At 38.2% G+C, this 57671-nt stretch carries 50 protein-coding genes, 1 tRNA gene and 1 pseudogene (1 of these 52 running past the window's edge); 23 read left to right on the top strand and 29 right to left on the bottom strand.

The window, feature by feature from the left end:
- Positions 1-1933, bottom strand: the 5' portion of a protein-coding gene (locus tag CYP26_RS02130) for a TonB-dependent siderophore receptor (RefSeq protein WP_103630198.1). 179 nt of this gene lie to the left of the window's left edge; 1933 of the gene's 2112 nt are visible here — the first part of the coding sequence; the start codon lies at positions 1931-1933; its stop codon lies beyond the left edge, outside the window.
- Positions 1934-2317: 384 nt separating this feature from the next.
- Between CYP26_RS02130 and CYP26_RS10655 the strand changes: the two are divergent.
- From CYP26_RS10655 to CYP26_RS02115, 4 genes and pseudogenes are all read left to right on the top strand, one after another.
- Positions 2318-3013, top strand: a pseudogene (locus CYP26_RS10655) (cache domain-containing protein); the annotation flags it as partial.
- A 15-nt stretch (positions 3014-3028) separates the two neighbouring features.
- The gene (locus CYP26_RS10650; protein ID WP_430747072.1) at positions 3029-4294 is read left to right on the top strand and encodes a methyl-accepting chemotaxis protein; all 1266 of its coding nucleotides are present in this window, start codon (positions 3029-3031) and stop codon (positions 4292-4294) included.
- Positions 4295-4365: 71 nt separating this feature from the next.
- Positions 4366-5688: an NFACT RNA binding domain-containing protein gene (locus CYP26_RS02120; RefSeq protein ID WP_103630196.1), complete on the top strand. Its 1323-nt coding sequence runs from the start codon at positions 4366-4368 to the stop codon at positions 5686-5688.
- 2 nt (positions 5689-5690) lie between these two features.
- Positions 5691-6032, top strand: coding sequence for a hypothetical protein (locus CYP26_RS02115; RefSeq protein WP_087581410.1), 342 nt, complete (start codon positions 5691-5693; stop codon positions 6030-6032).
- Between the two features lie 122 nt (positions 6033-6154).
- On the opposite strand, the gene CYP26_RS10225 is transcribed toward CYP26_RS02115, so the two are convergent.
- Positions 6155-6252 (bottom strand) — tRNA-Sec (locus CYP26_RS10225).
- A gap of 75 nt (positions 6253-6327) precedes the next feature.
- Here CYP26_RS10225 and CYP26_RS02110 point away from each other — a divergent pair.
- A complete protein-coding gene (locus CYP26_RS02110) occupies positions 6328-6903 on the top strand; it encodes a BON domain-containing protein (RefSeq protein WP_103620482.1) in 576 nt (191 codons plus the stop codon).
- Positions 6904-6905: 2 nt separating this feature from the next.
- Here the strand turns inward: CYP26_RS02110 and CYP26_RS02105 are convergent, their stop codons facing one another.
- From CYP26_RS02105 to CYP26_RS02095, 3 genes are read right to left on the bottom strand one after another with little or no spacing between them, the layout of a single operon-like run.
- Positions 6906-9356, bottom strand: coding sequence for an efflux RND transporter permease subunit (locus CYP26_RS02105; protein ID WP_103630195.1), 2451 nt, complete (start codon positions 9354-9356; stop codon positions 6906-6908).
- Positions 9356-9958 (bottom strand): ABC transporter substrate-binding protein, encoded by a 603-nt coding sequence (locus tag CYP26_RS02100; protein WP_103630194.1) that lies wholly within the window; start codon positions 9956-9958, stop codon positions 9356-9358. Before CYP26_RS02100 ends, CYP26_RS02105 begins: the two co-directional genes overlap by 1 nt.
- Positions 9959-9960: 2 nt before the next feature.
- Positions 9961-10677 (bottom strand): MlaA family lipoprotein, encoded by a 717-nt coding sequence (locus CYP26_RS02095; RefSeq protein WP_103630193.1) that lies wholly within the window; start codon positions 10675-10677, stop codon positions 9961-9963.
- A gap of 154 nt (positions 10678-10831) precedes the next feature.
- Here CYP26_RS02095 and CYP26_RS02090 point away from each other — a divergent pair, with 154 nt between their 5' ends.
- The 8 genes from CYP26_RS02090 to CYP26_RS02055 are packed head-to-tail and all read left to right on the top strand — an operon-like array spanning position 10832 to position 16857.
- A complete protein-coding gene (locus tag CYP26_RS02090; protein ID WP_103630192.1) occupies positions 10832-11614 on the top strand; it encodes a TOBE domain-containing protein in 783 nt (260 codons plus the stop codon).
- A gap of 1 nt (position 11615) precedes the next feature.
- Positions 11616-12371: a molybdate ABC transporter substrate-binding protein gene (gene modA / locus CYP26_RS02085; protein ID WP_103630191.1), complete on the top strand. Its 756-nt coding sequence runs from the start codon at positions 11616-11618 to the stop codon at positions 12369-12371.
- Positions 12368-12757 (top strand): TOBE domain-containing protein, encoded by a 390-nt coding sequence (locus tag CYP26_RS02080; protein WP_103630190.1) that lies wholly within the window; start codon positions 12368-12370, stop codon positions 12755-12757. The genes modA and CYP26_RS02080 overlap by 4 nt, the downstream gene beginning before the upstream one ends.
- Positions 12758-12759: 2 nt before the next feature.
- Positions 12760-13617, top strand: a complete 858-nt coding sequence (locus tag CYP26_RS02075) for a sulfate/molybdate ABC transporter ATP-binding protein (protein WP_103630189.1) — start codon at positions 12760-12762, stop codon at positions 13615-13617.
- Positions 13617-14291: a molybdate ABC transporter permease subunit gene (modB, locus tag CYP26_RS02070; protein ID WP_181000844.1), complete on the top strand. Its 675-nt coding sequence runs from the start codon at positions 13617-13619 to the stop codon at positions 14289-14291. Before CYP26_RS02075 ends, modB begins: the two co-directional genes overlap by 1 nt.
- Positions 14292-14327: 36 nt before the next feature.
- The gene (locus CYP26_RS02065; RefSeq protein WP_103630188.1) at positions 14328-14825 is read left to right on the top strand and encodes a redoxin family protein; all 498 of its coding nucleotides are present in this window, start codon (positions 14328-14330) and stop codon (positions 14823-14825) included.
- 9 nt (positions 14826-14834) lie between these two features.
- Positions 14835-16391, top strand: a complete 1557-nt coding sequence (locus tag CYP26_RS02060; protein WP_103630187.1) for a class I SAM-dependent methyltransferase — start codon at positions 14835-14837, stop codon at positions 16389-16391.
- A gap of 1 nt (position 16392) precedes the next feature.
- Entirely contained in the window at positions 16393-16857 is a 465-nt protein-coding gene (locus tag CYP26_RS02055; RefSeq protein WP_103630186.1) for a damage-inducible protein, read from the top strand.
- Positions 16858-16859: 2 nt separating this feature from the next.
- Here the strand turns inward: CYP26_RS02055 and CYP26_RS02050 are convergent, their stop codons facing one another.
- From CYP26_RS02050 to CYP26_RS02040, 3 genes are read right to left on the bottom strand one after another with little or no spacing between them, the layout of a single operon-like run.
- On the bottom strand, positions 16860-17663 hold the full coding sequence (locus CYP26_RS02050) for a 3'(2'),5'-bisphosphate nucleotidase CysQ family protein (protein WP_103630185.1): 804 nt from the start codon (positions 17661-17663) through the stop codon (positions 16860-16862).
- Positions 17660-18937 carry a citrate synthase gene (locus CYP26_RS02045; protein ID WP_021093306.1) on the bottom strand — a complete coding sequence of 426 codons (1278 nt, stop codon included), beginning with the start codon at positions 18935-18937 and terminating at the stop codon, positions 17660-17662. Before CYP26_RS02045 ends, CYP26_RS02050 begins: the two co-directional genes overlap by 4 nt.
- 2 nt (positions 18938-18939) lie before the next feature.
- Positions 18940-20103 carry a cation:proton antiporter gene (locus tag CYP26_RS02040; RefSeq protein WP_021093279.1) on the bottom strand — a complete coding sequence of 388 codons (1164 nt, stop codon included), beginning with the start codon at positions 20101-20103 and terminating at the stop codon, positions 18940-18942.
- 115 nt (positions 20104-20218) lie between these two features.
- On the opposite strand from CYP26_RS02040, the gene CYP26_RS02035 reads away from it, so the two are divergent.
- Positions 20219-20701 (top strand): hypothetical protein, encoded by a 483-nt coding sequence (locus tag CYP26_RS02035; protein ID WP_103630184.1) that lies wholly within the window; start codon positions 20219-20221, stop codon positions 20699-20701.
- A 592-nt stretch (positions 20702-21293) separates the two neighbouring features.
- Here CYP26_RS02035 and CYP26_RS02030 read toward each other — a convergent pair.
- The 4 genes from CYP26_RS02030 to mnmG form a co-directional block, all read right to left on the bottom strand.
- Positions 21294-22334 carry a c-type cytochrome gene (locus CYP26_RS02030; RefSeq protein ID WP_103630183.1) on the bottom strand — a complete coding sequence of 347 codons (1041 nt, stop codon included), beginning with the start codon at positions 22332-22334 and terminating at the stop codon, positions 21294-21296.
- Positions 22335-22336: 2 nt separating this feature from the next.
- Positions 22337-23581, bottom strand: a complete 1245-nt coding sequence (locus CYP26_RS02025; protein WP_103630182.1) for a cytochrome b — start codon at positions 23579-23581, stop codon at positions 22337-22339.
- A 10-nt stretch (positions 23582-23591) separates the two neighbouring features.
- On the bottom strand, positions 23592-24095 hold the full coding sequence (gene petA / locus CYP26_RS02020) for a ubiquinol-cytochrome c reductase iron-sulfur subunit (RefSeq protein WP_021084991.1): 504 nt from the start codon (positions 24093-24095) through the stop codon (positions 23592-23594).
- Positions 24096-24458: 363 nt separating this feature from the next.
- Positions 24459-26321: a tRNA uridine-5-carboxymethylaminomethyl(34) synthesis enzyme MnmG gene (gene mnmG, locus CYP26_RS02015; RefSeq protein WP_103630181.1), complete on the bottom strand. Its 1863-nt coding sequence runs from the start codon at positions 26319-26321 to the stop codon at positions 24459-24461.
- Positions 26322-26492: 171 nt separating this feature from the next.
- Between mnmG and CYP26_RS02010 the strand changes: the two genes are divergently transcribed.
- The 7 genes from CYP26_RS02010 (at position 26493) to CYP26_RS01980 (ending at position 34928) form a co-directional block, all read left to right on the top strand.
- Positions 26493-29945 (top strand): acyl-[ACP]--phospholipid O-acyltransferase, encoded by a 3453-nt coding sequence (locus tag CYP26_RS02010; RefSeq protein ID WP_103630180.1) that lies wholly within the window; start codon positions 26493-26495, stop codon positions 29943-29945.
- Positions 29946-30086: 141 nt separating this feature from the next.
- Complete coding sequence (locus CYP26_RS02005) at positions 30087-30866, top strand: amino acid ABC transporter substrate-binding protein (RefSeq protein ID WP_103630179.1); 780 nt, start codon at positions 30087-30089, stop codon at positions 30864-30866.
- 9 nt (positions 30867-30875) lie between these two features.
- Complete coding sequence (locus CYP26_RS02000) at positions 30876-31628, top strand: amino acid ABC transporter substrate-binding protein (RefSeq protein WP_021093337.1); 753 nt, start codon at positions 30876-30878, stop codon at positions 31626-31628.
- Between the two features lie 54 nt (positions 31629-31682).
- Positions 31683-32147, top strand: coding sequence for an SET domain-containing protein-lysine N-methyltransferase (locus CYP26_RS01995; RefSeq protein ID WP_181000843.1), 465 nt, complete (start codon positions 31683-31685; stop codon positions 32145-32147).
- Positions 32144-33511: a hypothetical protein gene (locus tag CYP26_RS01990; RefSeq protein ID WP_103630177.1), complete on the top strand. Its 1368-nt coding sequence runs from the start codon at positions 32144-32146 to the stop codon at positions 33509-33511. The genes CYP26_RS01995 and CYP26_RS01990 overlap by 4 nt, the downstream gene beginning before the upstream one ends.
- A gap of 11 nt (positions 33512-33522) precedes the next feature.
- Positions 33523-34191: an amino acid ABC transporter permease gene (locus tag CYP26_RS01985; protein ID WP_103566155.1), complete on the top strand. Its 669-nt coding sequence runs from the start codon at positions 33523-33525 to the stop codon at positions 34189-34191.
- Entirely contained in the window at positions 34191-34928 is a 738-nt protein-coding gene (locus tag CYP26_RS01980) for an amino acid ABC transporter ATP-binding protein (protein ID WP_103630176.1), read from the top strand. Before CYP26_RS01985 ends, CYP26_RS01980 begins: the two co-directional genes overlap by 1 nt.
- Before the next feature lie 28 nt (positions 34929-34956).
- Here the strand turns inward: CYP26_RS01980 and fldA are convergent, their stop codons facing one another.
- The 4 genes from fldA to CYP26_RS01960 all read right to left on the bottom strand — a co-directional run bounded on the left by fldA (position 34957) and on the right by CYP26_RS01960 (position 37792).
- Positions 34957-35448, bottom strand: coding sequence for a flavodoxin FldA (fldA, locus tag CYP26_RS01975; RefSeq protein WP_103573842.1), 492 nt, complete (start codon positions 35446-35448; stop codon positions 34957-34959).
- 11 nt (positions 35449-35459) lie between these two features.
- Positions 35460-36173: a UDP-N-acetylmuramate--alanine ligase gene (locus CYP26_RS01970; RefSeq protein ID WP_103630175.1), complete on the bottom strand. Its 714-nt coding sequence runs from the start codon at positions 36171-36173 to the stop codon at positions 35460-35462.
- 3 nt (positions 36174-36176) lie between these two features.
- Complete coding sequence (locus CYP26_RS01965; RefSeq protein ID WP_002939277.1) at positions 36177-36488, bottom strand: DUF2325 domain-containing protein; 312 nt, start codon at positions 36486-36488, stop codon at positions 36177-36179.
- 137 nt (positions 36489-36625) lie between these two features.
- Complete coding sequence (locus CYP26_RS01960; RefSeq protein ID WP_103630174.1) at positions 36626-37792, bottom strand: sugar transporter; 1167 nt, start codon at positions 37790-37792, stop codon at positions 36626-36628.
- A gap of 156 nt (positions 37793-37948) precedes the next feature.
- On the opposite strand from CYP26_RS01960, the gene nifJ reads away from it, so the two are divergent.
- Positions 37949-41500 carry a pyruvate:ferredoxin (flavodoxin) oxidoreductase gene (gene nifJ, locus CYP26_RS01955; protein WP_103630173.1) on the top strand — a complete coding sequence of 1184 codons (3552 nt, stop codon included), beginning with the start codon at positions 37949-37951 and terminating at the stop codon, positions 41498-41500.
- A gap of 31 nt (positions 41501-41531) precedes the next feature.
- Here nifJ and CYP26_RS01950 read toward each other — a convergent pair whose 3' ends face one another.
- Positions 41532-41978 carry a hypothetical protein gene (locus CYP26_RS01950; protein ID WP_103630172.1) on the bottom strand — a complete coding sequence of 149 codons (447 nt, stop codon included), beginning with the start codon at positions 41976-41978 and terminating at the stop codon, positions 41532-41534.
- Between the two features lie 81 nt (positions 41979-42059).
- Between CYP26_RS01950 and CYP26_RS01945 the strand changes: the two genes are divergently transcribed.
- Positions 42060-42560, top strand: a complete 501-nt coding sequence (locus CYP26_RS01945) for a DNA-deoxyinosine glycosylase (RefSeq protein ID WP_181000841.1) — start codon at positions 42060-42062, stop codon at positions 42558-42560.
- Between the two features lies 1 nt (position 42561).
- Here CYP26_RS01945 and CYP26_RS01940 read toward each other — a convergent pair whose 3' ends face one another.
- The 12 genes from CYP26_RS01940 to CYP26_RS01870 all read right to left on the bottom strand — a co-directional run bounded on the left by CYP26_RS01940 (position 42562) and on the right by CYP26_RS01870 (position 57444).
- Positions 42562-45111, bottom strand: coding sequence for a retention module-containing protein (locus tag CYP26_RS01940; protein ID WP_103630170.1), 2550 nt, complete (start codon positions 45109-45111; stop codon positions 42562-42564).
- 134 nt (positions 45112-45245) lie between these two features.
- The gene (locus CYP26_RS01935) at positions 45246-45500 is read right to left on the bottom strand and encodes a hypothetical protein (RefSeq protein ID WP_141090076.1); all 255 of its coding nucleotides are present in this window, start codon (positions 45498-45500) and stop codon (positions 45246-45248) included.
- Between the two features lie 181 nt (positions 45501-45681).
- Positions 45682-46113 (bottom strand): hypothetical protein, encoded by a 432-nt coding sequence (locus CYP26_RS01925; protein WP_103630167.1) that lies wholly within the window; start codon positions 46111-46113, stop codon positions 45682-45684.
- A gap of 773 nt (positions 46114-46886) precedes the next feature.
- Positions 46887-47258 (bottom strand): hypothetical protein, encoded by a 372-nt coding sequence (locus tag CYP26_RS10345; protein ID WP_103630164.1) that lies wholly within the window; start codon positions 47256-47258, stop codon positions 46887-46889.
- Between the two features lie 8 nt (positions 47259-47266).
- Positions 47267-48256 (bottom strand): hypothetical protein, encoded by a 990-nt coding sequence (locus CYP26_RS01905; RefSeq protein WP_103630163.1) that lies wholly within the window; start codon positions 48254-48256, stop codon positions 47267-47269.
- Positions 48253-48504 carry a hypothetical protein gene (locus CYP26_RS01900; protein WP_103630162.1) on the bottom strand — a complete coding sequence of 84 codons (252 nt, stop codon included), beginning with the start codon at positions 48502-48504 and terminating at the stop codon, positions 48253-48255. The genes CYP26_RS01905 and CYP26_RS01900 overlap by 4 nt, the downstream gene beginning before the upstream one ends.
- A gap of 269 nt (positions 48505-48773) precedes the next feature.
- Positions 48774-49016 carry a hypothetical protein gene (locus CYP26_RS01895; protein ID WP_103630161.1) on the bottom strand — a complete coding sequence of 81 codons (243 nt, stop codon included), beginning with the start codon at positions 49014-49016 and terminating at the stop codon, positions 48774-48776.
- A gap of 245 nt (positions 49017-49261) precedes the next feature.
- Positions 49262-49600: a hypothetical protein gene (locus tag CYP26_RS01890; protein ID WP_103630160.1), complete on the bottom strand. Its 339-nt coding sequence runs from the start codon at positions 49598-49600 to the stop codon at positions 49262-49264.
- On the bottom strand, positions 49600-50622 hold the full coding sequence (locus tag CYP26_RS01885; protein ID WP_103630159.1) for a hypothetical protein: 1023 nt from the start codon (positions 50620-50622) through the stop codon (positions 49600-49602). Before CYP26_RS01885 ends, CYP26_RS01890 begins: the two co-directional genes overlap by 1 nt.
- 68 nt (positions 50623-50690) lie before the next feature.
- Positions 50691-55661, bottom strand: coding sequence for a hemagglutinin repeat-containing protein (locus tag CYP26_RS01880; RefSeq protein WP_103630158.1), 4971 nt, complete (start codon positions 55659-55661; stop codon positions 50691-50693).
- Between the two features lie 9 nt (positions 55662-55670).
- Positions 55671-56624, bottom strand: coding sequence for a ShlB/FhaC/HecB family hemolysin secretion/activation protein (locus CYP26_RS01875; RefSeq protein WP_103630157.1), 954 nt, complete (start codon positions 56622-56624; stop codon positions 55671-55673).
- The gene (locus CYP26_RS01870) at positions 56566-57444 is read right to left on the bottom strand and encodes a ShlB/FhaC/HecB family hemolysin secretion/activation protein (RefSeq protein WP_103630156.1); all 879 of its coding nucleotides are present in this window, start codon (positions 57442-57444) and stop codon (positions 56566-56568) included. The genes CYP26_RS01875 and CYP26_RS01870 overlap by 59 nt, the downstream gene beginning before the upstream one ends.
- Between the last annotated feature and the right edge of the window lie 227 nt (positions 57445-57671).

Below are 57671 nucleotides of genomic sequence, written 5' to 3'. Positions count from 1 at the left end.
CATAAGTCACAGCATGAGGCATCTTGTATGCGTCACCAGAATTTGAGTAGGCAAACCATGAACCAAAGTATCTAGCCCCACCGCCTAGCCTAAAGCCCTTTAGCCCAAGGTGGGTAAAGTCGTAGTTTGCGAGCAAGCTTGCCTGGTGCTTTGGTGTGGCGTCAAATGGCTTGCCAACCTTCCAAGTGTTCTCCTCGTCTTTTAGAGTCTTTGTCTTTGTGTAGGCATAGCTCGTCCCTAAAGTAAGCCCCTTTGCTATTTTGCCGTTTGCGTCTAGCTCAAAGCCACGTGAGCGCACCTCGCCACTTGCATAAGTGATGTTGTTTAGGCTGTAGGCTACGTTTTTCTTTTTGATATCGAAAATGGCTGCAGTAGCTGTAATGCTATCGTTTTGAAATTTGCTTCCAAGCTCGATAGAGTTGCCCTCTTCAGGATCTAGCGAGCCAAGATCGTCATTCATAGATATTTGCGGCTTAAAGCTTTGAGCGTAGTTCGCATAGACCGACCACTCTTTATTTAGTAGATAAAGAAGGCCAGTTTGATATATCAGCTTGCCACCGTGGCTGTCGGTAGCTGTTTTAAATGGCTCGCCCTTGCCACCAAGCTGATCGTAGTACTCATATCTTAAGCCGAGTGCGTAGATTAGATTTTCGGTTAAATTTATATTATCTTGCACGTATGTGCCGATGCTGCGTATCCTTTGATATTGTTTGTCGTTTTGATTTGGTGTTTTTACTAAAGAGGCGGTGCCAAATACAAGGTTGTATAAATTTACGTTATTTGCTCCGCCTTGACTTCTGTAAGAATTTGCCCTGCGGCGAAGCTCCTCTTTTAGATCCACGCCTGTTATTAGGTTATGCGAGATGGGGCCGGTCTCAACTATGCCGTTTAAATTTATCCCGCCAGCGTGAGTTCTGTGCTCAAAATCGTAATAGTAAGAATTTTCTCTAGTGACTAAGCCAGTTGCTGGAGTAAAATTTCTAACCCGCATTTGTCCGTACTCGTGCATTGATCTTGTAAAGGCGTAGTTTGCTTTTAAAAGCCAATTTTCGCTCAAATTTTTCTCGAAACCGACATCAAATGTGTGAATTTCGCCCTTTATCTCGTTAAATTTCTCATCGAGCCTCTTTTTGGGATCGCTTAGTAGAAATTTGCCGTCCCAGTTTTTATATGCGGCAGTTTTATTTGTCACCATGTAGCTACCGCGGTCAAGCGGATCGGTGTAGCGTCCGTATGAGTAGGCAGCGTCGATGCGGTAGTCCTCGCCTTTATAGCTGAGGCTTGGGGCTACTAGCAAGGACTTAAATTTACCATACTCTCGCCAGTAGTGTTTGCCGCTTTGATCGAAAATAAATCTATATGCAAAGCCACTTTCTCCGATAGGTCCGGTGCTATCAAAGCCATAGTTGTAGTAGTGGTTGTTGCCAGCACCAGCGTAAATTTCATGGCTAAAGTCGTAAAGCGGTTTTTTGGTAACTAAATTTATGATCCCACCAGGGTCTTGCACGCCGTAAAGCAAGCTAGCTGGCCCTTTTAGCACCTCTACTGTTTGCACGGTTGCATTAAAACTATGTCTAACGCCAGCTGAAGTGCCATTTCGCATGATCGACCCATCTCTGTTTTTGCCAAATCCACGTTTCAAAACTGCGTCAAATATCCCTCCAGTCGAGTTTGCGTAGCTAACGCCGCTCACGTTTTGAAGGCTCTCAGCAAGACTCTCTGGCTTTTTGTCTTTTAGCTGCTGCTGAGTTACGACGTTTACGGTCTGTGGTATCTCGAGGATAGGTGTATTTGTCTTGCCAACTTCGCTAGTTGTCGCCCTATAGCCATCATCAGCGCTATCTTCTACGCTCACGCCTTCTAAATTTACATCAGCGCCATTTAAAGCTGAAATCGCAAAACAAAGTGCGATACTAATGCGAAATTTACTCAATTATTCTCCTTTAAAAAATTAATTATTTTAAAAATCGTTATCATTATATAAAATTGAAATTTAATTTTTAATGAATTAATTTACATTATATTTATGAAAATTTCACAATCGCATAAAAATACTACTTTTATTATCTATATATTTTAAAATTATAATTTAAGCAACTAAAATCAATTCAACGTCAAATTTAGCCTTAAATTTTATTCTAAATCCCTAAAATACTTTGTTTATTACTTTGGATAATTAAATTAATAAAATTTAGCAAAATTTATCATAACAAGCGTTATTTAGCTACTTTTTGCCATTTTTTCTTAAAAATAAAAATTAAGAGATATTATTTAACTTTTATTATAAAATACGCCGAAAATTTTAAAAGGATTTAAGATGAAAAGACTTTTTTCTAGCTTGTCTAACAAGATAGCCTTTTTGCTGACAGCTTGGATGCTAATAGGCATAGGCATATTTTTTAGCATAAACTACTCAAATTCCAAATCAGAAAAAATTCAGTCCTACAACAATGTCCGTAAAACTGGGCTAAAATCGACGATGTACTTTGTCGATGAGTTTTTAAAATCAAGACTTCACATGGTGCAAACCTTTGCAAAAGAGCTAGAGGATAAAAAGCTCTATGCTAACAGGAACGATATAGCTGAGGCACTAAAGGGTGCGTTTGTCATTTCGCCATTTGACGCGCTATTTGTGGGCTATGCAGATAATGGCAACGTCATCAAGACTGATCTTTTGAAAAACAACCAGCCATTTTTGATACCAAATTTTGACGGCCGCACAAGGGCTTGGTTTCAGGGTGCTAGCAGCAGCGGCAAGCCTGGATTTTCAGAGCCATACGTAGATGTCACGACAAAGAATTTAACCATCACAGCCTACGCTCCTATCTTTGATAGCAACCACAAGCTTGTGGCGGTAATCGGCGCAAATATCTTCTTAAACGGCCTTAGAGAAGAGCTTTTAGAGATAAAAACAACTAAGACTTCAAACATCATGATCGCCGATGATGCTGGCAAAGTGATAGTTCATCCTGATATAAATTTAGTCTCAAACGAAGATGAAACCTACAAAAACCTCATCAAAGAAAATATGAAAAACAGCATAGATGGCGACAAGGTCTCACTATTTTTCTATAAAGGCATGAGAAACGTCATCTACTGCCAAAATCAAAAGCTAACAGGCTGGAACGTCTGTATAGTGGCTGATGCTGATGAGTTTGTAGCTGAGATAAAAAGCGCTTCAAACAAACAAATTTTGATGTTTAGTGTGTTTTTGATCTCAGTCATCATCGCTATTATAGTGGTCGTTAGATACTTCTTAAGACCAGTTTTAACGATACAAAATGGGCTAATCGAGGTCTTTAAATTTATAAATAACAAAACTTCAAACGTCGAGCCTATCAAGCTAAAAAGCAGCGACGAGCTAGGCGTTATGGCTAGTATCATCAATGAAAACATAGAAAGCACAAAAGAAAATTTAAATAACGAGCGCGAGTTTTTAGCCAAAACGCAAGAATTTGTAAGCAAGATAAAAGGCGGCGACTTTAGGGCGACGCTTGAAGCGACGACAAATAGCCAAGCTCTGCTAAAGCTAAAAGAGGCATTTGGCGATCTGCGTGACTCACTAAAGACAAATATCGCTTCAAACGAGCACGACATCTTAAAAGCGCTAGAAATCTACTTTAAAAACGACTTTACCGCTAGGATAAACGACGAGGGCGTCATCGCAAAAGGAATCGACGCGCTTGGCGATAAGATCGCGCAGATGCTAAAAAATAATGAAGATGTCGCAAAACTGCTAGAAGACCGCGCTAAAGTGCTAAAAGGCTACATGCAGGAGCTTACCACTAAAGCAAACAAGAGTGCTACATCGCTCTCTGAGGGTGCGGCTGCGGTTGAGCAGATGAGCGCGTCTATGAGGCAGGTAAATGCAAGATCTGATGATGTCAAAAGGCAGTCTGAGGAGATAAAAAATATCATCACCATCATCCACGACATCGCCGATCAGACAAATTTACTAGCCCTTAACGCTGCAATAGAAGCGGCACGTGCGGGCGAGCATGGCAGGGGCTTTGCGGTGGTGGCTGATGAGGTTAGAAATTTAGCCGAGCGCACACAAAAAAGCCTTGGTGAGATCGAGGCAAATGCAAATATCCTAACGCAAAACATAGACGACATGAGTGCGGCCATAAATGAGCAAACCATAGCGATCGCTCAGATAAACACGCTAGTTGCTGACATCGACAACTTAACAAAAGAAAATCTCGAAGTGGCAAACCAAACAAACAAGGCCACAAACGAGGTCGATGAGATAGCTGATCAGATCGTTAAAGAGGTCGCTAAAAACAAATTTTAACTTTTGTCCTAGCAAACCAGCTAGGACTCTTTGTTAAAACATTTTTGCAACATTTCTGATATAATCCCCGCATGAAGTACGCACATTTAGTTCAAATAGCAAGTTATCTATCAAAATTTAAAAAGATAAGCCAAGCAAAGCGCGTAAGCGACATGGCTATACTTATCGAATTTAGCGGTGAAAAGATCATTTTTGATCTAAATAAGTCAAACTCAGCGATCTATAAAGATGACGAGCTAAAAGAGGCGAAAATTTATCAAGCACCCTTTGATAACGTCCTAAAAAAGCGCTTTAATGCCTCGCATATAAAAAGCGTCGAGTGCCTAAAAGACAATAGAATTTTAAAATTTACTTGCACGCAAAGTGGCTCATATAAAAGCGAAAATTTCATCCTCTATCTTGAATTTACTGGCCGCTTTACAAACGCTGTGATAACTGATGAAAACAACATCATCATCGAGGCGCTAAGACATATCGATAATAGCTACCGCAAGATAGAAACTGGCGAGGTTTTAAAAGAACTTCCAGCCATCGCCATAAAAGAAAAGCCGTGCGAGCCTATAACGGAATTTGATGAGTTTTTTAAAAGTGAAGCCACTAGGATAAATGAAGCAAGGATAGCTAGCCTAAAAGAGGCAAAGCTTGCTAGCGTGCAAAAAAAGATAGATAGCATGAGGGAAATTTTAAACTCGCTTGAAGATAAAGATGAGCTTATGAAAAAGAGCGAGGAGTTTTCAAACTACGGCACGCTTTTGCTTGCAAATTTGGCAAATTTTAAGGGCTATGAGAGAGAAATTTGTCTTAATGATTTTGACAGCAATGAGATAAAACTAACTCTTAGTGATACGCCAAAAAATAGCGCAAATGAATTTTATGCAAGATCAAAAAAACTTCGCGCAAAAGCCCTTGGTGTGGAGATAGAAAAGAGAAATTTAAGCGAAAAGATCGAGTTTTTAGAAGGGCTAAAGTCACTTTTAAAAGAGGCAAATAGCGCTTACGAGCTTGAAATTTTAAGTCCAAAAAACAAGGCAAAACAAAGAGAGCGCCAGATAAAAGATGTGAGTGAAAATGCTGAAATTTTTTACGTTAGAGAGTTTAAAATTCTAATTGGCAGAAACGAAAAAGGTAATATAAATTTACTTGATCTCGCCAAAAAAGACGACATCTGGCTTCATCTAAAAGACGCCCCAAGCGCTCACGTCATCATAAAAACAAACAAGAGCAAAGTGCCAGAAGATGTGCTAGAAATGGCTGCTAAATTTTGCGTGGAATTTAGCGTAAAAGGGGCTGGCAGATACGAGGTGGATTACACCAAACGCGAAAATTTAAGGCGTGAAAATGGCGCGAACGTCACTTACACAAACTACAAAACGATCATCATAAATAAAGGCTAAAAATGGCGGTAACACCTTTAGGAAACAGCAACTTCATCAACCAAAACGCCCCAGTCGTCTCGCAGGTGCATGCAAACCAACAGGCACGCTTTGACATGCAAGCGCTAATGGCATCTGAGCTAGCTACCCAGCAAAATGAGGAGATCAAAGAGGTGCGTCCGATGGAGGAGTCATACAAAATAGACCCTGAAAAAGAGCACGAGCGTCAAAAGAGCGAAGAAGAGGCGAGCGAGTTTGAGAACGAAGAGCAAAACGCAAAAGCCAAAGATGAAGAGGTCTTAGAAGACGAGCTTGATAGCGAAGAAGAGAGCGAAGAACCGCACGTTTTGGATATAAAAATTTAAACTTTAAATTTAAAGATAATTGTTTAAATTTGCAACCTTTGTTTTTGAAATTTTACTAGCTAACTGCGCCTTAAAATCAAAAAAAGATCATTTAAAAAGTAGAAATTTAAAAGAAGTAAAAGTGGCGAGAGGATGAGAGAATCGAACTCCCCACCAGACGGTCAACCGCCCAGTCATCGGGTTTGAAGCCCGTGAGCATCACCAGATTACTTTATCCTCCGTGCGCGTTATTTTAGCAGATTTAGATAAATTTTAGCCCATTTTCTATAAACTTTTTGAAATTACAAAAGGATTTATGATTTCTAAATTTAGCGTTTTTGCATTTTTTCTCTTATTTTTTTGCTCTTGCTCCTCAGTCCTCACTCCAGCAACAGCGCCACTAAACGTATATGACGCATACTCTATTTCTCGCGATAAACGCGGTATCTACTCGATCTCACGTGATAAATTTATCCAAAGCAAGCTACAAAGCAAAATTTTGTTTTCAAAAGGGCTTAGCAACATCGACATCGAGATAGAGGTCTTTTACGGCGATGCCTATCTCATTGGGCTTGTTGATAGCAAAGAGCTTGAAGGTAAGCTAGTTGAGCTTGCCAAAAGCACGGACGGAGTGCGCAAAATTTACACCTATCTTAGGGTAAAAAAGAGCGAGTATCCGTGCGATAGCCTGAGCATTCTTGCAAATTTAAAACAAAATCTCTTCAAAGATAGCGTCGTTGAGGGCACAAATGTGCGTGTTAGCATCGTTGGCTGTGACGTTGTTTTTAGTGGCGTGGTAGATAGCATCGAGCAAGAAAAGCACGCCATTTGGTACGCTAAGCACATTGATGGCGTGGCTGATGTCTATTCGTTTATCAAAGTTATCAAATAAATTTATACCTCGCGCTTTTTCACAAAACTAGCTATCAGACTTGGCAAGATGATGAGCGCTCCAAGCAGCATAAAGACCATAACAAGATCGGTTAGCAAGCCAAAATAAATAGTCGGTATAAAGTTGCTCGTTATCATCACGCTAAATCCAAGAAAAATGGTAAATGAAGTGTAATACATCGCGTATCCTATGCTCGCGTGCGCAGCCTTGATGCTCTCAAAAACGTCCTTTGTAAGCAGCTCCTCTTTGAAGCGGTGGATGTAGTGGATGATATCATCAACGCCGATACCTATACTAATGGCCGCTATCGTAATGCTCATCACATCAAGCGGTATGCCAAAAAATCCCATCACGCCAAAGAGCGTGCAAAGTGGGATCAAATTTGAAACTATTGCGATGGTTGCAAGTTTAATGCTTCTAAAAACAAAACAAAATATGACAAAAAGTATCGCAACCGTTAGTCCAAATGTATCAACCTGCGAGCTAAGTAAATTTTGAAGCATGTTGTTGTAAAGCACCATCATACCGGCCACTTCTATGCTCACGTTGTCATTTTTGGTAAGCTTGGCAAGCCCAGCTCTAAGCTCTTTTAAAAACTCATTTCGTCTAAGCTCAGAGTCGCTATCGATGATCCTTAAACTAAATCTAAGCTCGTCATTTTCGACGCTCACATAAGGGCTTAGCAAGATGTTTTTATACTCAAGTGGTAGCTTTTCATACATAGCAGCAAGCAAAAAATCATCACTAACGCCGTTATTTAGCTCTTTTATCGCCTTTATGAGCGTTGCAAGCGAGCTTACGTTGCCTACAAATTTCTGCTGCGTCAAATGGTCGTGGATCTTCTCTGCGATCCTTGTGTGGTAGCTGTTAAACCAGTATTTTGCGCTCTTTGCGTCGTTCTCAAACTCACTTTCAAAGTCATCTTTCTCATCACTTTTTTCTTGTTTTGGCTCGCTCTCTTTAAATTTAACTATTACATCAACTGGGATCGTGCCACCAAGCTTTGTGTCGATGACCTGCATGCCTTGGCGGATCTGCGTGCTCTCTTTAAAGTAGCCAATGAAGCTGTTTTCGACCTTTATCTTACTGATGCCATAAACGCCAAAGCAGACAACAAGCACGCAAACTGCGTAGATGATCTTTCTTGAGTTTAGGGCTAAATTTGCGCAGTATTTTGTAAATTTAAAGCTGTTTTCAAATGTCCTAACAGGGGCAAGCTTCTTTAAATTTGCATTTACCGAGCCAAATAGCAAAAATGCAAGCACGAGTGAAACGCTAATGCCAGCACTCATCATAATGCCAAGCATGATAACTGGCTTTATATCGGCACTCATTAGTGAGCTAAAGCCAATGACTGTCGTAAATATCGCCCAAAAAGATGGAGAAAATTTATCACGTAGTGTCATATAGATGAGCTGATTTTGGCTGTATTTCGGGTGTTTTACATAAAATTCTCGGTAGCTTACGACTAGGTGGATGACTGTTGAGATGGTGATAATTAGCTGAAGTGCGATGTAGTTTGAACTAATGACCGTCACTTCCCAGCCAAACATACCAAAAATTCCAGTTGTAAAAATGGCACTTACCGCGCAGATAAACATCGGTAAGACGATCCATCTTGGCTGCCTAAAAAATAGCCACAAACTAAAGCTAAGAAGCGCTAGAACGCTTAGGCCGTAAACCAAAAGATCGCTCTTTATAAAGCCTATCATATCATCAGCGATCATATTTGCGCCGCCCAAAAATAGCTCATCATTTGCGTTAAATTTAGCGATAGCTGCCTTTATGGCTTCAAGGTTTTTGTGATCGCTCTTTCTAAGCTCATCTCGGTAAGCTTTAAACTCAGCCACAAGCGCTTTAAATTTAAGCTTCTCCGCCTGCGTGATAGTGCCGTTTGACTCTTTTTTGCTAAGCAAATTTCGCTCATTTAAAAGCTCGTTAAATTTCTCATCTTGCTTTAAATTTAGCGCGATCGCTATGGTTTTTAGATCTTTGCTTATCAAATTTCCACTATAAATGGGACTTTTTGCAAACTCAAGCTTTGCTTTTGAGATATTTATATCTTTATCGCTTAGCGTTGGCGTATGCTCTAAGATGCCAGTCACGCCGCCTTTTACGCTATTTAGAAGCGGTACATTTAAGATAGAAATGACGCTGCTGACCATATCGTTTTTGGCTAGCTCGTCGCTTAAATTTTTAATAAGCTCTAAATTTTTAGGTGAAAAAAGATCATCTTTTGGGGTAAAAGCGACCACCAAAAGCCCTGGCGAGTCGTAACGTTTTGCTATCTGTCTATAGGCTTTTAGATCAGGGTCGTGTTCAAGTAGCAAGGTCTCAGCTGAAGCGTCGATGCTTAGTCTTGTGCTAAGGCAGCCAAAAACAACACTTAAAAGCAGGACAAGCGAGATAACAAGCTTGTTTTTGGCAATGATAAATTTAAAAATTTGTCGCATTAAGGATTAGTTTTATTTTGATCAGGCAAAACAGCTTCGTTTAGTTTTTGTAAAAGCGTATTAAAATCGCCATTGTTTAGCACGTCGCCAAACTGGCTTCTATAAGTTTGGATGATGCTCACGCCAACGATATCAAGGTCGTAAATGAGCCAGCCGCGCTCCTTTGCGTCGTAAAATTTATAGACAAATTCATAGCTTTTGCCGTCATTTACTAGCTCAGATGTGACCCAGTATCTATTTTTTTGTGGCTCACTCTCTCCAGTGATGTGGATCTGTTGGTCTTTGTAGCCTAAAAGCTTGTCGATGTATGAGCTTTTTAGCTTTTGCTCAAAAGCAGCGTCAAATTTAGCTTGCTCGTTGGCACTTAGGCTGTTGTAGCGCTTGCCAAGGCTGATCTTTGCCATTTGTTTGTAGTCAAAAAATGGATCAAGCAGAGCAAATATCTCTTTTGTCTTTGCCTTGTCATCTAAATTTGTATTTTTTAAAACTTCAATCACTTTAGCAGTTTTTGCCTCTATCTCAGGCTTTATCTGCTCTTTTGACATAGCAAAAAGGCTAGTTGCTAAAAGTAAAATCGCTGCAAGAGCTTTTAAAATTTTCATACTTACTCCTTGATAAGTTTATCGCGTCTTTGCTCGTAAGCATCGCGTAAAAATGGATATAGATCGATCGCGTCTTTTCTTAGTTTTTCATAAGCAGTTGGATCTTGTGAAAAGCTGTTAAATGCTCTATAAGATTTGATACCAAGCGATAAAAGCCTAGGATCAACGTAACTGATAGGATCAGCAAAATAGTCGCCAACTAGGCCTCCCGTATCTCTTAAATTTGATGGTCCGATAAGTGGCCAAACGATGTGAAAGCCGCTTCCAAGCCCCCAGTATCCAAGGGTCTGTCCAAAGTCCTCGTTGTGAGCCTTTAGATCATAGTATTTTGCCCCGTCTGTTAGCCCTCCAAAGCCAATTATCGTGTTTGCTAAAAAACGCAAAGTCTCTTCACCTGCGTTTTGAAATTTAAACTGAAGCAGGTTATTTACAAAGCGCACTGGAAAAAGTAGGTTGTCAAAGAAATTTGCAACCATCGTTCTAGCTGTGGCTGGCACGACATAAGCGTAGCCTTTTGCTACTGGAGTTAGCATGTTTATGTAGATAAAGTCATTTACATTTGTCATCACTCGGTTGTAGCCACTAAGCGGGTCAAATACATCTTTTTTTGCTTCAAATTCAACATCAAAGTCATCATTTTCATTGCCGTTAGTCGTGTTTATGTCGGCGCTGGCACAGGCTAAAAGCAGGCTACAAAAGATAGCTAGCAAAAATTTCATCTTAAAACCTTAAAATTTATTTATAAAATACAGCTTGATTTTATCTTCTTGAAACTTTACAAAAAGTTAAAGAAAATTTGTAATTTTAAGTTTTTGTATTAATATAATTAGATATACTTTGCAAATTATTATTATATATTTAGAGGTTAAAATTTTGAAAGCAGATATAAATTTAGAGCTATTTCTAGGCGAAGATACGCAGGTTTTAGCAAAGCATATAGCGTTACTTAAGGCGATAAAAGAGACAAAAAGTATCACAAAAGCAGCTGAGGTTGTCGGCATATCATACAAAAACGCTTGGGACTGCCTGGATACCATAAATAACAAAAGTAGCAAACCGCTAATCGTAAGAGCCGATGGCAACAAGAAAAATAGCGGCTCAGAGCTTAGCCCATACGCCAAAAAACTGATAAAAATTTATGACGCCATCCTTGAGACGCAAAAGGATTTTTTGCAAAAAATTTGCCAAAAGGTTGATTTTGAAGATGTTGATATCATAAACCTTCAAAGGATGAGTATGAATTTAAGCGCCAGAAACCAGCTCTCATGCGAGATCATTAGTATAAATAGAGGCGCTGTAAATTCTGAGATCGTTGCAAAACTAAGTAACGGTAACACGCTTGAAGCCACCATAACAGTTGAGAGCGAGAAAAATTTAGGCCTAAAAGTGGGTCAAAAGGTAGTTTTCATCTTTAAAGCCCCAGCAGTCATTCTCGCAAAAGATCTTGATCTAAAAATAAGCACTAAAAATCAGCTAAAAGGCGAGGTCATCGAGGCAAAAATAGGCGCTGTAAATGCTGAGATCACGCTAAAGCTAAGCGACGAGCAGACGCTCACTGCCATCATCACAAAAGATAGCGCGATGGATATGCAAATAGGCGTTGGCGACACACTTTTAGCCATAGTAAAATCATCTCAAATCATAATAGGAGTATAAAATGAAAAGGGTTTTTAAATTTTTATGTGCAGCGGCGTTGCTAGCTATAAACGCCTTTGGCGCTGACGTAAATGTCTATGCCGCAGCAAACACGACCTATGCGTTTCCCGAGCTTATAAAAGAGTTTAACAAGCTTCATCCAGACGCTAAGATCAACCTAACTCTTGGCGCAAGCGGCGGCCTTGTCACGCAGATACAAAACCAGGCCCCAGCTGATATCTTCATGGCTGCTGATATGGGCTTTGCGCAAAAGGCCTACGACACAGGCTTTGCAGTAGCTGCTCCAAAAGTTTATGCACAAGGCGCTTTGGCGATCTTTTCTATAAGAGGCGTGGATTTTAAAAAAGGCATAGAAGTGGTTCGCGGCCTAAAAGCTATCTCAATAGCAAACCCAGAGACCGCACCTTACGGCAAGGCTAGCATCGAAGCTCTTAAAAATGCAAAAATTTATGATGAAGTAGAGAAAAACATCGTCTATGCTCAAAAAATTTCTGAGACGCTATCTCAAGCATTAAGCGCTTCAGACGTTGGATTTATCGCTGCTAGTGCGCTTTTTAGCGAGAAAATGGCAAAATACAAAGAGGGCACTAACTACATCTTCGTGCCTCAAAAGCTCTACACTCCGATCGATCAAGGCATCGTGCTCTTAAAACGTGCTGAAAATAACGCTGATGCGAAGGCATTTTATGAGTTTATCTTGGGTGATAAAGCAAGAGAAATTTTCAAGAAATTTGGCTACAACGTCCCAGCTAAATGATAAAAGCAAAGATCGCTCAAATTTCTTCTAAAGATGGCGTCAGCTTTTTTGAGCTTGAGTGCCTAAATTTAGGGACAAATTTATATATGCTAGCTTTAAATGAGGCTAGCAAATTTGCTCTAAATGATGAGGTGAGCTTAAATTTCAAAAGCTCAGACGTCGTTTTATCAAAGGTCAAGCTTCAAGCTAGCTCTCTTGAAAATGAGCTAAAATGCGAGGTTGCTGGCATAACTCGCGGCGAAATTTTAAGCATAGTTAGCCTAAAGTGTGAGCAGCTTTGCTTTGAAGCGATCATCTCAGATCACGCCTTAAAAGGGCTAAATTTAGTGATAGGCGAGCAGGTATTTGCCTACGTTAAATCAACAAGTATCCACGTAAGCGCTTAAAAATGATAGAAATTTCTTGCAAAAAAGAGCTAAATGGCGGTAGCGGTAAATTTATGCTTGAGGCTGAGCTTGCCTTTGAAGGTGGCGAGTTTGTCGCACTTTATGGAGCAAGTGGCGGAGGCAAAACGACGATACTACGGCTTATCGCTGGTTTTGAAGCCCCACAAAGTGGCGTGATAAAGGTTGGAGATAAGATCTTTTTTGATGAAAATACAAATTTAGCCCCGCAAAAGCGAAACATCGGCTTTTTGTTTCAAGACTACGCCCTTTTTGAAAATATGAACGTCTTTAAAAATTTACTCTTTGCAAATAATGATGAAAATTTAGCGAACAAACTACTTGAAATTTGCGAGCTAAAGAGCCTAAAAAACGCCAAGATAGGCGAGCTCTCAGGCGGTCAAAAGCAGCGCGTGGCACTCGCTCGTGCGGTGATGAGAAAGCCAGAAATTTTACTGCTAGATGAGCCACTAAGTGCCCTAGATAACGCCATGCGCGAGAAGTTGCAGGATTATTTACTAGCGCTTCACGATGAGTTTAAGATGAGTGTTATTTTAGTAAGTCACGACATAGCTGAAATTTACAAGCTTTGTAGCAAGGTTTTTGTCCTTGAAAATGGCAAAATTTCAAGATCTGGCAGTGCAAGTGAGATATTTTTAAAAAGTGCAGGATCACAGAAATTTGCATTTAACGCTAAAATTTTAGAGATCAAAAAGTGTGACGCCATTTTTGTGGCAAGTGTGCTGATAAATCGCCAAATTTGCGAGGTCGTGCTAAGTAGCGCAGAAGCTAGTGGACTAAGAGCTGGCGACACGGTCGTGGTTAGCACAAAAGCCTTTGGCGTAAATTTGGTAAAAGCATGATGAGCGAGCTGCTATCTATCGACTACGAGCCATTTTGGCTATCTCTAAAACTCTCTTTTATCACGACATTTATTTTGTTTTTTTTCTGCGTTGCGCTGGCTTACTTTATGTCGCAAAAGAAATTTTTTGGCAAGGCATTTTTAGAGTCCGTTATCTCGCTGCCTTTGGTGCTGCCGCCAAGCGTTCTTGGCTTTTATCTGCTTATTTTTCTCTCGCCTTACTCATTTTTTGGTAAATTTATCGAAGAACTCTTTGGCGTGAGACTAGTTTTTAACTTCACTGGCCTTGTTGTGGCAAGCTGCATCTACTCGCTGCCATTTATGTTTGGGCCCATTTATGCTGGGCTAAATAGCCTAAAAAAGAGCCTTTTTGAGGCGAGCTACAGCCTTGGTAAAAGCAAGCTCACGACCATTTTTAGAGTGATCTTGCCAAGTATCAGGTCAAATTTACTAACCGCAATCGTCGTTAGTTTTGCTCATACGATGGGCGAATTTGGCGTGGTTTTGATGATAGGTGGCAGCGTGGCTGGCGAGAGCAAGGTCGCTAGTATCGCGATATTTGAGGCAGTTGAGATGCTTGACTATACCAAAGCTCACATCTATGCCCTTTTGATGCTAATAATTAGCTTTTTTGTTCTTTTTGTCGTCTATCTCTTAAATTCAAAAAAAGCTTAAAGATATATAATAGATAAAAATTTTAAAGGATGAAAGATGATAAAAGTGCCCACAAGCATCTATCTAAGGACTTTAGACGACAAAGAATTTGACTTTTCTGCCTTTGCAAGGAGCCATGACTGCGTGGTTTTTATCTACCCAAAGATAGGCGAGGATTTTGAGCTTTTAAGCGAACAGCTACAAAATACTGCGGGTATGAAAGGCTGCACAAAACAAGCGATAAACTATAAAAAACTTCTTAAAGAATTTAACGATCTTGGATTTATGGTAGTAGCTATTGGCTCCCAAGATATCGCGGCTCAAAAGAAATTTGAAGAAGAGACTGCAACCGGCGTGATGTTTTTAAATGATAGCGAGTTTATGCTAGAGCGCGCGCTTGAGCTTCCGGTATTTGCAGCTTCAAATGGGCATAAATTTTACTTTCGTCAAACGCTTATCATAAAAGGTGGCAATATAAGGCGCGCATATATCGTTGATGAGCCTGAAAATGACGCTAAAAATATGCTAGAAAAATTGCAAAATCAAGACTACTAGGAGGGTAAAATGAGCCAAAATAGCAAAATAGAAAAATCTTATGATGAACTAACTTACAAATCAGCAGCATTTGCGCAAAGCTCACCTTATAAACTAGAGGCTTGCGCTACGCTTCTTGGTATCAACCCACCTCCTTGCAAAACCGCGAAAGTTTTGGAGATAGGGTGCAGCTTTGGCGGAAATTTGATCCCATTTGCCGTAAATAACGAGAACGCAAGAGTAGTTGGCATCGACCTTAGCGGCGAGCAAATAAGGCGCGGAAAAGAGATTGCAAAAGAGATAGGACTACAAAATTTAGAGCTAATCCACGGCGATATCTGCGAGTTTAAAAGTGATGAGAAATTTGACTACATCATTGCTCACGGTGTATTTAGCTGGGTGCCTGACTTTGTAAAAGATGCGATACTAAGGGTTGTAAGAGAAAATTTAAGCCAAAACGGCGTGGCGTTTATATCTTACAACACATATCCAGGCTGGAAAGTAAAGGATATTATAAGAGATATCATGCTACTTGCTGCGAAGGACAAAGATAGCATAGAAGAGAGGCTAAAGGCCGCTAAAGAGGCTCTTTTAGTATATAAAGAGGTCTTGCTAACAAGAGATAATGAAAAATTTGAAAGAGCTATGCCAGTTAAATCGCTTATTAATTTGATAGATGATATTCTTAGCAAAGATGACTTCTATGTAGCACATGAGTTTTTAGAAGATATAAATGATCCATTTTACTTTAAAGACTTTTGCGAAAAAATAGATAAATTTGACTTAGCTTATCTTTGCGATTGTGACCTTAAAGATATCTTTGCTCCCAACTTTGGAAATGATCTTGTGGATGATTTTAAAAATACACACTTTACTGATCGTATACAAAGTGAGCAATTTTTTGATGCATTAAATATGAGACTTTTTAGACAGAGTCTAATCGTTCATAAAGATGCTTTTGAGGCAGTTAAGACAAAGCAAATAGGACCAAGCGATATAAATAAAATTCATGTAGTAGCCGACTTTATAAAAAAAGATGATGGCTGGTATGATAAATTTGCTCTTATGCCTCAAGATATATCTTGGCTCTGCGAGGTCTTTAACAATATGTTCCCAGCAAGCATAAATCTCTCTCAAATTTTAGAAATTTTGCCAGAAGATAAGCTTCTGGTTTATAGCACTTTTGTAAGGATTTTAACTAACTCAGCAAACGTAATGCTTGTAAGAGACGCATTAAAAGATATAGAGTATACTCCAAATCACTCAAGACTAAATCCAAATTTGATAAATTATGTTAAGTATTTTTTAAAACATAAAGATAAGACAGACATTGTTTTTGCAAATAAATTTGGTATTTCTGAAAAACTGAATTTGGTTGATTATTATATATTTTTGCTACTTGATGGTAAAAATAACTTAGAAGATATTGTAACCAAAGCTTTAAAATTTATAAAAGAAAATGATGTCAAGTTTTTTGAAACAAATGGCAAGGAGATAAAAAGAAACAAGGTTGTATCAAATATATTGAGCTATGTAGCAGGCACTATAAGAATAGCTAGCATGCTCTATTTGCTTGAGGAAATTTAAAATGAAAAGAACTTTTGCTCTTATATTTTGTATATTTTTAGCAGGTTGTGCGAGCAAGCCAAGCGTGAAAAACCTAAACCTTAAAAGCAGCCTAAACTATGGCGGCGAAGAGCTTGCAAAGATACTTGAACAAGATGATGCAGTGGCATTTAGCAGCAACTTGCGTGAGGGAGTTTTCATCTACATAAGTAACGCCAAAGTCGCAAACTATCTTGGCGTAGTAAGAGCTGAGAGACACGCTAAATTTAGCGTAAAAGAGCTAGACAAAAACGATCTTTTGATAAAAAGCGTAAATGATCTAACGCAAAGCTTTGATGCTAGTTTAGAGCGAGCCAGAGAGCTAAAATGCGGCACTTTAGTGATCAGACTAAAAGATAAATTTCAGGATTTAGAAGCGGCAAATAAATTTTTAGAGCAAAACGAGAGCGCATTTTTAAAGATGAGTGGTGAGATAAGGTGCAAGTAGCCTTATCTGCCCTGCTCTATAAGCTTAAAAACTTCATCCTCTAAGCTCAAAGCATTTTTGCCAAAAGCTACGTAAAATGGGCTTTTTAGATCCGCTAGCTTGTAGCTTGGCTCGCATCTGTCGCTAGCGTTTAAGACCTTGCCACCGCTAAATTTCACCACAGCCTCACCTGCAGCATTGTCCCAAAGATAGCTTGGGCTAAATCTCACATATATCCCGCCAAGCTCGGCTAAACGGCAAAATTTAATGGCAGATCCGATGCATTTTTGCTCTAAATTTAAACTATCTCTTATGAGCTCAACCTTTTTTGTCTCGCCTCTTCTGCTTGAAAAGATGAAGTTATTTAAGCTTTTAGCTTTTTCATTTAGATCTTGTTTTTCTATGACCTCATCATTAGCGCCTAAAATTTCTTTAAAAGCGCCGTTTTCATCAGCATAAAAAAGCTCTTTGCTAACTGGGATAAAAATGACGCCAAGCACCGGTCTAGCCTCTTTTATAAGCGCTATACAAACGCAAAATTCACCATTTCTAGCTAGAAATTCTTTCGTGCCATCAAGGGGATCAACTAGCCAAAACTCATCTTTATCGCTATCTTGCAAGATACTCTCTTCAGAGCAAATTTTTATCCCGCTTTTACTTAGCTCTTTTAGTATCACCTCATTTGCCGCTAGATCAGCGCTAGTTAGCGGCGAGCTGTCATCTTTTAGGCAGACTTTAAGCGCCTGGCTATTAGATGAGTAAAATTTCATTATCTCACCCCCAGCGCTGATGGCTGCCTTGATGGCTAAATTTAAAAGCTCGCTCATTTTGGTGTTCTGTTTGTCTCTCCGACGTAGAGCTGTCTTGGACGGACGATCTTTATCGTGTCTTGCTCTTTTAGCTCGATCCACTGGCTGATCCAGCCTGGCGTCCTGCCGATGACGAAAATGACGGCAAACATGTTATTTGGTATGCCAAGCGCTTTTAGGATGAGCCCTGAGTGAAAATCAACATTTGGATATAAATTTCTACTTACAAAGTAGTCGTCATTTAGCGCGATCTCTTCGATGCGGTTGGCGATCTTTATGAGCTCTGAGCTAATGCCGATCTCATCCATCAGCTGATCTCTCATCTTTTTAAGCACCTTTGCGCGAGGGTCGAAGTTTTTATAGACCCTGTGACCAAAGCCCATTAGTCTAAATGGATCGTTCTTATCCTTTGCTCTAGCGATGTATTTATCGACGTTTGCAACCGAGCCGATCTCTTCAAGCTGGCGGATGACACCCTCGTTTGCTCCGCCATGAGCCCAACCCCAAAGTGCGCCGATACCTGCACTTATACATGCGTATGGGTGCGCGTGCGTAGAGCCAACGGTCCTAACGGTAGTCGTTGAGGCGTTTTGCTCGTGGTCTGCGTGCAGCATAAAGACCGTGTCAAGCGCCTTTATCTCGATAGGTTTAAGATCGACATGCTCGTATGGATAGCCCCTCATCATATATAAGAAATTTTCAGTAAAGCCACGATCCAAATTTGGATATATGATAGGAAGACCGCGTGAGTAGCGGTAGCTAAAGGCCGCTATCGTTGGGATTTTAGCGATTATCCTCATAGCCATTTCGTGATACTCTTCAGGCTTGTCCATATTTAGGTGGTCTGAGTAAAAGGCACTTAGCGCAGAGACTGCCGCTTGCAAGATCGCCATAGGGTGCGCCTTGTCTGGAAATGCATCAAATAGCTTCATCATGCCCTCATGTATGAAGCTTCTTTTTTTAAGCTCATCTTTAAAGCTTGCATATTGCTCGCCAGTTGGTAGCTCTTTGTTTAAAAGCAGGTAGGCAACGTCTAAAAATGTCTTATTTTCAGCCAGATAGGCGATGTCGTAGCCCCTATACATGAGCTCGCCCTTTAGGCCGTCGATGTAGGTTATGGCTGAGCGGCACATCGCAGTTGATGTGTAGCCCCGATCAAAGGTAAACATCCCAGTGTCGCTAAAGAAGGTCGATATGTCGATGACGTCTGGCCCCATCGTGCCTTTTAGGATAGGAAATTCATAGCTTTTTCCAGTTCGATTGTCGATTAGTGTGGCTGTATTTGATGACATTTTTACTCCTTGCTTTTTGATTGCATTAAAATTTTGATGATTATAGCTCCTATTATAGCTTGTGCGAGGCTTGCTAGGATGAAAGATGAGTAAGAATAGTCACTTATCTCGCCTGATTTGTGTGCGATAGTAGCAACTGCGATCAAAAGAGTGAGCGGCATAGACTGCGAAACTGAAAATAAAAATATCCCCCTAAAGCCAAGCTTGCCCAAAAAGAGCAAACTAGATATAACTCTGGTGCCAAGCATCGCTAAAAATATAAAAATAGCATCCTTTATCACTTCGCTAGATCCTAGGCTTGAAAGCTTAAAGGTCGAGCCTATATGGATGAAAAATATCGGTACCAAAAAGCCAAATCCAAAGCTTGAAAGCTTGTGCGGCAAGTCCTTTTTGTGATCAAAAAATGTCGTAATAAACATACCTGCGATAAACGCGCCAAAGGCGACTTCTAAATTTAGATAGAGCATCAAAGCTATCATCGTGAAAAATACCGCGATGCAAAGCCTGATGTCCTTCTCGTCCTTGTCGTAGTGCGGCATGAGCACCACTTTAAGACCCGGATACCACCAAAAAAGCACGTCCAAAATTTTAAAACTAAGCACGCTGATAGCCAAAAATAGGATCAAATAGCCAATCGTTAGCCATAAATTTATGCTCGCTCCAAACTGCAAGTAAGCAGCGGTAAAAGTTAGAAGCGTGATGCTTAAAAGCTCGCCGATAGTTGCTATTAGCATGCTTAAATTTAGCCACTCTTGTTGCTTGCCATACTCCTTAAATAGCGTAAATATCATGCCAACGGCCATTATCGGGATGATGATGATGTAAAGTAGGCTTAGCTCAAGTCCTAGCGTCAAAGCTGTGGCTAGAGCGTAGATGAGCGCTAGGTAGATGAGCCCAAGGCGCAAAATTTTACGGTCGATGTTTATGAGCATCCTAAGGTCGATCTCCATGCCAGCTAAAAACATCAAAAAGAAAAAGCCAACTTCGCTAATGAGCTTAAACATCTCGTTCTCGCCGACAACTCCGATGTAGCCAGCAACCGCTCCAAGTAGTATCTCAGCAGGCGCGACTGGGATGCGTAAAATTTTAGAAATATAAGGCGAAGCAAAGACAATAAATGCCAAAACGACAAGGATGCTAAGCTCGCTTGCTTGGTGTAACTGCAAAAAGATCCTTAAAATAAAAATGCCTGATTGTATAAAAAGCTTTGTTATTTTTTGATTAAGCTAAGCGAAATTTGGGCAAAATGACGGCTATTTTAGAAATTTGGAGTGAAATTTTATGCGTAAATTTAGCCTTTTTGTTTTGCTGTTTTTTGGTCTCTTTTCTTTGGCAGATGAGCTAAGCTTGGTTGAGAGTTTTAGATTTGATGGGAGCACGTTTTATAAGAAGCAAGTGGTTAAAAACGAGAGCCTTTACTTTTTAAAAAATGAAAATATGGACGAGCACTTTGCCGCTTTTAAAGTAAAGTTTGACAAAGATGCTAAGACAAAAAGCGAGCTAGAGGAGCTAAAAAAGGCTCTTAAGCAAGATAAAAATGTGCTTTATAGCGAAGAAAATGATCAAATTTTAGCTTTCATAAAAGATGGGGCTAAGAGCAAAAATATAGAAATAATCCACTTTTTACTTAAAAAAGATGGAGTTTTGATGCTTTCGTATGAGAGAATTTACGACCCACAAACATCAGCAGATGCGCTTAAGCCAGTGCTTTTAAGCGAAGCTAGAAATTTTATGCTGCAGATGCCAAAGATAGAAGCTAGGTAGAGAGATGTATGTGGCGGCACATTGAACTGCATGCAGTTTTGTTAAATTTGAGAAAATTTTAAAATTTGATGAGCGAGTAATTTCGGCTCTGATTTTAGTGGCAAGCTTTGCGAGACCTAAAATCAGTAGTCAATTCTTGCGAGTGAATGAAAGTTTAAAATTTGCTTTGAGATGTAAATTTATCAAAAGGGAGACAAGGGGACTTGAATTACGAAGCCGTCCCCTTATCCCCCTTTTTAAATCCCCTAATCCCCTCGCACGTTAGAGGTGGCATGCAATGGTGCTAACGCTCTACATGCGGTTTTTCTAGAAAAACTCTGTCAAATTTTAAAATTAGAGCTGGCATATCACGGCTCTAAATTTAGTGGCGAGTGGCTATGAGCCCTAAATTTAGTAGTCTGCTAAGGCGAGTGAGTAAGATTTTAAAATTTGTAAATTTGCTTTCTCAAGTCAAATAAGTGTCAAGTAAATTTTAAAATTTGCAAAGACAGCTTGATTAAATTTGTAAAAGAATAAATTTAAAAAATCACATACCTATTTATATATGTAAATTTACTAGAAAGAATTTAAGAGCCAAAAAGGCTCTTAAATTTTAGTGGAGTTCGCTCCAGACTTTGCGTTTCCAAAGCCAAGCAAAAATTCCTAAGATGAAGAAGTAGATCATGACATAAAGTCCTGTGCTCTCGCGCTCAGCCTTTTTGCTGTCGCCTACTTTTTCTATGTAAGATACTATGTCGTCTTCAGCGGCTTTGTTTAAGCCAACTCTAGGCATCGCAGTGCCTGGAAGCATCTTTTGAGTATCGTTTATAAATTTATGCAAGTAGTCTGCACCTTTTGAGCGGATCATCATAGATAGATCAGGTGGGTTTGAGCCCATATATGCTGCAAGGCTTGCTTTGTTGCTAAGAGTATATTTTTTGTCATACTTCATATCGTGGCATCTTTGGCATGCATCAGCAAAGACTTTCTCGTCAGTGATCTTGCTCTTTGCATCCGCATCAGCTGATACCTTTTTAAGGTAAGCAACTATGTCAGCGATCTCAGCGTTTATATCGCCGCCAGCACCCATAAATGCTGTCATCGGATAAGGATGCTCGTCGTTAAATTTATGAGATAGTTTTACAGCCATAGTTGGATTTTTGATGAGTGCAGCCAAAAATCTCTCGTCATAAATTTTACCAGCTGTGCTAAGATCTGGTGGCACTACGCCAAAGCTTTGGCTAGCTGTCTCAGCGTCCATACTAGCTGGCATGCCAGCTGCTTCGATGCCGTGACATCCTGTACATCCAGCTGCGCCAAATGTCTCAGCGCCTTTTGCAGCGTCACCTTTTGCAAGGTCGATCGAATTTATATCAGCCCAAAAAGCTGTGTAGTCATCAAGAATTTTTTGTGCTGTCTCAACATCTTTTGTAGCTGCTTCTATGCTAGCTTTGTTGCCGCTAGCTTTTGCAGCCTCAAGCGCCTCTTTTTTCTGCTCTAAAAAGTGCTTTGCGTAGTCAGTATCCTCTTTTGAGAAGTTATACTCGGCATTTGCAGTGTGCGGATGAAGCTTTGTGTGAGCGTAAGGCTCGATACCCCAGTATAAAATACCTGAAAGGATAACAACGATGGCAAAAATTTTAAGCTCTTTCATGATTAGCCCCTTTTTCTTTCAAGTATTGTGATAACTGGAAGTGCGATTATAAATAGCACCAAAAATAGTAGTGACGCATAAAATCCTATCCAGTCGTTGATACCGCCTGTTGGAAGCTTGCCATATATAGATAATACGATAAGATCTGCAACTAGAACCCAAAACCATACGAAAAATAGTGGTCTTTTGTGAGCTGGTGCTACAAGGTCGCTTCTATCAAAGAGTGGTATAAGCATAAATGCCACGCCCGCAAATGCAAATGCGATAAGACCGATGTTATAAGCTGAAATTCCTGCTATATCAAAGAAGAAGCCACGTAAAATTTCATATTGCCACAAGAAATACCACTCTGGATAGATGTGTGGTGGAGTTTTTAGTGGATTTGCTGGCTCAAAGTTGATAGGATCCATCGCAAAGCCAAAGTGATAGCAAACAAGATACATAACAAATATCATAAAAAATGATACATACATGAAGTCCTTTGCCAAAAATCCTGGCCAAAATGGTATAACTTTAGCTTTTGCTCTGTCACCGTGTAGATAGACCTCAGCCTCTACATCAAAGTCGATATCTTCGCTTGTTAGGTTATTTACGTGTGGAACTCTTAGTGAGTAGAAGTGGATAACCAAAACAACGATAGTTACAAGTGGTAGCAAGCATACGTGAAGCATGAAAAATCTTGTAAGCGTTGAGTCGCCAACTGCATAATCGCCCCTAATCCACTCAACCAAAGCATCGCCAATAACTGGCACGCCACCAAAGAGCTGAGTGATAACGGTAGCCGCCCAGTAGCTCATCTGACCCCATGGGAGCATATAGCCGCTAAATGCCTCTGCTGAAAAGCAGATAAATAGCACCATGCCGCTTACCCAAATGACCTCTCTGCCTCTTTTGTATGAGCCATAGTAAAGTCCAGTAAGCAAGTGGATATACATGATAAGAAAGATAGTCGATGCTGAAATCGCGTGAATATGACGCCACAGCCAGCCGTATTCAACCTCTTGCATGATAGTATAATTTACGCTATCAAAGGCCAAATGTATGTCTGGTTTATAATACATCATAAGCAAAAAGCCAGTGATGATCAAAAGTAAGAAAAGTGTCGTTAGGATAACGCCCATCGCCCAAAGGAAATTTATATTTTTTGGGATCCAGTATTCACTAACTAGAACCTTCATCAGTTTTGTAAAAGCTAGGCGCTGGTCAAGCCAGTCAATAACGCCAGTTGATTTATGAGATAAAGACATCACTAACCTCCTAAGCTTTAGCTACTAATTTTTCATATTCTGGGCTTGTTTCGCCTAGAACTAGCTTGGTTCCATCGATCTTAAATGGTGGGATATCAAGCGGTCTTGGTGGAGGTCCGTATGTCTGCACGCCATCAGCGTTAAATTCGCCGCCATGACAGGCACAGACAAACATTTGCTTGCTCGCTTTATACTCAGGGATACATCCTAGGTGCGTGCAAAGTCCGATAACTACGACATATCTCGCATCTCCAACAACAACATCTCTCTTGTCGTTTTTAGCCATATCTGGGCTTTTTTTGAGAATGAAAATAGGCTTTTTACGCCACTCAACCTGTCTCATCTCGCCATCTTTGATCGGGCTTAGATCGACAGTTGTAAAACCAGCAGCTTTTACGCTAGGGAGCGGATCCCAGGTCTTTTTCATGGCAACTAGTGACATCGCGCCACCAACAGCTGCCACGGCACCAAACGCAAGGCCGATAAAGCTTCGTCTTTCTTGCTTTACTGACATTAATTTCCTTTCTATAAATAAAATTTAAACGATTATACTCTCAAAAAATTAAAAAACTATAATCTCACAATATAGTTTGTAAAAATAAAGTGAATTTAAGCTTTTTTTACACCAAAATTTGAGGCAAATTTATCTAGAAATGCCTATATATCGTGATTTTAAGCTTTTTATAAAAGAGAAATTTGATCTAATGTCTAAACATTAAGATAAAAAATTTTTCTATTTTAACATTTGTAAAATAGAAAATTTTAATAATAAAATTTATTAAACTTAAAAAATTATAAATAGCAACTACTAAAAACGAGTGACTTTGTTTTAAATTTTAAACACTAGTTAAACTTTAAAACCATAAAAGGCTTAAATTTAAGCCTTTTTCTCGCTCATCTTTATGTAGATATGCAAGATATCAATAGCTGCTGGCGTGATACCTGAAATTTCACTCGCCGCAAAGAGCGTTGGCGGGGCAAATTTCTCAAGCTTTTCGACCACCTCGTTGCTAAGACCGCTTATGCTTCTAAAGTCGAAATTTTCAGGGATTTTCACATCCATCATATCTTTCATCTTCTCGATCTGATTTTTTTGCTCGCCGATGTAGTGCTGATACTTACACTCGGTTAAAATTTGATCCATGCTCGCATCATCAAGTGTGGCAAATCTCTCATCAAGCTTTCTTAGTTTTTCAGCCGTAAAGCTCTTTCTGGCGACTATCTTTTGAAGGCTCACATTTTGACTGATCGGCTCTTCATCAAGACTTGCTAAAAGCTCTAAATTTGCCTTATTTGGTGTGATCTGAGTGTTGTTTAAAAACTCCAGCCCCTCTTTTAAATTTCTTCTTATATTTTTGATCTTTTCAAAAGTTTCATCATCAAGCAGCCCAAGCTCATGCCCATATCCGCCAAGCCTCAAAATGGCATTTTCCTCACGCAAAAGCAAGCGATACTCCGCCCTGCTCGTAAACATCCTATATGGCTCTTTTGTCCCTTTTGTCACAAGGTCGTCTATCAAAACGCCGATATACGCCTCATCACGGCGCAAGATAAGCGGCTCTTTGTTATCAAGCGAAAGCGCTGCATTTATACCAGCCATTAGCCCCTGAGCCCCGGCCTCCTCGTATCCTGTCGTGCCGTTTATCTGCCCAGCCAAGTATAGCCCTTTTACTTTTTTGGTTTCTAAGCTATGTTTTAGCTGTGTTGGCTCGACATAATCGTACTCGATAGCATATCCGTGCCTTACGATTTTAGCATTTTCAAAGCCTTTTACTGAGCGGAGCATCTGCACTTGCACCTCATAAGGCAAGCTAGTTGAAAAGCCATTTATGTAGTACTCTGTCGCTTCAAGGGTCTGAGGCTCGATGAAAAGGTGGTGCCTGTCGCGGTCGCCAAAGCGGTTTATCTTATCCTCGATACTAGGACAATATCTTGGTCCGATTCCTTCGATCTGACCTGTAAAAAGTGGCGCTTTGTCAAAATTTGAGCGGATTATCTCATGGGTGGTTTCGTTTGTATAGGCGATGTAGCATGGTAGCTGCGTTGGGGAGAAATTTTTAGTTCTAAAGCTAAAAGGCGTTGGGTCTTGATCGCCATCTTGCTTTTCTAAAATTTCAAAATTTATAGTTTTTGCGTCGATCCTTGGGCATGTTCCAGTCTTTAGCCTGCCTAAATTTAGCCCAAGCTCTCTTAGGCTAGAGCTTAGATCTTTTGCGCTTAGCTCGCCCACTCGACCAGCTTCAAGTTTATTAAATCCAACGTGGATTAGCCCGTTTAAAAATGTGCCAGTTGTAATTATCACTTTTTTTGCGTTATAGATGTTATTTAGGTGGGTTTTAACGCCGGTTACTTCGCCATTTTCGCTTAAAATTTCAGTGGCGATCTCTTGAGAAATTTCTAAATTTGGAGTGTTTAAAAGTAAATTTCTCATATAAACGCGGTATCTATCCATATCGATTTGAGCGCGGCTACCACGTACTGCTGGGCCTTTGCTCTCATTTAGCACGCGAAACTGAATACCAACAGCGTCCGTTGTAAGCCCCATTTGACCGCCAAGCGCGTCAATCTCTTTTACAAGATGCCCCTTTGCAAGGCCGCCGATGGCTGGGTTGCAGCTTGCAGCGCCTATTTGCTCGGCTAAGATCGTGATCAGTAGAGTTTTTTTGCCCATTCTAGCAGCCGCAAGACTTGCCTCAATGCCTGCATGTCCGCCGCCAACGACGATGATTTCATAGTCCATGATAAATTTTTCCTTATTTTTGATGGGCAGATTTTATCAAAAAGCATATAAAATTTAAATTTTTTCAAAGAAATTTCACCACAAAATTTATGGCTAGAGTTTTTTATTAATGATATTTTAAATATTTTGCTGTTAGATTTATAAAATTTTAAATCCAAAAAGGCTTTATTCATGAGGAATTTATTAAAAGTCACTGGCTTTTTGCCCTACCTTGCGATCGCATTTTTAAACGCAAGTGTCGATCTAGCGCACAAAATAACAATTCAAAACGTCCTTTTAAAGACCTACTCAGGCGATACGCTTTTCATCCTAACAGCCGTTATAAACGCGATGATCTTGCTTCCATTTATATTTTTATTTTCGCCCTCAAGCTTTATAAATGACAAATTTGCAAAGACAAAGGTTATTAGAATTTGCGCCGTCTTTGGCGTTGTTATCAGCGTTGCGGTGCTTATTAGCTACCTTTTGGGCGCTTTTGGCGTGGCATTTGCACTCACTCTCATACTAGCTGCTCAAAGTGCGATCTACTCGCCTGCAAAATATGGCATCATCAAAGCCCTCGTCGGCACTGAGCGACTTGGCACAGCAAACGGCGTCATCCAAGCACTCACCATCATTGCGATACTTATTAGCTCATTTTTGTTTTCATTTATATTTGAAAATTTATACATCCAAGGCGAAAACTCAGAAGAAATTTTAAAAAGCGTCTATCCTATCGGCATCTTTTTGGTCGTATTTAGCGCACTTGAAGCATTTTTTGCCTACAAGCTACCTTATATCAGCGAAACAAACGAACAAAGCGGAGAATTTGAGCTAAAAAGATACATCAGCCTTAGCTACTTAAGAGAAAATTTAAAAGAGGTAAGATTAGATAAAAATATCTGGTTAAGCATCGCTGGTCTTAGCATATTTTGGGGAATTTCTCAGATCATCATTGCAGCCTTCCCAGCTCACTACAAGGCAGTTTTTAATGACGACAGCTCACTAGCGGTGCAAGCCATCCTTGCAGTAAGTGCCATAGGTATCGCATTTGGCTCATACGTGGCTGGATCTATGTCAAAGCTACACATAGAGCTTGGCATCGTGCCGATGGGTGCTATTGGTATATTTTTCTCGCTTTTATTTTTCGCATTTGGCTCAAGCATCGGCGTAGTAAGCCTTAGCTCATTTGCATTTGGTTTTTTTGGTGGAATTTTTATAGTGCCGCTAAATGCGATGATCCAGTACTTTGCCCCACAAAAGAGCACCGGCAAGATAATGGCGGCAAACAACTTCTTGCAAAACGTCTCAATGCTGCTATTTCTAGCCATTGGCATAGGCTTAGTATATTTTGAAATTTCAACCACTGGACTCTTTGTCTTTACAGCGCTTGTTTGCTTAATAGGCAGTTTTTACGCCATTTTACAGCTTCCGCACCTTTTTACAAGGCTACTTTTACTGCCATTTTTAAAGACAAAGTACCGCTTTTTCGTTGAAGGACTTCAAAATTTACCACAAAGTGGCGGTGCACTACTTCTTGGCAATCACATCAGCTGGATCGACTGGCTCGTGCTTCAAGCTGCAAGCCCAAGGGGCATAAGATTTGTCATGTATAGAACTATCTATAACAAATGGTATCTAAAGCAAATTTTTAAATTTTTTAAGGTGATCCCAATAGGCGCAGGCGCTAGTAAAGAGTCCATAGAGCTAGTTAGAGAGTGCCTAAAAAATGGCGAAGTGGTTGCACTTTTCCCAGAGGGCCACATCAGCTATAACGGCCAGATAAATGAGTTTCAAAAAGGCTTTGAGCTTATCATCAGAGATCTAGAAGAAATTTGTATCGTGCCATTTTATCTTCGTGGCCTTTGGGGATCTAGCTTTTCAAGAGCTAGTAAATTTTACAAAGACCTCACTTCTAAAAACGGCAGACGCGACATCATCGTCGCCTTTGGTAAGCCAATAACCACATTTATAAACGCTGCAAAGATGAAGCAAAAGGTGCTTGAGCTTAGCTTTTCATCGTGGGAGAGCTTTATCTCAAGGCAAAAACCGCTAACAAGCGAGTGGCTAAATAACGCAAAAGAGAGTAAATTTAAAGAGTGCGTGAGCGACAGCACTGGGCTAAATTTAAGCAACTTGAAATTTATAACCGCCGTTTTAGTCTTTATCAAAATTTTCAAGCGCGAGCTAAAAGATGAGAAAAATATAGGCATCTTACTGCCTAGCTCAAGCATCGCAGCTATCGTCAATATGGCGCTTCTTGCCATGGGCAAAGTGAGCGTAAATTTAAACTACACGCTAAATGAGACCTCGCTAAATCACGCCCTAAGAAAGGCAAATATAAACACGGTGATCACATCTAGCAAATTTCTTGAAAAACTCGCACTTAAGGGCTTTGATCTAAAAGATGCGATGAGCGGCAAGGCTAAATTTGCAGAAGATCTCTCAGCTAGCGTCTCAAAAAAAGAGAAATTTTTAGCGCTTTTAACTGCCTTTTTTGCTCCAACTTGGCTCATCAAACTTTGCTATTTTAAGCGTGTAAGCTTAGAAGATACAGCCACCATTTTATTTAGTAGCGGCAGCGAGGGCGAGCCAAAAGGCATCGAGCTAAGCCATAAAAATTTACTTGCAAACATTAAGCAAATAAGCGAACTTCTAAATTTCAAAAAAGATGACGTGATCTTAAATTCACTCCCTGTTTTTCACTCATTTGGCCTAACAGTCACCACGCTCATGCCACTTTGCGAGGGCATAAAAATGGTAAGCGTGCCTGACCCAACAGACGGAGCGACTATCGGCAAAATGGCTGCAAGACACAGCGCTAGCATCATCTTTGGCACCTCAACGTTCTTTAGGCTCTACACTAGAAACAAAAAGCTTCATCCGCTGATGTTTCAAAGTGCCAGAATGGTCGTAGCTGGGGCTGAAAAGCTAAAACCTGAGATAAAAGACGAGTTTAGGCTCAAATTTGGCATAGAAATTTATGAAGGCTATGGCGCGACCGAAACGGCGCCAGTAGCTGCAGTAAATATGCCAAATATCCTAGAAAAAGAGAGCCTAAAAGAGCTTACATTTAATAGACCTGGCAGCGTTGGCATGCCTCTGCCTGGCACTATCATAAAAATAATCGACCCAGAGACGCTTGAAGAGCTAGAAACTGGCACAGACGGACTCATCGTCATCGGCGGCTCGCAGGTGATGAAGGGCTATCTAAACGACGAAGCTAAAACAAGCGAGGTCATCACGCATATTGATGGCGTAAGATACTATAAAACTGGTGATAAAGGCCACATCGATGAAAACGGCTTTGTGTTTATCGTCGATAGATACTCAAGATTTGCCAAGATAGGCGGCGAGATGATAAGCCTTGGAAGCGTCGAAGAAGAGCTTGCAAAGGTGCTTGGGGGCGACGTTGTCTTTAGTAGCGCAAACGTGCCAGATAGCAAAAAAGGCGAAGCGATCGCACTTTTAGTAAAAAGTGGCACAGAGCCTGAGAATATCGAGCAAATTTTAAAAGAGAGTAGCCTAGCTCCGATAATGATGCCAAGCTATATATTTATCGTTGATGATATCCCAACGCTTGCAAGTGGCAAGGTTGATTTTAAGGGCGTTAAAGCTCTAGCGGTCTCACTTTTAGCGGAGTGAGGCGCCGCCCTTTTATTTTTGTGATAAAATAGCGCCAAAATATTACCTAGGTCGCAGTTGCGACTGACATTTGCATAAATCTTAAATTTATCTTTTTTTGCAAATTCCGTTATTGATTTTATTTTTTATAAGGAGTTTTGTATGAAATTTTCTAGTGCTTTTAAATTTGGTGTAACCTTCGTAGTTGCCTGCTTGTTCTCTTTAAATTCTGCCTTAGCAAATTCTTACGAGCAGATCAAAAAAGATGGTGTCATAAGGATAGCGACCGAGGGTGTTTATTCGCCATTTTCATTTCACAATGAAAAAGATGAGTTAATGGGCTATGACGTAGAGATAGCAAGAGCTGTGGCTAAAAAACTAGGCGTAAAGCCAAAATTTATCGAAGCTTCATGGGATGCGATGCTTGCGGCATTTGATGCTGGCAAGGCTGACGTGGTATTTAACCAAGTTAGCATAACCGATGAGCGAAAGAAAAAGTATGACTACAGCGTGCCATATATGCTCTCTTATTCAGCCATCGTCGTGCATAAAGACAATAGCGACATCAAAAGCTTTGCTGATCTAAAAGGTAAAAGAAGCGTGCATTCAGTAAATAGCATGTGGATACCAACCGTTGAAAAGTATGGCGCCAAGCTAGTTGTGGCCGATAGTTTGAGCGATCAGATAAATTTGATCATCACAAAAAGAGCAGATGATACGATAGATGATGCGGTGATGTTTTATGACTACATCAAACAACATCCAAATGCCCCTATAAAGATCATCGAAGCTGGTGATGAGCCTATGTATACGGCTGCGATTGTTAAAAAAGGTAACAAAGAGCTACTAAATAAGATAAATAATGCCCTAAATGAGCTTAGCAAAGAAGGAGTTTTAAGCGAAATTTCGCTTAAATACTTCGGCAAAGACATTTCTAAATAAGGAGAATCAATGAATTTTAAGCCCATTTTTGGCTTTATCGCAGGTGCTTTTTTAGCTTTAAATTTAAATGCTTCAACTATCAAAAAAGGCGAGCTTATAGTTGCAACTGAAGGCACTTACTCACCTTACTCATTTTATGACGAAAAGGGCGAGCTAGTAGGATATGACGTAGATATCGCAAAAGCTGTAGCAAAGAAGCTAAATTTAAAGATAGAGTTTCTAACAGCTCCATGGGATGCGATGCTTGCAGCATTTGACGCTGGCAAAGCGGATGTGGTGTTTAATCAAGTTAGCATAAACGAAGATAGAAAGAAAAAGTATGACATGAGCGTGCCTTACACCATGCCATATCCTGTAATAGTCGTGCATAAAGATAATAACGACATCAAAAGTTTTGCTGATCTAAAGGGCAAAAAAAGCGTGCACTCTGCAACTAGCAACTGGGCAGCGATAGCTGAGAAAAACGGCGCAACAGTGGTTGTGGCTGATGGCTTTAGCAAAGGCGTGGAGCTTATCATCTCAAAAAGAGCCGATGATACGATAAATGACAATGTCACATTTTTTGACTACATCAAACAACGCCCAAATGCACCGCTCAAGATCGCATACACCAGCAACGAGCCGATGCCAACAGCTGCACTTCTTAAAAAAGGCAACACCGAGCTACTAGAAGCGATAAACAAAGCGCTTGATGAGCTAAAAGCCGAGGGCAAGATAAGTGAAATTTCAATGAAATATTTTGGAAAAGATATTTCAAAATAATTTTTAAAGCCAATAATTTTATTGGCTTTACTATTTGTATAACTAGGAGAAATTTTGAGCGAAAAAGATACAGATGTAACAAAAAACATAGGCTTTATAGATGAAACCGTAATAGATAATATAAATTTTACGTATATTTCTGAAAGTAAAATTCACGGATTTGGACTTTTTGCTAATAAAAATTTAGATAGTGGCACAATACTTTGCTTTTTAGATGGACAAGTAATGAGCTGGGATCACTATGATGAAATAGCAAAGAGTATAAATTTAGGGAAATATCAAAACTATATTTTTATGGAGTGGAACGCACTTAGCAATAAAACATTACTTGTACGAGCATTTAGAACAAAATACAGCTATATAAATCACTCAAGTGTGCCAAATGTAGAGATAAAATACAATCCAATTCGCATAGAAACAATAAAACAAATAAATAAAAATGATGAAATAGTTATAGACTACAACAAAGAACCATTAAAAAAAGAGTACCTTGACGATAAAGAAAAAGGGTTTTTGTGATACATACTAAAACCACAATTATTCAACCAATAGAAATCAGCACACAAACATTAATAAAGCTTTTTGATACAAAAATAAATATTGAAAATTTTAAAAAATTTGAAAACATTAAAGCACCTTGCTGGAAACAAACTATGGATGAACTTTTTAATCTATATAGTTCATTTATAATTTTAGATAACCAACTTATAAATTCTAAAGATTTACAAGCAGAACTGAAAAGTGATCATTTTAATATCAACGACAAATTTAATATATCTGATTTTATAGATGACAATGACTTGCAAGCATACTTAATGTTTGACTATAGGCTATTTCAATTTTGTATAGTGTATGAGCTTGACTTTGTTTTGCCCCTAAATAATATAGAAAATGTCGCTAGACACGAACAAGACAAATTAGATTTTTATAATTGTATTCGCAATATCTTTGTTAAAGAAACCAATAGCTCATATCTGCCGTCTATTATCTTAAATTTACAAAACAACTTGATCAAAGAGGCAAAAAAATTTATAGCTGTAAATTTTAACTTAAAAGATAGTGCAGATAGCCTTAAAATACTAAATAATAGCGGAAATATAACAAATGTAGCTATCTTAGAAAACCTAAATGATAAAGAGTTCGAAAAATACTCAAATTATTTATTAAATTTAAATTCATTAGCTGAAAGAAATCAAAACTATAGTTCTCCTATAAAAATAAAATCAGTAAATTCAAAACACGATAATTTATACTTTTTCAATGGTCGCTTTCATACGATAATATTACAAAATCAAAAAGATAAATACAGATACATACCAATACAATTTCAAATGCAATACCTTTGGTTTTATTTATCTAAACAGATAAATTTAATACTCGAGTTTTACAATGACAATATTTTAAAAGATAACTCTATATCAAAAATATCAGAATACAGCGATAAAATCGATGCAATAATAAATAAAATCGAAAATCTAAATATTTTTAATCAAAAATTTAAACTTTCTATTGAAGCCGATAGTAAAATTTACCACGCAATAGAAGAAAAATGGAATATAGAAAATATGATCAAAACTTCAAACGAATATGTTGTCTATTTTAAAGATTATTTAGCAAGAATTTATACCAAGAAAAGCTCCAAAATGGAGCAAAGACAAAATAAAATACTCTTATTTATAACTTTATTTCAATTCATCGCACTTCTAAGTGTTTGGAATGATTATCTAAATTTATTAAGTGTTGAATTTTTAGAAAAAGCAAAAGGCATATTGCCACTATTTGGTTCAGAGAGTAATTTAGAAGCTTTCAACATATATCTACCAATTATATTTTTCATAATAATTTTATGTATGTTTTTTTATATCTTCAAAAATAAGGAATAGTTAAGGCAAAAATGGAAAATTTAGATAGAGTGATCGAGCTTGTTTCAAGCTCGACGCTACCGATGATCATCGCACTTTTAAAAGTGACGATCCCACTTACTTTGCTCTCGTTTTCGCTAGGGCTTGTCATCGCCATTATCACAGCAGTAGCAAGGCTTTCAAATATAAAAATTTTAAAATTTATATTTGCCACCTATGTTTGGATATTTCGTGGCACGCCGCTTCTTGTGCAGCTTTTCATCGTATTTTACGGACTTCCTAGCCTCGGCGTCACGCTTGATACTTGGAGTGCGGCCACTATCGCATTTAGTCTAAACGTGGGCGCTTATGCGTCTGAATCTGTAAGGGCTGCCATACTTTCTGTGCCAAAAGGTCAGTGGGAGGCGGCCACATCGCTTGGCATGACGCACTATCAAATTTTAAAGCGTATCATCGCGCCTCAAGCAGTGAGGATCTCACTCCCTCCGCTTTCAAATACATTTATAGGCCTTGTTAAAGACACTTCACTAGCAGCTTCTATAACGATGGTAGATATGTTTATGGTCGCTCAAAGGATCGCAGCAAGGACCTTTGAGCCACTCATCCTCTACATCCTAGCAGCACTCATCTATCTAGTGGTTTGCACACTTTTAACCTATCTTCAATCAAGGCTTGAAAAAGCTGTCTCAAGGTATGTCTAATGGCTATAAATTTTAAAAATATAAGCAAATCTTACGGCGATCATTTGGTGCTAGATAACATAAATACAAGCTTTAAAGAGGGGCAAACGACCGTGATAGTTGGCTCATCTGGTTGTGGCAAATCAACGCTTCTTAGATGTATAAATTTACTTGAGATCCCAGAAAGTGGTACTTTAGAGGTAGATGATAGGAGTGTAAATTTTAAAGATAAGCTTAACTCAAAAGAGCTTTTAGAAATTCGCAAAAAAACAGGCATGGTCTTTCAAAGCTTCAACCTCTTCCCGCACCTAACAGCGCTTCAAAATGTCACCGAAGCTCCGATCTACGTTCAAAAGAAAGACAAAAACGAGGCGATAAAAGAGGCAAAAGAGCTTTTAGCTAAAGTGGGTCTTAGCCACAAAGAAGACACCTTTCCAAACAGGCTCTCAGGCGGACAAGCACAACGTGTAGCCATCGCTAGAGCACTAGCTGTAAATCCGTACTTTTTACTACTTGACGAGCCTACAAGTGCGCTAGATCCAGAGCTAGAGGCTGAAGTTTTAAAGGTCATCTTATCTCTCGCAAAAGAGAAAAAGTCCATGATCATCGTCACTCACAATATGAATTTTGCTAGAAAGATAGCTGATAGAATTTTATTTTTAGATAAAGGTGTGATCGCGTTTGATGGCTTGGTAGATGAGTTTTTTAACAGCCAAAATGAGAGGATAAAAAGCTTTATCTCGGCTATGGATATATAAATTTAGCTAGAAGATCTAGCTAAATTTGTTACGCAAAGTATGGTTTTATCTGCTCTATCCAAGCTGAAATTCTACCCTCAGTCTTGTCACTTTGGTTATCAGCATCAAGCGCTAGACCCACAAATTTACCATTTCTTACGGCATCAGAGCCATCAAATGTATATCCATCAGTGCTAACCTCGCCCACTACCTTTGCGCCAGCTTTTACGACCTCATCGTAAAGCTTTGCCATGCCGTTACAGTACTCATCTGAGTAGCTCTCGCTATCGCCCATGCCAAAAACAGCAACCGTTTTGCCACTTAAATTTAACGCTTTAAAGTCAAATGCGTCCCAGTCATCTTGAAGATCGCCGCTACCCCAGGTCGATGTGCCAAGGATGAGCTTATCAAAGCTATTTATCTTTGCTGCGTCCACGTCAGAGACGTTTAAAAGCTCATTTTCAAGCCCCAAGCCCTCGCTTATAAGTTTTGCTGCATCTTCGGTATTTCCCATGCTGCTTCCATAAACTATACCTATCATTTTTATCCTTTTTAAAAAATTTTACTAATAATAGTATAAGGCACGAGCTTTATGCACCCTCTTGCAAAGCAGTGCCTAACCTCAACGTGCCGCCTAAATTCCTCATTTCTAGGACAAACGATATAAACCATCTCGCACTCACTACCAAGCGCGCAAACGGCTGCATCGATGTCGTCGTTTAAATTTCTCATATCATCAAAGCTCACCCTTTTAAAGCTTGGCATGACATTGAGCAAATTTTTGCCATCTTTTTTGACCGAGATGACGCCGCCATTTAGCACGACCTCTTTGTCCTGATGGCGGAGGCGTATTTTATCATAAACAAACTGGCAAAACATCTGCGCTGCGTCAATGAAAAACTCAAATTCCCCGCTTTTATAAAGTATCTTTATCATCTTTGCAGCGGCCATCTTTGGCTCTTTTGCTACAAATTTCAACACTTTAAAGTCATTTTTCAAATAAGCATTTATGATGATGTTTGAAGGCAAGCAAAAGCTATCAACTGGTTTGAAATTTAAAAATTTCTCACGCAGCAAGAAATTTATCCTAGCCTCAAAAATATCTTTGAAATTTAGAAATTTAGCGTAAGAAAGCGGGATCTTTAGCTCGCTCTCTACGCCAACATTATAAAGTGCGATGAAAATTTTCGCACGCGAAAGCTTGTCAAGCTTTGCAAAAATACTTGGAGTTATTTCGCCAATATCTGATAAAAACCCGAACTTCATCGATTATTCTTTGCATCCAAATTCCTTATCTAGGCCAAAGACCTTACAATACTCGCAAAATACGCAACTAACGCTTCTTTTAGCACAAACGATAGGGATATTTCTCTTTTTTGCTTGAGTTTTAATGGTCTTCATCGTGTTGTGGTTTAAAAAGCTAGTGAGCATCACCACGCACTCGGTGTCTTGTGGGATCGGCTTGCGATTTACGCGGTTTTCGTTTCTAGCGTCCCAGTGCTCTATCTTCTCAGCCCCCAAATCATGCAAAACCGCCTTAATAGGCGTGATCTCATCTGCTCCGATAACTAAAACTGACATAACAAGCTCCTAATTTTTATTTGTTTTTCTGATAACGATTATAAAAAAGCTTAGCTAAAATTATTCTTAGTTATGATATTTATTATCACTTATTTGTAGAAATTTGTAACGTTTTTGGTTGTTTAAAAAGACTAATTTTACTCAGCCTTTTTAAATTTAACCGCCACAACGAGAAAGATAACAAGCCCAGCCACTGCAAAAAAGCTACCAACGTTGCCGATATTTTGCTCTCCAAGGCGAACTATCGTCTGATGTCCTATGAGAGCACCTGCTCCTATGCCGATATTATAAATGGCTGAGTATATCGCCATCGCAGCGTCCGTGGCATTTGAGGCTAAGCTTAGCACCTTTATCTGAAAGCTCATATTTATCCCAGCTATGCCAAGTCCCCAGATGAAGGCAAGTGCAAGCATCAAGCTCTCGTTTGTAGCGATCAAATTTAGCGCAATCAAGCAGGCTAAAATGATCGCTATTGAGATAGCCGTAAAGGCATTTGGTATGAGCTTATAAAATTTAGAGAAAAGCCCGCTTGCTACGATACCAGCGACGCCAAACAAAAGCAAAAATATGGTGATAAATTTACCATCAAAGCCACTAATATCTTTAGCAAATGGCTCGATGTAGCTATAGGTGCTAAAATGCGCGCTGATAACGATAGCAGTTAGCAAAAATATCACCATCAAAAAGCCATTTTTAGCTAACTCCGGCAAGCTTTTTAGCGAGCCTGAGTTTTTGCTAGGCAAAAGTGGCAAAATTTTATATAGCCAAGCGCCAACGCCCACAGCAAAGACCCCGATCAGCCCAAATGTGACACGCCAGCCCAAACTATCGCCTAAAATCCTGCCAAGCGGCAAGCCAAGTATCATCGCCATCGATGTGCCAAGAGCTAAAAGTCCCAGAGCTTGCGAGCTTTTATTGATAGGTGCCACCCTAACGGCAAGCGAGGCGGTGATCGACCAAAATATGGCGTGTGAGATGGCTATTAACACGCGAGCTGTGACTAAAACAGTAAAATTCCAAGCGACCGCGCAAAGTGCGTGAGAAGCGACAAAAATGATAAAAACCTTTAAAAGTAGCGACCTTCTCTCTAAATTTGCAGTTAAAAGCATAAAAGGTAGCGAGAGTATCGTCACACTCCACGCATATATCGTGATGATGAGCCCAGTATCAGCCGTACTCATGCCAAAATCCTTCGCCATGTCGCTTAAAAGCGGCACTGGCACGAACTCAGTTGTATTAAATATAAAAGCTGCAAAAGCTAGCGCGATAACCCTTAGATAGGCTATTTTATGAATATTTATCAAAATTTTATCCTTTTTACTTTGCCTCTACAATATTAAAATTTGACTTACATCTTAGTTATTTATAAATTTTAATTTTTTAATGATAGAGATTAATGACAAATTTTGGATTATTTCCTTATAATAAAGCCATTTTTAAGATAATTTTAAGGCGGAAATATGTCAAAAATAATGAAAACTATGGACGGAAACGAGGCCGCAGCTTACGCGTCATACGCATTTACCGAAGTAGCTGGAATTTACCCTATCACTCCTAGCTCGCCTATGGCTGACTACACTGACCTTTGGGCAGCGCAGGGCAAGAAAAATTTATTTGGTATGCCAGTAAAAGTAGTCGAGATGCAAAGCGAAGGCGGTGCAGCTGGCACGGTGCATGGCTCACTACAAGTCGGCGCGCTAACTACGACCTACACAGCTTCTCAAGGCCTACTTTTAAAAATTCCAAATATGTATAAAATAGCAGGACAGCTCCTCCCTGGCGTCATCCACGTCTCAGCTCGCTCTCTAGCAGCGCAGGCTCTTTCAATATTTGGCGACCACCAAGACATCTATGCCTGTCGCCAAACCGGCTTTGCTATGCTAGCAAGCGGCTCGGTGCAAGAGGTGATGGATATCGCTGGCGTGGCGCATTTAGCAGCGATCAAGGGCAGAGTGCCCTTTTTACACTTCTTTGATGGCTTTAGAACGAGCCATGAAATTCAAAAAGTAGAAGTGATGGACTACGCACACTTTGACAGACTTCTTGACCGCGAAGCGTTGCAGAAATTTAGAGACAATGCGCTAAATCCAGAGAGCCCAAAAACTCGTGGCACAGCGCAGAATGACGATATATATTTTCAAACAAGAGAGCTAAGCAACCGCTTTTATGACGAAGTGCCAGATATCGTGGCAAACTACCTAGCTGAAATTTCAAAGATCACTGGCCGTGACTACAAGCCATTTAACTACTACGGCGACCCAGAAGCGACACGTGTCATCGTAGCTATGGGCTCAGTTACGCAAACTCTTGAAGAGGTCGTGGACTATCTAAATGCAAAAGGCGAAAAGGTGGGCATCATCAAGGTGCATTTGTACCGCCCATTTAGCACAAAGTATCTATTTGACGTGATGCCAAAGAGCGTGAAAAAAATAGCCGTTCTTGACCGCACAAAAGAGCCTGGCAGCCTTGGCGAGCCGCTATATCTTGATATAAAAGCTGCATTTTACGGCCAAAAAGACGCCCCGATCATAGTTGGCGGCAGATACGGCCTAAGCTCAAAGGACGTCGATCCTGCGCAAATGCTAGCTGTATTTGAAAATTTAAACCAAAGTGAGCCAAAAGACGGCTTTACGGTGGGTATCGTTGATGACGTCACTTTTACCTCGCTGCCAACTGGAGAGAAAATTTCACTAAGCGATGAGAGCGTTAAAGAGTGCTTATTTTACGGCCTTGGCGCTGATGGCACCGTGGGTGCAAACAAAAACTCTATAAAGATCATCGGCGATAAGACTGATCTTTACGCTCAGGCATATTTTGCCTACGATAGTAAAAAGTCAGGTGGCTACACACGCTCACACCTTCGCTTTGGCAAAAAGCCGATCCGCTCGACCTATCTCGTCTCAAACCCGCACTTTGTAGCATGCTCAGTCGCAGCATATCTTGAAATTTACGACGTCATTGATGGCATCAGAGAAAACGGCACATTTTTATTAAACTCTATCTGGGACGCAGAGCAGACGATAGCCAAACTGCCAAATAAAGTTAAGAAAATTTTAGCTAGCAAAAATATAAATTTCTACATCATAAACGCAACAAAGCTAGCACACGATATCGGCCTTAAAAACCGCACAAACACCATAATGCAGTCGGCATTTTTCAAGCTTGCAGACATCATACCATTTGAAGATGCACAAAAATATATGAAAGAGTACGCACACAAAGCCTACGCTAAAAAAGGCGAGGCGATCGTGCAGATGAACTACAACGCTATCGACGTTGGCGCAAATGGGCTCATAAAAGTGCCAGTCGATCCTGCGTGGGCAAATTTAGCAGATGATGAGCAAAAAGATGAAAAATATATCGGCAACAGCTTCATCGAAAACGTCGTAAAACCGATAAATGCGGCCAGAGGCGACAGCCTACCAGTCTCAGCCTTCATAGGCTACGAAGACGGCCACTTTGAAGCTGGCACGACGGCTTACGAGAAACGCGGCGTTGGCGTCATGGTGCCAAAATGGATCGAGCAAAACTGCATCCAGTGCAACCAGTGCGCATTTGTCTGCCCGCACGCTGTCATCAGGCCATTTTTGATAGACGAAAACGAGCTTAGCGCAGCCCCACAAGGCGTAAAAGAGCACAACCTAGAGGCAAAAGGCAAAGAGCTCAAGGGACTAAAATATAAAATCCAAGTAAGCCCACTAGACTGCACCGGCTGCGAGCTGTGCGCGCAAAACTGCCCAAGTAAAGAAAAATCGCTCGTCATGGTGCCGCTTGAAGAAGAGCTAGGCAAAAACGAGCAAGAAAATGCTGATTATCTATTTAAAAAGGTCGCTTACAAAGACGATCTCATGAACAAAGAGAGCGTTAAAGGCGTTGGCTTTGCTAAGCCGCTTTTTGAATTCCACGGCGCTTGCCCGGGATGTGGCGAAACTCCGTATATCACGCTTATTACAAGGCTTTTTGGCGAGCGCATGATCGTGGCAAACGCGACTGGTTGTAGCTCGATATATGGCGGCTCAGCTCCATCTACTCCGTACACCACAAACGACGAAGGCAAGGGTGTTGCGTGGGCAAATTCGCTATTTGAAGATAACGCAGAGTTTGGCATGGGTATGAACGTAGCAATGGAGACCATGCGCCACCGCATCGAAGATATAATGAGAAATAACATAGATAGCGTGCCAAACGCACTTTCAGCGCTTTACAACGACTGGATAAATTTCAAAAATGATGGCATTAAAACACAAGAGATCACGAAAAATTTATTGCCTATTTTAGAGCAAAATTTAAGCGCGCCAGGCGTTAAAGAAATTTTAGAGCTTAAGAAATTTCTCGTCAAAAAGTCGCAATGGATCATCGGCGGCGACGGCTGGGCGTATGACATCGGCTTTGGCGGACTTGACCACGTACTAGCAAGCGGTGAGAACGTAAATGTGCTAGTGCTTGACACCGAAGTTTATTCAAACACTGGTGGCCAAAGCTCAAAATCAAGCCGCGCAGGCTCGATAGCGCAATTTACAGCTAGCGGCAAGCCAGCTCAGAAAAAGGACCTTGGCTACATCGCGATGACTTACGGCAACATTTTCGTAGCGCAGATCAACTCAAACGCGAGCCAAGCAAACGTGATAAAAGCGATCGCAGCAGCTGAAGCGTATGATGGCCCAAGTCTCATCATCGCCTACTCTCCGTGCATCGCTCACGGCATCAAAGGCGGCTTGTCACAGTCTGGCGGACAAGGCGAACTCGCTACAAAATGCGGATACTGGCCGACATACCTATACGATCCGCGCCTTTTAAAAGAGGGACAAAATCCACTCAAAATCACATCAAAAGAGCCAGACTGGTCGCTTTATGAAGAGTTTTTACTAAACGAGGTTCGCTACAACTCGCTCAAAAAGACCAACCCTGAGCACGCAGACGAGCTACTAGCCAAAAACAAGGCCGACGCACAAAGACGCTACCGCCAGCTAAAACGCCTTAGCCTAGCAGACTTTAGCGACGAAATCAATTAAATTTTAGGTGCTTTTGCACCTAAAATTTACTCTAGCAGCTAGAATACATCTTGCTTGAAATTTTTTTAAATTTAATACTGCATATCTCGTCAAAGGCAAAATGACGCTCCTTAAGATCGCCCATCATATATGAAAAATAAAATTTATTCTCCGCAAAAGCCACTTCACTAGCTATGATCTCGCCAAGAGCGCTATCATCTATATGAAAATTTTTAAAAAGGGCACTTAGCTCGTAGTAGCCATTTTGCAAGTCTCCGATATAAAATTTAACCCTAGCGCCACTTTTCATAAAGGTAAAAGATACTATCTTTGCATCACTAAAATTTAGATCTACAAAAACTCTCTCAAGCATCTTTAGCTCGCCATAAAAAGACTTTATGTACGAGCCATAATCCTCTGTCCTCTTTTCAAACTCATAATCGTCTAGATAGCCACTTATCCAGCTCTTATCGAAAAACCTCATCTTGCACCAAGGCACTGTAGCTCCTTAAATTTAACTTCTAAAGCAAATTTTATATATCATTATCTAAAATTATTCATAAATTTAAAAGGCAAAAATATGAGCCAAACGCACTCTTTTAAGCCAATCTTTGATAAAAACTCTAAAATTTTGATCCTTGGTTCATTTCCATCTGTCATATCTCGTAAATTTGGCTTTTACTATACAAATCCGCAAAACCGCTTTTGGCGGGTGTTGGCTGGGATTTTAAACGCTCCACTGCCTGCTAGTACGGATGAAAAGATAAAATTTCTACTTTCTCACCACATCGCGATATATGACGCGGCTATATCATGCGAGATAGAGGGCTCAAGCGACGCAAAAATGAGCAAGATCATGCCTGTAAATTTAAAGCCATTATTTAAAGAGGCAAAGATCAAGCAAGTCTATGCAAACGGTGGCAAAGCTTACGAAATTTGCAAAAAATACTTAGAAAATGAAATCATAAAAGCGACAAAAAATGAAATTATAAAACTACCATCAACCAGCCCTGCGAATGCTAAATTTAGCCTTGAAAAGCTTGCAAATGAGTGGTCGATGATAGTTAGAATGCTAGCGTAGATCAAAAGCTCAAAACAACTTCGTCTTTGATCTCTATACTTATGGTGCCATCAAGACTTGCGTACTTAGTGTAGCCTCCAGAGCTTACACCTGAGTGCTCGTCAAAGCCGTTTAGCTCGAGCTTATCATTAGCATCGCCGTCTACTTTTAGCACATCTTTGCTAGTATCACGCAAGATATCTTTGACATCTGCTGCGCTTAATCTTAAATTTGCACTCTCATTATCTACTATGGTGCCATCATCCTGCACGTGGCCACCAAGAGATATTTTTTCGAAATTTTTAACCTTTGAAAAGTCGATATTATTTTCTCGAACTATCAACGTATCTTCACCGCTTCCACCATCGATAGAGACGTTATTTAAAACTGCGCCTTTTTCCACATTTACGATATCGTTGCCAGTTGCGTTCCATTCATTTTTGTGATCATCACCATAAATTTGCGTATCATTTAACATAGCACCACTTTTTATATTAAACGTGTCATTGCCATCCATACCACATATCATCGAGTTATTTAAAGTGGCCCCACTTTTTATATTAAACGTATCATTGCCGATAGGACCGCTCCATTCTCCATAAATTTTTGAGTAGTTCACAACTGAGTCGCTTTCAAAATTTACAGTATCATCACCATCTCCGCCAGAGATAACTTCAGATAAATACCCTACCCTAGCATCGTTAAATTTACCATCGATCGTGCCTCTTATGTTGAATATATCATTACCTCTACCACCATCAATAGCAAAAGAGTCACCGCCATACCCGTTTTGATCCACAGTGATATTTTCTATATTAAAAGTATCTGTATCTAGTCCGCCATAAAGTCTTACGCCATTTTTTAATGTCGAATTCTTTATGTTGAAAGTATCTTTATCTATTGGGCTTATACTCTCAAGACCATCTGTGCTTATGATGCCACCAGTAATAGTCGCATCATTTATATTAATCGTGTCATCACCTAGTTGTGTTTCTATCATAACTTCGTCGATTGTTGCACCACTATCTATATTTATAGTATCTTTTCCGTTTCCTGTAATAATCGTGTTATAAAGAGTATCAGATTTTAAGATACTAGTATGGATATTTATAAGATCATCTCCTTTGCCACTTCTAATTTCTATACCTTTTACTACCGATGTTTTATCTATGTTTAACTCAAGCTTAGTATTAGCGGCGGCTATTGACGCATCTGCCAACTCTGAATTTTTAATATTTATAACTTCAGTATTATCAAGTGAGCCATCACCTACATTTATAGTACTATTAAAAAGTTTTGAATTTTCTATATCAACGCTATCAATACCATCTCCTGTGCTTATTGTTGAATTGTTTTTTAGCTCAGAATCTTTTATCAAAACCTCATCATTTTGACCTGCCCTTATTGTCGTATTATCTAAACCTGCGCCTTCAAGTATTAGTTTATTATCACCATAATAACTCTCTTTTATATACGAATTTACAGCTTTTGAAGTCATCTTTATTGTATCGTCACCACTGCCTGTGTCTAAATTTACACCATCTATATCTTGATCTATTAAGATGTTATTATCATTATCTATTATCGCACCAATTGCATTTACGGTTGGAATTTCATCATTATCACTAGTAACACTCAATGTTAAATTTCTTTTGTAGTCTCCAAAATTATTAATGCCAGGCGCTATATCTGCTCCCAAATCTTTAATCATTTCACCTTCGTTTTGATATCCTGGTGTTTGTCCATAATCATCTGCAATATAATATCTAACCTTTAAATTTGCGATATCATTTGGGTCATTTAGGAATATTTGATTATTACCGAGTGATATCCAATTATTTCCACCATCAATAGAATATTGGCTCATAGATTTATAATAATCTTTTCCATCTATGCCGCTAAAATTTAAGCTCAAAGTAGTTGGCAAGACATTTAATGCCTTATTTAATGAAAAATCAAAAGTTAGATATCTGCTATATCCAGTAGATACATCATAGATTCCATCTTCGCTCATATCTTGTTGAGCTACTATACTTAAAGTTGGTTTAGATACAAGTTGTGTAAAACCTGTATCTGATATATTGTCAGCATATCCATCAACTGAGCCAACTGGAGATTCAAAATTTCTGCCATATCCATTTAAATTTCTAAAATTTTCATTGACATTTGAGTAGTGTCCGCCCTCAGCAAAGCTAGCAGCACCAAGGCTCACCCCATCGCCACTAGCATTTCCGCCAGCATTGCCACCAGCTGCGGTCTCTTCGAGTGCGTTTAGGTCTTTACCGCTTAGGATCGCTTTTTGTAGGTCATCTATACTGGCTGTGGTTTTGCTACCTATGTTTTCACCACCCAGAATCTCTTGGTCTAAATTTAAGCTATCCTTGCCTATCAATGTCACCTCTTTGCCATTAGTAGCAGTGATCGTCACCTTAGAGTTAGCCCCATCAGTCACTATCTTTTCGCCACCATAAACTATGTCGCCCACATGAAGCTCTCTTACCTCACCCAAACCATTTATGGCTTTTGCACCTTCACCATCTATGCTTTTTACTACTGCAATTTTGTTTGACATGATGTTTTTCCCTTTACTATTTTTGTCACATTGTTACATTTTTTATTAAGAAATTATATTGCTTCATAAAAAAATTGTAAATTGTACTTAGGTACGATAAAATGGGCATTAGAGTTATAAAAAAGTTATAAATACTACTCATATACTAGACCAATAATAAAAGCAAAAAATATTTTTATAAATTTTATCTTTTTATTTCTAGGTTTTGACCTAAACAGCGGCTCGGTCTTTGGTTTTGGTCTTTTTTCATAGTGCGTGTTATAACATTTTAGCAGCTCTTGTCCGCACTCTTCGCAAGTAGTTTCACCTATATTATAAAATTTCATGCAGTCAGGACACCACATGCCCACTAGTCTTTGCACAACTGGTGGCTCTTTTCTAAAAGCCATCCAAAAGCTATATATACCCAAAAATAAAAACTAAAAGCTGGCAAAAGATATAAATTACCAGCATCATCAAATTTAAAAAACTTCTCACCAACTTTTACATTTTTATGTATTAGCATAGATACGCAATCAAGCAAGCACATAAATCCTATGAAACCCCAGCCTATACAGTTAAGCATATTTTCTACTTTTTAGCATTGTTTTTCAAATTTCCCCTGCGCCTTTTTGAACGAGATATTTTAAAGAATTTTGGCTTGGCTTCTGGGATATTATTAGATTTTTGTTTTATAGGTCTAATAGCAAAAAAGAATACAACAAAGGTAGAGATATAACTAAAAACACAAGGACAAACAAGATAGCCATTTGATTTTGTAAAAGTAAATTTTATAAGTAAGTAAAATGGAAATAGTGAAACCAAGACAAAGAATAACTTAAGAGCTATACCTTTTATGGGGTTGTTTTTGCTAAAGGCAATACCACCATGCAAGAAAATAGCTGTAGCCTTCCATATATAAAACATAAGTGGTAGTCCAAAGATATTATAAATAATCCAGTGCAGCAATGGGTGATCCCCCATCATAAGCTGCAAGATTAGCTCACTCCAAACTTTATCCATTATTTTTCAAATTCTCCTTGCGTCTTTTTGAGCGAGACATTCTAAAGAATTTTGGTTTGGCCTCTTTGGTATTGTTTTGTGGTTTTTCCAAATACCTAACTGCCCCAACAATAGCATAAATGCAAACCGCAAAAACAAGAAAGAGTGATAAATTCGCCGTTAGGGGCAAAATGCCATCCGATCTAGTGACACTAAAATATAGCCTATAAAACAAAAAAGCTATCAACAATATAACTACTAGGTCAAACAAAATATACAAAGAAGATCGAAGATTGTTTCTTGTCTGAAATTTGAGATAATATAAACTTGAAATAACATCCTCTATCAGCATCTTTAAAAATAGCAACCCTACAGTGTCAAATACCAGCCAATACAGCCACGGAGCGTTTGGCATAAAACCAATGTCAATTATTCTGCTAATAAAACTACCCATTAAAATATATCACAATGCCCATTGCCAAATTTAATAGAATTATTTATATTCATACATCTATTTATTTAACTTGACAAAAATAGCACAAATAGCATAGCAAATATCAACTATGAGCTGAAGACACAAACAAGCATATGCGATATAGAGTAAATTTCTATCACCTAGGTCGTATGCAAAAAATTGAGGAATGTTTATAAAATTTGTCAGGATGATCATTATAGCACCAAGAAAAACGAAAAAATACCTAATAATAAACTTTCTGCCCTTCTTTTTAGACTCTTTAAACCAAAAAATCAAAAATATAAAACTTGCGATAGATCCGAAAATTAGACCGATATTATTAATAGCCAACGTTATCTCCCATCAAAAAAACAACAACTATCAGAAATATATCCAAAAAGAGTTGATAATAGCCAGAAAAGTGCTTAGGATTATTTTGCCAATCTATCAATATAATGGCTGGCCAGATCATATTCATAAAAAAAACAACTATCATGGCCATTAATATTCCTCTGCTTATTTCAATCCAATTGATGTGATAATACACAATATAGCAAGCAAAATAAACAAGTATGGCATAACCTATAAAAATATATAATCCAGATAAAAGTCTGAAAAATTTATATATGAAATTTATCATAAATCGCTTACTTATATACAGTATTAAATAAAGCACTAAATTTGATATTAAAAAAATATATACTAGTTCCATTTATTATCCTACTGCATAAATACACCAAAATCTATTGTATGTGGGGCTATTTTATTTAATTGTTCTGTTAGATTTCTTAATTCTGTACTATTTTGCAAAGGTGCATTTTTAAAATTCATAATAGATCCTCCACTAAATTCTATTACATCATCTACAAATGTATTTGAATTTCTTAATAAAGAGTCCTCGTTGTTATTGTAACCTCCAAAAAAAGATTCACTGATTGTTGAAGTAAGATTTGGATATCTATTGTCTTCAAAGATTTTGTTATAGTTTCTTGCATTGTCTAAAACACGCTCATCAAATTCTCTTTCTGTCATACCTCTTGGAATTTCAATCACCTGTTTTTCTTTCCATTCATTATTCAAGTAACGATCTCTATCTTTGTATGCCACCTTTTCTTCTTCACTAATATGGTTTATATCTTTTACTACGATTTCAGTATCACCACCAAGTATAAAATTTTTAGCACCAAGAGAAGCAATAGTAATTCCTTCTTTATAATTACTTCCATCAACAACTATAAACATATGGTTTTTACCAAAACCTACCGGTCTAGAATATGCCTCAACTCTATTCGCTCCCAAATTCTTATCCAGCTTTGCAAATTCTCTATTGTTGTTTATCATGCTTGATGTTGCAGCTGTTGTTAAAGGTGTTTTAGAAAAACCTCTGTCATTTAGCCATAGAGCATGAGAGAAATATCTAGTTGCAAAGTCTGAGAAATTTGATGCATACTTAGTATCATCATCTCTATTTTTATCTATATCTCTATGATCTTGTATATCCATAGATCTTTGGTTTTCATGAGTTATGGTCTTTACAAGATCTTTCATATTGGTTATGTTTTTGAAATTTATATAGCTAGCTCCAGTTTGCAAGCTTGTGAAACCTTGTATTTTCTCGTCATTATATCCTCTTTCATCTGTATATATAGACTTTATATCATTTGGTAGATATCCTAAGTTTTTCATAACAGCAAGTGCTATTAGAGTCATAGCCTCTTTTTTTGTGCTTCGGTTGTAGTGTTGCTAGATAAAAATGCTTGTAGTTCTGGTGAATTTGCCACCTCTTCTCTAACACCATTTAATACTTTGTATTGCTTGCTTACTTCTTTAAAGAATGAGAATATATTTGCCCTATCTGTAGTTGATATTTGTTTTATGGCGTCTATTATGGTGCTTGTATCTACTATCTCTTTAGCTATCTCCTTTTGCCCACTCTTAGTTAGTACCCTTAAATCCATACTACCATCTACATTTGAGCTTATGCTAGTATTTACTAGATCTTTTGTTAGTTTGGTTGTATCTCTATTTAGTCTTGTTAGATCATCAGAGTTATCTTTATCTGCTATCTCTATGTTGCCACTGCCTAGAGTTGCTAGGTTTTTAAACGATAGATAACCTTGTAAGCGGAATCTTCATAGTTCATACTTGTAGTTTAGAAATTTAGTAGTATTGGGCATTGATAAGTTGTTTGGAAAAAATATTAGCAATGTAGAGAGAAATATTTTTGTTATATTTTATTATTTCCAAATAAAATATTATATTCATCAACTTTATCTAGTCCAATATCCTTAATATCGATGCCAAATAGTAATGCCTGTTGTTTGAATATGTCTATAATGTCGTAATATGCTGCCAATTCTCCTAAAATAAAATCATCCCTTTTATTGGTATAAAGTAGTTCGTTTATTTTTTCTGTAATAATTGATATATTGTCTTTTAGATAGTGTTTGTAATTTTCATATTTTTCCATTATTTTATCCTTTCACTCAAACCATCTATTTTCCAATTTGCATATTTTATATCAACTTTATCACCTTTGTTTATTACTAATATAGAAAATAATGGTTTGTTGCAAATTTCATTAAAATTATTTTCCAAATAAGCATTATTGTCACAAAAAACAATTCCTATATAACTGCTCATTTTATTTTTACCCCATTTTATATATGAAAATCTATTGGATTATAGTCAATTTTATAGTCGTTGTTAGTCATATCAATATGTTTTTCCATTAAATAATACAATATCATCTTTTTTTACAAAATATTTTGTGTCACTACAAGGATAATAAATTTTACACCACTCTTTGTTGCAAGTCTCTATCGGCACTATGATGCTATATTGTTCACTTGATATTATGTATTGGTTATCTTTGAAAATATAAATTCTTCTACTATCATCTTTTAAAAGATATAAATTTTTTCTGTTGATACTTTCATGAATATAAAATCCGCATTTACTTACATATCCATAATCATCATTTTCTACGAATTTGCTAGGGATGCTTGTGCAACCAGTAAATAAAATAATACAAATAAATAAATCCAATCTCATTATTGCTCCTTAATTTTTATATTTTCAATAACACCTTTATATTGATTACTCCAAATGTGTTCGTAAAATATTTGTCCGTTTTTATACAAAGGTATATTAAATATATTCGTTGGGTCGTGCATGACATCATTTTTGCTATTTATAGTAATGCCATTATTTGGTTTTGTATATAGTGGAGTTCCTATATAAACTATATTTTCATTTAATCCATAGTAATTTATTGCAGAATTTGCAATTAAACTTCCTTGCGACAATGCTACATAATGATTATTTGGATTATTTTTCATCTCATAGCCTGTTTGCTTGGCTATCCCGCTTGTGCCACCAGATAAATCTACAGCGCTTTCAACCAAATCAGCGATCAAACCACGAGTTGGATTATAGTAAATTTTATAATCAGAATACGCAAAAGTATCTTCGTAATTATATTCTTTTGGTGCAATCATAAATTTTGCTTGATATTTTGCGGATTCTTCTTTGGTCATAATACCCGGAATAAATACATTATTTGAATTTTTATCTCCCAGAACTTTAAAATTTGGTTCAGCAACAATAGTAGCTCCTAATTGTCCTAAAATTCCACCATTGTTATTTTCACTAGGAATTATACCAAGTGTAATATCGCCTAAGAAATTTAGAGTTTTACCGATACCTGCTTCGATAGGGTTAGTTGAATTTTCCTTTGGCATATTGTTTGAAAGAGAATCTGCCATTATTAATAGATCGTGTTTTATAGCTTCCCTGCCATTTTGGCTAAAAAGTCTAATATCAATATCTGCATTAGTAAAAGTGCTAGTTTGAGAATTGACAATGTCCTTTTGGATATTTTTAACATTTCTATTTAATCTTTCTAAATCATCGCTTTTATCTAAATTTACTATTTGCAAATTTCCATTTCCTATGGTAGCAAGAGTTTTGCTTAAAATTACGGAATTTGAAGTTCCAAGCGAAATATTAGAAATATTAGGATTATTTCGTGAATTTGCTTTTTCGTTTTTTGCAATATCAAGCGTATTTTGCATATTCTGCGGTCGATAGTCATCTTGTGTAAAATTGGCAACTTCTTTTTTACCTACTTGGTAGTTAGCTCCTATATACTAAGAGATGATCCTTTGTTGTAGCTTGTATTTGATAGGTTTTCATAGCTTAGGGTGTTTGTCTTTAAATTTAGGTTGTGGTTATCTATAAAGGTATTGTCTTTATCATACTCTCCTGCTGCTAGTAGTGATCCTTTTAGGTGGGTGTTTTTGCCTACTTCTACGTTTAGCTCATTTGCTGTTATGGATGAGAGTATGGTTTGCTTGGTTATTGTATTTGATCTTGATCTAGAGAAATTTGCATTGGTGCTAGATTTATCTATTGTGTTAATATCTACGAAATGATTTTTATCAAATAACCCTGTTGTAGTTATACCATTACTCTTGGCTATAGTATTACCACTAAAGCCAACTCCTGCTGATATACTAAAGTCTTTTTGATTAGAGGTATATCTATCTCTTAGGCTCTCTAAGAGTAGATTATTTCCTACTTTTAAATTTAGTGTTCCATCGGCTCTTAAATTTGCTCCCTTTATGGTTGCGTCATTAGTTGTGTTTATGTTTATATCTTTATTAGATATTAGCTTTGAGTTATTATTGATGATACTTTCACTATAGCTGTTTGATTGTGAGTGGTCTAGACCTAAGCTTCCACCTCCTCCTCCATACATAGTAAATTTAGCACTTCCGCTAAGAGACTTACTATTTTCATCTGATTCAAATCTATCTTGGCTAGAGTTTATATTTAGATCTTTAGTGTTTATATCTATATTATTATTAGCTAGTAGATTTGAGCCAGTTATGTTAGTGCTACTCTCTTTATCTTTATTGGTTGTTAGTCTTATATTTAAAGCATTTAAATTTGAAGGTGAAGAGATGGTTTGTTTGTTTTTAGTATTTGTTTGTGTGCCACTTATATTTGCTGCTACTCCTACGCTAAAGCCATATGTTCCTGAGCTTACAGATGCTGCTGCTATTTGAGATATTAGAGCTGTTGTTTTAGAGGCTACATTTGTAGTAGCTAGTGCTACGTTTGTTATATAGTATCTCTCTTCATCTTTTATATTATCTAATATATCACTTAGATCTTCTATATCAGAAGCATTGATGCCTACTTCTTTGTTTTTATATCTTTGCTTTAGTTCATTTAGTTTGGTTTGTAAATTTGATTTTTCATTCTTATATTGTTCGTATTCTTTTTTTACGCTATTTAGTTGTTTGACGGCTTCTTGTAGGGCTATAGTAGCTGGAGCGATCTGTGCATATTCGTTTTGCACAGTGATGGAGAGGGCAGCCTGTGCCTCTTTTAAAGTGGAGGTGGAATCGATTGTATCTGTGCTATTTGAGATGTAGATGTTGCCATTTTTACTAATTAAGCTAATATCTTCTTTTGCGTTTAGGTTTGAGCCTTTTACACTTATATCATAGTTAGTATCTATATTGATATTATTGGCATTTAGGGTAGAACTAATGGAATTTAAAGAAGAGGTGTTATTAGTAGCTTCTTTATATTTAGCGTCTGCTACTCTTAGCTTTATGCTAGTATCTTTTTTAAGCTCGCTTAGGCTTTTTGGTTTAATATCTTTTAATATATCTTGCAATCTAGCTATGCTTATACTCTTGCTTTTAGATATGCTGTAGCTTTCATGGGTATTAGTAGCGTTTAGAATGGTGGTTTGGTTTGCTTTTACCTCTATATTTTTATCTGAGCTTAAAATTGCTGTGATAGTCGCATCAGATGTGTTTAAGTTTATGTTATCTTTAGCTGATATATTTGAAAGCTTTGATATACCATCAAGAGTGCCTTGTTCGTTATGTTTTGCACTATATATCTTGCCACCACCGGTTCCAAGAGTAGCCACATAGGTTAAAATTCCAAGAGGATTAAAAGTGGAGCTTTTATGCAAGTCTATCTCTTTGCTTTGCTCTTTGGCTGCTAGTATAGAGATGGCATTTAAAGCATTTAAATTTAGAGCTGATGCTGAGTTTATATTTGAAGAGATGATAGATATATCTTTATTTGCATTTGAATTTATGTTGCCACTATTTGTTAATAGCGATGAAGAGGTTAGATTTAAATTTGATAAAGAGTGCATATCAATAGATCTTTTAAACCCACCAAAGCCCCTTTTATTAGTTTGAGAATACTCTAAGCTCTCATATGCGCTAGGATTTATACTTATACTATTTGCATCTATGTCTATATCATTTTTGGCACTTAAATTTGAGCCAGTTACTATTGCATTACCACCAGCCTTTAGACTGATATCACCTGCGTTTAAATTTGAGCTAATGACCTTTTGATTTATAGCCATTAGATGAGACTCTTTTTTAGAGAAAAAGCCCTTTGACTTCTCTTTAGTTTCCGTGCTCTCGTTTGTATTAGCACCTACTACATATATATCATTTCCAGCTTCTATGTTTAGCTTGTTAGTAGCTCTTAAGTTGCTTGAGCTTATGTTGGTATTTGACTTAGAGTTTAAATTTATATCTTTTGCGTCTAGGTTTGCACTATTTAGCGTTTGGATGCTTTGTTTAAAGCTTATGCCCTTTTCTTTTGCGCTATGGCTGTAGGCAAACTCTTTGGCGTTTATATTTATATTATCTGCACTTAAATTTAGCTTGTCAGCCTCTAAGCTTGAACCAGCGATGTTTAGATTTTCTTTAGCACTTAAATTTAAGCTCTCGTCTGCTTTTAAATTTGACGCCTTGCTAAACTGAGATGACTCTTTGTCTAAGCTTATATTATTGGCATTTACATTTATATTTTTGGCTGAAATTTCACTTGAGTTGATATTTGCTGCGCCTGCTTTTAAATTTAGATCTTTAGAGTTTAGCTCTAGGTGATTTAGGTTTAAATTTTGTGAGTTTAAATTTACATTATCAGCCACTACGCTGCCAGCTAGGCTTATGTTGCCTTTGGCGTCTAGGTCTATGTTGTTAGCCATTACTAGAGCTGAGGCTTTTACGTTTTTATCTTTTGCTTCCTTTTTAAATTTGCTTATGCTCTCATTTCTTGCCTCATATAAGCCATCAAGGATATTTGCTATATAAGCAGAGTTTATACTATCAAGGCTGTAGTAATACCCTTGGTTTTTAACCCTTCTATTTAGGTTTTTGATGATTGGGCTATTAAATATTGGCTCAGAGAATTTATCTAGATCAACATTTGCTAGCTTTATATCATCATTTAGTGCGTAGTTTGAAAAGTCCTGTGTGCTTCCTACTATGTTATTGCCCGCTGCAAAGACTGCTGGCAAACCAACATCTGTGTATGAGAAGTTAAAATTAGTGCTTTTTCCACCTTTAGTCACCCATTTCTTTTTGCCAGTGACTTTTCCCATTTTTCCTTTCCACTCTTGTTGCTTCCATTTAAACTCATTAAAGCTTTGACCATCTCTTGTTAAATTTAGCGCTACGTTTTTTATATCTTTGCTATCAAGCACAAGGTCATTGCCTGAGTAGATAAAGCTCTTATCATTTAGCACTTCATCTACTTTTAAATTTATATCATTGCTTGCTACTATGCTGCCTGGGATGAAGTTGGCTTTATCATCTTCGTTTAGAACATCTTTAACTATACTATATGTGATAGTTCTTTTTTGCTCGTTTTTCTTTGCTCTACTAGTATCAACTAGAACCTCATTTGTATCATAGTCTAGTCTTAGATTATGAAATATCTTTTGGCTAGTGCCAACTAGATGCGAGTCTTTGTGTAAATTTAGAGCATATAGAGCGCCATCTTTATTTGCAGCCTCTTTTAATACTAGCTCATTTACCTCTTTTTCATCTAGCTCACTTATATCTTTGCCTAGCTTCTTAGCTAGTTTCGCACTTATTTTTTCTTTTAGTTCTTTTAAATTTACACCAAGCTTATATCTATTTACGCCCTCTTTTTTTAGGTGCATAGTGCCTTGTTTGTGCACTGTCTCCACCCTAGCCTGCGAGCTTGAGTTATTTACTAGCTTTTTAGCCTCTACATTTATATCTTTAGCATAAATTTGGCTTGAGGTATTTACCAAAGTCTCTGCTTTTATGTCAAGGCTCTTTTTTGCTGCTATTAGCGCTTCATCTTTGTTTGTTATAGTCTTTGCCTCTATCTTAGCATCTTTGTTAGAAGCGATAGCGCCAGCATTAACTATATCACCATCAAGGCTTATCTCTATGTTGTTATTTGCTATAACTAGGCCGTTATTATTTACGCCTACACCGTTACTTGTGCCAACTAGTTTGATTTTATTAGCATACATACCGCCAAGCGCGCTACTATCTAGGCTAAAGCTGTTTTCTTGGTTTTTAGCTTTTACATCGTTGTAAAGCCTATCTTTGCTTGAAGCAACCGCCTTTTCACCGATGATATTTAGCTCATTTGCGTGGATATTTGAGTTTAAATTTACAGCATTTGAGATGACATTAGTATAGTCGCTGCTCTTATCGTTTAGGCCGTCCCCTACGATGTCTATAGAGTTATTAGATATTAGCTCTATCTCTTTGGGACTTAGTTTATTGATACTACCTGTTGTTAGTGTAAGTGAGCGAGAGTTGATCATATTTAGACCATCTACGCTTATACCATTTGGATTTGCTATGACCACATCAGCTCTACTACCTGCTACCTCTAAATTTCCTTTTAGAGATGATTTTTCAGCCGAATTTACTTTGTTGATAATAAGGCTTGCCTCTTTTGTAAGCCTATAGTTTGCATCTATCTGGCCAGCTATCTTTGTATCTATGTTTTTATTAGAGTTATTAAGGATAGTGCCAGTGGTTGGGGTGTTAAACCTGCTATATTCGTTCATAGATACGCCCTTGCTATCAGGGTTTGTGATGTTTATTATTAGCGTCTCATTAGGAGCTTTTAGTATATCAGGGCGGTTACTAGCACCTGGGTCAGCTATGATACTTGGCTCATTTGCTAATGCTGGTGAAGTGGCAAGTAGCAAAGAGAGACTTACGTAGAAATTTAAGCCTATGGTTAAAAGGCTAGGTTTTTGTGCATTTGAAATTTGATTGTCCTTTAGCATATTTTATCCTTAAAATTCGTAGCTTATGATGAAATTTACATTTGTTGATTTAGATTCAAAGCTCTTTGGTTTATAAAGAGGTTTTGAGACAGATATGTCATAGCTTAAGTTGTTGTAGGCTTTTATGCTGCCTCTTAGACCTATGGCGTATCCTGCAAGGGTGTTTTTATCCTTTATGCCACTGCTCGCTGCTCTTACCATACCAGCGTCAAGCCCTGCATAGACAGAGTTGCTCTTATAGTAGTTATATGATAGGGTATTTCTTACGCTTACTCCGTGGTTTCCAACAAGCGAGCTCTCTCCGTCAAATCCCCTAACACTGTGATATCCACCGATGCTAAAACGATCTTGCAAGCTTAGTTTATTTAGGCCATATCTTGCGTTGATATTTAGATCATAGCTTAGTGGAAGTTCGAATTTATATTTGTAGTTTAGGTTTAAATTTATTAGAGCAAACCTAGATGTAGCCTCGCCGCTATCCTCCAAAGGATCAGGCTGTGATCTAAATATACCAGTGCCTTTTTTGTAAGCTAGCTTGGCGCTAAAAGCTTGGTTGTAAGAATTCCAGCTTGATTTTACACCTACCTCATATCCAGCATTTCTTCTAGCTTGGTTATCTAACTCGTAGTCCTCTAGGCAGTTTTTATTTTTTCTCTTAAATAGCTTTACATAAGCGCTATTTTTAAAATTTGAGTCCCTATAAAATGTATAAGCAAGGCTTAGTGAGTCGCTCTCGCTTCTACCTTTATATGTGTAGAGATTGTAGGCTGCATTTATGATCTGGGCGTAGTCATATTTACTCTTTTCATACTCAAGCATGAAGTAGCCAAATGGGACAGCAAAGCCGTAATAGTAGTTATTTGAAGCTCCGTAATCAGTGGCGCCATTAAATTTATTTGTAACCTCATATTTTTTTAAATATATCTTTGCCGCGTGAGAAGCTAAAAATTTCGTTAAATCCAAGTAAATTTAGCGTGCTTAAATTTAGCATGCCTTGGTACTTGCCGCTTTGTTTTGAGCCAAGGTTGTCAAGGCTAATGGCAGCTTTTAGTGGAAAGCTATCAACCCTAGTGATCACTATGTTTGAAAAGCCAGCTCTATTTGAAGGTAAGAATTTAATACTAACGTCATTTTTCGAGACGTTTTGAAGTGACTCAAGAGCCTGCTCGATATCTCTTATATTTGCCACTTTATTTTTATGAGAGTACTCACCAAATGCGCTAAAGAGGCTCGCTCTATTTCTTTGGCTGTCAAGCTCGTTTATGCTTATGTTATCTATTAGGCCAAGATTTATCACAAACTCTAGCTTGGCATCTTTTAAGCTCTTTGTAACCAGGCTCGCACTTGAAGTGATATAGCCACTTTTTATTATCTCGTTGTTAAAAGAGTTTATGATTAGATTGATAGAGTTTTTGCCAAGACAGCTGCCAGATTTAAAATCAAGCTTGTTTAAGCTAGCCTCTAAAATAGAGTTAAATTTAGAGTAGTTTGCATTATAAGCTTCTCTTATTATGGCCTCATCAGCACCACTGCTAGCATTAAAGCTAGCTACTTCGTTCTCACTAAGAAGCGAAATTTTATCTATTTTAAAGCATGGGGTTTCGTTTAAATTTAGCCTACCTTCTGAAATTGGTTTTTCGTTAAGTAAATTTATGTTGGAGCTTTCGTTAAAAGAGCTTGCCATATTCGCCCTAATCTCTTCGTTATTTAACTCGTTTTTTAGATTAGTCTCATTAGCAAGTAGCGCAGCACACACTATGCCTAAAGATAAGAGAGTTCTCATCTCAACCTTCCTTGGAAATAACTATAAAGTTATATTTTTTAAAATAATTTAGTGACATTATAAAGGATATAAAATTAATATAATATTAAAATATAATTGAGAAAAAAGAATTTTTATACAAAATATTTCAAAAATGAAACTTTTTAGCTATCTAAATGGCAAAGATAAATTTATTTTGGTTTATCCATTGGTGGATAAAATTTAATTTTATATTGACATTGATTATT

This window comes from Campylobacter concisus (assembly GCF_002913225.1).
Classification (GTDB): Bacteria; Campylobacterota; Campylobacteria; order Campylobacterales; family Campylobacteraceae; genus Campylobacter_A; species Campylobacter_A concisus_J.
This window is presented reverse-complemented; position numbering and strand designations above follow the sequence as displayed.

Coding starts and splice junctions, on each gene's coding strand:
- CYP26_RS10650 (WP_430747072.1), top strand. CDS start 3,029: ATGAAAAACAGCATAGATGGCGACAAGGTCTCACTATTTTTCTATAAA.
- CYP26_RS02120 (WP_103630196.1), top strand. CDS start 4,366: ATGAAGTACGCACATTTAGTTCAAATAGCAAGTTATCTATCAAAATTT.
- CYP26_RS02115 (WP_087581410.1), top strand. CDS start 5,691: ATGGCGGTAACACCTTTAGGAAACAGCAACTTCATCAACCAAAACGCC.
- CYP26_RS02110 (WP_103620482.1), top strand. CDS start 6,328: ATGATTTCTAAATTTAGCGTTTTTGCATTTTTTCTCTTATTTTTTTGC.
- CYP26_RS02105 (WP_103630195.1), bottom strand. CDS start 9,356: ATGCGACAAATTTTTAAATTTATCATTGCCAAAAACAAGCTTGTTATC.
- CYP26_RS02100 (WP_103630194.1), bottom strand. CDS start 9,958: ATGAAAATTTTAAAAGCTCTTGCAGCGATTTTACTTTTAGCAACTAGC.
- CYP26_RS02095 (WP_103630193.1), bottom strand. CDS start 10,677: ATGAAATTTTTGCTAGCTATCTTTTGTAGCCTGCTTTTAGCCTGTGCC.
- modA (WP_103630191.1), top strand. CDS start 11,616: ATGAAAAGGGTTTTTAAATTTTTATGTGCAGCGGCGTTGCTAGCTATA.
- CYP26_RS02080 (WP_103630190.1), top strand. CDS start 12,368: ATGATAAAAGCAAAGATCGCTCAAATTTCTTCTAAAGATGGCGTCAGC.
- CYP26_RS02075 (WP_103630189.1), top strand. CDS start 12,760: ATGATAGAAATTTCTTGCAAAAAAGAGCTAAATGGCGGTAGCGGTAAA.
- modB (WP_181000844.1), top strand. CDS start 13,617: ATGAGCGAGCTGCTATCTATCGACTACGAGCCATTTTGGCTATCTCTA.
- CYP26_RS02065 (WP_103630188.1), top strand. CDS start 14,328: ATGATAAAAGTGCCCACAAGCATCTATCTAAGGACTTTAGACGACAAA.
- CYP26_RS02060 (WP_103630187.1), top strand. CDS start 14,835: ATGAGCCAAAATAGCAAAATAGAAAAATCTTATGATGAACTAACTTAC.
- CYP26_RS02055 (WP_103630186.1), top strand. CDS start 16,393: ATGAAAAGAACTTTTGCTCTTATATTTTGTATATTTTTAGCAGGTTGT.
- CYP26_RS02050 (WP_103630185.1), bottom strand. CDS start 17,663: ATGAGCGAGCTTTTAAATTTAGCCATCAAGGCAGCCATCAGCGCTGGG.
- CYP26_RS02045 (WP_021093306.1), bottom strand. CDS start 18,937: ATGTCATCAAATACAGCCACACTAATCGACAATCGAACTGGAAAAAGC.
- CYP26_RS02035 (WP_103630184.1), top strand. CDS start 20,219: ATGCGTAAATTTAGCCTTTTTGTTTTGCTGTTTTTTGGTCTCTTTTCT.
- CYP26_RS02030 (WP_103630183.1), bottom strand. CDS start 22,334: ATGAAAGAGCTTAAAATTTTTGCCATCGTTGTTATCCTTTCAGGTATT.
- CYP26_RS02025 (WP_103630182.1), bottom strand. CDS start 23,581: ATGTCTTTATCTCATAAATCAACTGGCGTTATTGACTGGCTTGACCAG.
- petA (WP_021084991.1), bottom strand. CDS start 24,095: ATGTCAGTAAAGCAAGAAAGACGAAGCTTTATCGGCCTTGCGTTTGGT.
- mnmG (WP_103630181.1), bottom strand. CDS start 26,321: ATGGACTATGAAATCATCGTCGTTGGCGGCGGACATGCAGGCATTGAG.
- CYP26_RS02010 (WP_103630180.1), top strand. CDS start 26,493: ATGAGGAATTTATTAAAAGTCACTGGCTTTTTGCCCTACCTTGCGATC.
- CYP26_RS02005 (WP_103630179.1), top strand. CDS start 30,087: ATGAAATTTTCTAGTGCTTTTAAATTTGGTGTAACCTTCGTAGTTGCC.
- CYP26_RS02000 (WP_021093337.1), top strand. CDS start 30,876: ATGAATTTTAAGCCCATTTTTGGCTTTATCGCAGGTGCTTTTTTAGCT.
- CYP26_RS01985 (WP_103566155.1), top strand. CDS start 33,523: ATGGAAAATTTAGATAGAGTGATCGAGCTTGTTTCAAGCTCGACGCTA.
- CYP26_RS01980 (WP_103630176.1), top strand. CDS start 34,191: ATGGCTATAAATTTTAAAAATATAAGCAAATCTTACGGCGATCATTTG.
- fldA (WP_103573842.1), bottom strand. CDS start 35,448: ATGATAGGTATAGTTTATGGAAGCAGCATGGGAAATACCGAAGATGCA.
- CYP26_RS01970 (WP_103630175.1), bottom strand. CDS start 36,173: ATGAAGTTCGGGTTTTTATCAGATATTGGCGAAATAACTCCAAGTATT.
- CYP26_RS01965 (WP_002939277.1), bottom strand. CDS start 36,488: ATGTCAGTTTTAGTTATCGGAGCAGATGAGATCACGCCTATTAAGGCG.
- nifJ (WP_103630173.1), top strand. CDS start 37,949: ATGTCAAAAATAATGAAAACTATGGACGGAAACGAGGCCGCAGCTTAC.
- CYP26_RS01945 (WP_181000841.1), top strand. CDS start 42,060: ATGAGCCAAACGCACTCTTTTAAGCCAATCTTTGATAAAAACTCTAAA.
- CYP26_RS01940 (WP_103630170.1), bottom strand. CDS start 45,111: ATGTCAAACAAAATTGCAGTAGTAAAAAGCATAGATGGTGAAGGTGCA.
- CYP26_RS01935 (WP_141090076.1), bottom strand. CDS start 45,500: ATGGCTTTTAGAAAAGAGCCACCAGTTGTGCAAAGACTAGTGGGCATG.
- CYP26_RS01925 (WP_103630167.1), bottom strand. CDS start 46,113: ATGGATAAAGTTTGGAGTGAGCTAATCTTGCAGCTTATGATGGGGGAT.
- CYP26_RS10345 (WP_103630164.1), bottom strand. CDS start 47,258: ATGGAACTAGTATATATTTTTTTAATATCAAATTTAGTGCTTTATTTA.
- CYP26_RS01905 (WP_103630163.1), bottom strand. CDS start 48,256: ATGACTCTAATAGCACTTGCTGTTATGAAAAACTTAGGATATCTACCA.
- CYP26_RS01900 (WP_103630162.1), bottom strand. CDS start 48,504: ATGGATTTAAGGGTACTAACTAAGAGTGGGCAAAAGGAGATAGCTAAA.
- CYP26_RS01895 (WP_103630161.1), bottom strand. CDS start 49,016: ATGGAAAAATATGAAAATTACAAACACTATCTAAAAGACAATATATCA.
- CYP26_RS01890 (WP_103630160.1), bottom strand. CDS start 49,600: ATGAGATTGGATTTATTTATTTGTATTATTTTATTTACTGGTTGCACA.
- CYP26_RS01885 (WP_103630159.1), bottom strand. CDS start 50,622: ATGCAAAATACGCTTGATATTGCAAAAAACGAAAAAGCAAATTCACGA.
- CYP26_RS01880 (WP_103630158.1), bottom strand. CDS start 55,661: ATGCTAAAGGACAATCAAATTTCAAATGCACAAAAACCTAGCCTTTTA.
- CYP26_RS01870 (WP_103630156.1), bottom strand. CDS start 57,444: ATGAGAACTCTCTTATCTTTAGGCATAGTGTGTGCTGCGCTACTTGCT.